At 37.2% G+C, this 55,305-nt stretch carries 45 protein-coding genes and 1 pseudogene; 29 read left to right on the plus strand and 17 right to left on the minus strand.

Annotated features, from left to right (window positions below; genetic code table 11):
- Nucleotides 1–230 precede the first annotated feature (230 nt).
- On the minus strand, nt 231–1,454 hold the full coding sequence (locus BAQ44_RS22505; RefSeq protein WP_071723908.1) for an MFS transporter: 1,224 nt from the start codon (nt 1,452–1,454) through the stop codon (nt 231–233).
- 324 nt (nt 1,455–1,778) lie between these two features.
- Between BAQ44_RS22505 and BAQ44_RS22510 the strand changes: the two genes are divergently transcribed.
- On the plus strand, nt 1,779–2,378 hold the full coding sequence (locus BAQ44_RS22510) for a TetR/AcrR family transcriptional regulator (protein ID WP_071723910.1): 600 nt from the start codon (nt 1,779–1,781) through the stop codon (nt 2,376–2,378).
- Nucleotides 2,379–2,794: 416 nt separating this feature from the next.
- Nucleotides 2,795–3,739 carry an L-lactate dehydrogenase gene (locus BAQ44_RS22515; RefSeq protein ID WP_000715344.1) on the plus strand — a complete coding sequence of 315 codons (945 nt, stop codon included), beginning with the start codon at nt 2,795–2,797 and terminating at the stop codon, nt 3,737–3,739.
- Nucleotides 3,740–3,910: 171 nt separating this feature from the next.
- On the opposite strand, the gene BAQ44_RS22525 is transcribed toward BAQ44_RS22515, so the two are convergent.
- Both BAQ44_RS22525 and BAQ44_RS22530 read right to left on the minus strand, forming a co-directional pair.
- The gene (locus tag BAQ44_RS22525) at nt 3,911–8,134 is read right to left on the minus strand and encodes a S8 family serine peptidase (protein WP_071723913.1); all 4,224 of its coding nucleotides are present in this window, start codon (nt 8,132–8,134) and stop codon (nt 3,911–3,913) included.
- 32 nt (nt 8,135–8,166) lie between these two features.
- Nucleotides 8,167–8,772, minus strand: coding sequence for a CalY family protein (locus BAQ44_RS22530; RefSeq protein WP_071723915.1), 606 nt, complete (start codon nt 8,770–8,772; stop codon nt 8,167–8,169).
- Between the two features lie 470 nt (nt 8,773–9,242).
- On the opposite strand from BAQ44_RS22530, the gene glgB reads away from it, so the two are divergent.
- From glgB to glgP, 5 genes are all read left to right on the plus strand, one after another.
- Entirely contained in the window at nt 9,243–11,180 is a 1,938-nt protein-coding gene (gene glgB, locus BAQ44_RS22535; protein WP_071723917.1) for a 1,4-alpha-glucan branching protein GlgB, read from the plus strand.
- A complete protein-coding gene (glgC, locus tag BAQ44_RS22540) occupies nt 11,128–12,258 on the plus strand; it encodes a glucose-1-phosphate adenylyltransferase (RefSeq protein WP_061679986.1) in 1,131 nt (376 codons plus the stop codon). Before glgB ends, glgC begins: the two co-directional genes overlap by 53 nt.
- 18 nt (nt 12,259–12,276) lie before the next feature.
- Nucleotides 12,277–13,311, plus strand: coding sequence for a glucose-1-phosphate adenylyltransferase subunit GlgD (gene glgD, locus BAQ44_RS22545; protein WP_000504142.1), 1,035 nt, complete (start codon nt 12,277–12,279; stop codon nt 13,309–13,311).
- A gap of 111 nt (nt 13,312–13,422) precedes the next feature.
- The gene (gene glgA, locus BAQ44_RS22550) at nt 13,423–14,853 is read left to right on the plus strand and encodes a glycogen synthase GlgA (RefSeq protein WP_071723969.1); all 1,431 of its coding nucleotides are present in this window, start codon (nt 13,423–13,425) and stop codon (nt 14,851–14,853) included.
- A gap of 18 nt (nt 14,854–14,871) precedes the next feature.
- Entirely contained in the window at nt 14,872–17,280 is a 2,409-nt protein-coding gene (gene glgP / locus BAQ44_RS22555) for a glycogen phosphorylase (RefSeq protein ID WP_071723919.1), read from the plus strand.
- Nucleotides 17,281–17,411: 131 nt separating this feature from the next.
- On the opposite strand, the gene BAQ44_RS31620 is transcribed toward glgP, so the two are convergent.
- From BAQ44_RS31620 to BAQ44_RS22565, 3 genes are all read right to left on the minus strand, one after another.
- Nucleotides 17,412–17,546 carry a hypothetical protein gene (locus tag BAQ44_RS31620; protein ID WP_000911073.1) on the minus strand — a complete coding sequence of 45 codons (135 nt, stop codon included), beginning with the start codon at nt 17,544–17,546 and terminating at the stop codon, nt 17,412–17,414.
- A 76-nt stretch (nt 17,547–17,622) separates the two neighbouring features.
- Entirely contained in the window at nt 17,623–18,345 is a 723-nt protein-coding gene (locus BAQ44_RS22560; protein WP_071723921.1) for a lipase family protein, read from the minus strand.
- Nucleotides 18,346–18,600: 255 nt separating this feature from the next.
- The gene (locus BAQ44_RS22565; protein WP_061677621.1) at nt 18,601–19,383 is read right to left on the minus strand and encodes a TIGR00266 family protein; all 783 of its coding nucleotides are present in this window, start codon (nt 19,381–19,383) and stop codon (nt 18,601–18,603) included.
- Between the two features lie 321 nt (nt 19,384–19,704).
- Here BAQ44_RS22565 and cspD point away from each other — a divergent pair, with 321 nt between their 5' ends.
- Nucleotides 19,705–19,905, plus strand: a complete 201-nt coding sequence (cspD, locus tag BAQ44_RS22570) for a cold-shock protein CspD (RefSeq protein WP_001193053.1) — start codon at nt 19,705–19,707, stop codon at nt 19,903–19,905.
- 44 nt (nt 19,906–19,949) lie between these two features.
- On the opposite strand, the gene BAQ44_RS22575 is transcribed toward cspD, so the two are convergent.
- A complete protein-coding gene (locus BAQ44_RS22575) occupies nt 19,950–20,681 on the minus strand; it encodes a yteA family sporulation protein (protein WP_000957370.1) in 732 nt (243 codons plus the stop codon).
- 110 nt (nt 20,682–20,791) lie between these two features.
- Nucleotides 20,792–21,745, minus strand: coding sequence for a 1,4-dihydroxy-2-naphthoate polyprenyltransferase (locus BAQ44_RS22580; protein WP_000425753.1), 954 nt, complete (start codon nt 21,743–21,745; stop codon nt 20,792–20,794).
- Between the two features lie 194 nt (nt 21,746–21,939).
- On the opposite strand from BAQ44_RS22580, the gene BAQ44_RS22585 reads away from it, so the two are divergent.
- The 9 genes from BAQ44_RS22585 (at nt 21,940) to BAQ44_RS22625 (ending at nt 32,473) form a co-directional block, all read left to right on the plus strand.
- Nucleotides 21,940–23,334, plus strand: a complete 1,395-nt coding sequence (locus tag BAQ44_RS22585; protein WP_071723923.1) for an isochorismate synthase — start codon at nt 21,940–21,942, stop codon at nt 23,332–23,334.
- Entirely contained in the window at nt 23,331–25,085 is a 1,755-nt protein-coding gene (gene menD, locus BAQ44_RS22590) for a 2-succinyl-5-enolpyruvyl-6-hydroxy-3-cyclohexene-1-carboxylic-acid synthase (protein ID WP_071723925.1), read from the plus strand. Before BAQ44_RS22585 ends, menD begins: the two co-directional genes overlap by 4 nt.
- Nucleotides 25,082–25,894, plus strand: a complete 813-nt coding sequence (gene menH / locus BAQ44_RS22595) for a 2-succinyl-6-hydroxy-2,4-cyclohexadiene-1-carboxylate synthase (protein WP_071723927.1) — start codon at nt 25,082–25,084, stop codon at nt 25,892–25,894. Before menD ends, menH begins: the two co-directional genes overlap by 4 nt.
- Nucleotides 25,895–25,962: 68 nt before the next feature.
- The gene (gene menB, locus BAQ44_RS22600; RefSeq protein ID WP_000963888.1) at nt 25,963–26,781 is read left to right on the plus strand and encodes a 1,4-dihydroxy-2-naphthoyl-CoA synthase; all 819 of its coding nucleotides are present in this window, start codon (nt 25,963–25,965) and stop codon (nt 26,779–26,781) included.
- A gap of 236 nt (nt 26,782–27,017) precedes the next feature.
- Nucleotides 27,018–28,463 (plus strand): o-succinylbenzoate--CoA ligase, encoded by a 1,446-nt coding sequence (locus BAQ44_RS22605; RefSeq protein ID WP_071723929.1) that lies wholly within the window; start codon nt 27,018–27,020, stop codon nt 28,461–28,463.
- Nucleotides 28,464–29,570 carry an o-succinylbenzoate synthase gene (gene menC, locus BAQ44_RS22610; RefSeq protein ID WP_071723932.1) on the plus strand — a complete coding sequence of 369 codons (1,107 nt, stop codon included), beginning with the start codon at nt 28,464–28,466 and terminating at the stop codon, nt 29,568–29,570.
- Between the two features lie 162 nt (nt 29,571–29,732).
- Nucleotides 29,733–30,431: a response regulator transcription factor gene (locus tag BAQ44_RS22615; protein WP_063259493.1), complete on the plus strand. Its 699-nt coding sequence runs from the start codon at nt 29,733–29,735 to the stop codon at nt 30,429–30,431.
- The gene (locus BAQ44_RS22620; RefSeq protein ID WP_063259494.1) at nt 30,424–31,530 is read left to right on the plus strand and encodes a HAMP domain-containing sensor histidine kinase; all 1,107 of its coding nucleotides are present in this window, start codon (nt 30,424–30,426) and stop codon (nt 31,528–31,530) included. Before BAQ44_RS22615 ends, BAQ44_RS22620 begins: the two co-directional genes overlap by 8 nt.
- 82 nt (nt 31,531–31,612) lie before the next feature.
- Nucleotides 31,613–32,473, plus strand: a complete 861-nt coding sequence (locus BAQ44_RS22625; protein WP_071723934.1) for a M15 family metallopeptidase — start codon at nt 31,613–31,615, stop codon at nt 32,471–32,473.
- Between the two features lie 67 nt (nt 32,474–32,540).
- Here BAQ44_RS22625 and BAQ44_RS22630 read toward each other — a convergent pair whose 3' ends face one another.
- Nucleotides 32,541–33,770 carry a translocation protein TolB gene (locus tag BAQ44_RS22630; RefSeq protein ID WP_071723936.1) on the minus strand — a complete coding sequence of 410 codons (1,230 nt, stop codon included), beginning with the start codon at nt 33,768–33,770 and terminating at the stop codon, nt 32,541–32,543.
- A 192-nt stretch (nt 33,771–33,962) separates the two neighbouring features.
- On the opposite strand from BAQ44_RS22630, the gene BAQ44_RS22635 reads away from it, so the two are divergent.
- From BAQ44_RS22635 to BAQ44_RS22665, 7 genes are all read left to right on the plus strand, one after another.
- Nucleotides 33,963–35,063 carry an amidohydrolase/deacetylase family metallohydrolase gene (locus BAQ44_RS22635; RefSeq protein ID WP_071723938.1) on the plus strand — a complete coding sequence of 367 codons (1,101 nt, stop codon included), beginning with the start codon at nt 33,963–33,965 and terminating at the stop codon, nt 35,061–35,063.
- On the plus strand, nt 35,041–36,144 hold the full coding sequence (locus tag BAQ44_RS22640) for a DgaE family pyridoxal phosphate-dependent ammonia lyase (RefSeq protein ID WP_071723940.1): 1,104 nt from the start codon (nt 35,041–35,043) through the stop codon (nt 36,142–36,144). Before BAQ44_RS22635 ends, BAQ44_RS22640 begins: the two co-directional genes overlap by 23 nt.
- A 1-nt stretch (nt 36,145) precedes the next feature.
- Complete coding sequence (gene dagF, locus BAQ44_RS22645) at nt 36,146–36,901, plus strand: 2-dehydro-3-deoxy-phosphogluconate aldolase (RefSeq protein WP_000181913.1); 756 nt, start codon at nt 36,146–36,148, stop codon at nt 36,899–36,901.
- On the plus strand, nt 36,894–37,910 hold the full coding sequence (locus tag BAQ44_RS22650) for a sugar kinase (RefSeq protein ID WP_071723942.1): 1,017 nt from the start codon (nt 36,894–36,896) through the stop codon (nt 37,908–37,910). The genes dagF and BAQ44_RS22650 overlap by 8 nt, the downstream gene beginning before the upstream one ends.
- On the plus strand, nt 37,910–38,635 hold the full coding sequence (locus BAQ44_RS22655) for a GntR family transcriptional regulator (RefSeq protein ID WP_061677598.1): 726 nt from the start codon (nt 37,910–37,912) through the stop codon (nt 38,633–38,635). The genes BAQ44_RS22650 and BAQ44_RS22655 overlap by 1 nt, the downstream gene beginning before the upstream one ends.
- A 112-nt stretch (nt 38,636–38,747) precedes the next feature.
- Nucleotides 38,748–40,073 carry a gluconate permease GntP gene (gene gntP, locus BAQ44_RS22660; RefSeq protein WP_071723944.1) on the plus strand — a complete coding sequence of 442 codons (1,326 nt, stop codon included), beginning with the start codon at nt 38,748–38,750 and terminating at the stop codon, nt 40,071–40,073.
- 168 nt (nt 40,074–40,241) lie between these two features.
- Nucleotides 40,242–40,433 (plus strand): YjcZ family sporulation protein, encoded by a 192-nt coding sequence (locus BAQ44_RS22665; protein ID WP_071723946.1) that lies wholly within the window; start codon nt 40,242–40,244, stop codon nt 40,431–40,433.
- A gap of 53 nt (nt 40,434–40,486) precedes the next feature.
- On the opposite strand, the gene BAQ44_RS22670 is transcribed toward BAQ44_RS22665, so the two are convergent.
- The 6 genes from BAQ44_RS22670 to BAQ44_RS22695 form a co-directional block, all read right to left on the minus strand.
- A complete protein-coding gene (locus BAQ44_RS22670) occupies nt 40,487–42,460 on the minus strand; it encodes an FtsX-like permease family protein (protein WP_071723948.1) in 1,974 nt (657 codons plus the stop codon).
- Nucleotides 42,457–43,209, minus strand: a complete 753-nt coding sequence (locus tag BAQ44_RS22675; protein ID WP_071723950.1) for an ABC transporter ATP-binding protein — start codon at nt 43,207–43,209, stop codon at nt 42,457–42,459. Before BAQ44_RS22675 ends, BAQ44_RS22670 begins: the two co-directional genes overlap by 4 nt.
- A gap of 20 nt (nt 43,210–43,229) precedes the next feature.
- Nucleotides 43,230–45,185: an FtsX-like permease family protein gene (locus BAQ44_RS22680; protein ID WP_071723952.1), complete on the minus strand. Its 1,956-nt coding sequence runs from the start codon at nt 45,183–45,185 to the stop codon at nt 43,230–43,232.
- Nucleotides 45,186–45,257: 72 nt separating this feature from the next.
- On the minus strand, nt 45,258–47,228 hold the full coding sequence (locus BAQ44_RS22685; protein ID WP_071723955.1) for an FtsX-like permease family protein: 1,971 nt from the start codon (nt 47,226–47,228) through the stop codon (nt 45,258–45,260).
- Between the two features lie 94 nt (nt 47,229–47,322).
- Nucleotides 47,323–48,345 carry a sensor histidine kinase gene (locus BAQ44_RS22690; protein ID WP_071723957.1) on the minus strand — a complete coding sequence of 341 codons (1,023 nt, stop codon included), beginning with the start codon at nt 48,343–48,345 and terminating at the stop codon, nt 47,323–47,325.
- A gap of 2 nt (nt 48,346–48,347) precedes the next feature.
- The gene (locus BAQ44_RS22695; protein WP_000276736.1) at nt 48,348–49,043 is read right to left on the minus strand and encodes a response regulator transcription factor; all 696 of its coding nucleotides are present in this window, start codon (nt 49,041–49,043) and stop codon (nt 48,348–48,350) included.
- Between the two features lie 207 nt (nt 49,044–49,250).
- Here BAQ44_RS22695 and BAQ44_RS22700 point away from each other — a divergent pair, with 207 nt between their 5' ends.
- Together BAQ44_RS22700 and BAQ44_RS22705 are read left to right on the plus strand one after the other, a co-directional pair.
- Nucleotides 49,251–49,523: an autorepressor SdpR family transcription factor gene (locus BAQ44_RS22700; RefSeq protein WP_001070523.1), complete on the plus strand. Its 273-nt coding sequence runs from the start codon at nt 49,251–49,253 to the stop codon at nt 49,521–49,523.
- The gene (locus tag BAQ44_RS22705; protein ID WP_071723960.1) at nt 49,520–50,158 is read left to right on the plus strand and encodes an SdpI family protein; all 639 of its coding nucleotides are present in this window, start codon (nt 49,520–49,522) and stop codon (nt 50,156–50,158) included. The genes BAQ44_RS22700 and BAQ44_RS22705 overlap by 4 nt, the downstream gene beginning before the upstream one ends.
- 147 nt (nt 50,159–50,305) lie before the next feature.
- On the opposite strand, the gene BAQ44_RS22710 is transcribed toward BAQ44_RS22705, so the two are convergent.
- Nucleotides 50,306–51,178 carry an AraC family transcriptional regulator gene (locus tag BAQ44_RS22710; protein ID WP_071723962.1) on the minus strand — a complete coding sequence of 291 codons (873 nt, stop codon included), beginning with the start codon at nt 51,176–51,178 and terminating at the stop codon, nt 50,306–50,308.
- Nucleotides 51,179–51,484: 306 nt separating this feature from the next.
- Between BAQ44_RS22710 and BAQ44_RS22715 the strand changes: the two genes are divergently transcribed.
- Entirely contained in the window at nt 51,485–52,255 is a 771-nt protein-coding gene (locus BAQ44_RS22715; RefSeq protein WP_000859656.1) for an ABC transporter ATP-binding protein, read from the plus strand.
- Nucleotides 52,242–54,191 (plus strand): ABC transporter permease, encoded by a 1,950-nt coding sequence (locus BAQ44_RS22720; RefSeq protein ID WP_071723965.1) that lies wholly within the window; start codon nt 52,242–52,244, stop codon nt 54,189–54,191. The genes BAQ44_RS22715 and BAQ44_RS22720 overlap by 14 nt, the downstream gene beginning before the upstream one ends.
- Before the next feature lie 67 nt (nt 54,192–54,258).
- Here BAQ44_RS22720 and BAQ44_RS22725 read toward each other — a convergent pair whose 3' ends face one another.
- Complete coding sequence (locus BAQ44_RS22725) at nt 54,259–54,528, minus strand: YolD-like family protein (RefSeq protein ID WP_071723967.1); 270 nt, start codon at nt 54,526–54,528, stop codon at nt 54,259–54,261.
- Between the two features lie 466 nt (nt 54,529–54,994).
- Between BAQ44_RS22725 and BAQ44_RS22730 the strand changes: the two are divergent.
- A pseudogene (locus BAQ44_RS22730) lies at nt 54,995–55,305 on the plus strand (RNA-guided endonuclease TnpB family protein); the annotation flags it as partial.

Raw genomic sequence — 55,305 nt, forward strand, 5'->3', positions numbered from 1 at the left:
TTGGTCAAGTGGTTAAGACACCGCCCTTTCACGGCGGTAACACGGGTTCGAATCCCGTACGGGTCATACTAAAAGAGATAGCATAATCTGCTATCTCTTTTTTGTTGTGTATAAATATAAAAGAAGCTATAACAGATTATAAATAATCAATTAAAAAAAGTTATATTAATTTAAATAGGATTACCTCTTCTTATACATAAGAAGAGGTAATCCTATTTTTTGAATATGTTTTAACTCTCTGCTGAGCGGCCATCCGTTTTCATAACAGCATGACTATATGCGGAGTGAAGAGTTTTGTATCCTAAAAGTGCAATAGTTAAGGCAAGGCCTCCTGCTATAATAGCCACACTAAATCCCGCCCGAGCTCCAAAGTTATCAATAACTAAACCAGCTATCGCTGATCCTAGGGAGACTCCAATACCAAGTCCTGTAATTGCCCAAGTCATTCCTTCGGTTATTTTTGATTCAGGTACGATTTTTTCCACAAGCCCCATAGTAACAATCATAGTAGGAGCGACAGATAACCCTGCAAAGAAAACAATAACTACTAGCCAAGGAATAGTGTTTACGAAAACTAGTGGCAGCATTGTTATCATGGAAAGTGTGACTGCTATTAAAAACTGATTATAGGGTGGAGTATTGAGTTTAAGAGTACCGAAAATTAGACCTGCAAAGCATGAACCGATTGCATAGACAGAAAGCACAAAGCTAGCAGCAACCGTGTTTCCTTGATGTTCAGCAAAAGCTACACTAACGACATCTATTGTGCCAAATATAGTACCTATGGCGATGAGTGTGAATACTAGTACTCGCACAGAACCAATTCTAAATACTGTTCCTTTGTTTGTAATGTCGTGAGGGTGTACGGGAGGTTCTGTGCTTTTTTGCATGGTGAATAGGCATACCCCAATTGTGAGAAAAACAGATGATAAAAGTGGGCCTGCTTCTGGGAAGAACATAACACTTAAACTGACAGATAATACAGGACCAATTATGAAGCAAATTTCGTCGACAACCGATTCGAAGGAAAATGCTGTATGCAATTTATGGGATCCACGGTATAGTTTAGTCCAACGTGCGCGCACCATGGCTGACATGTTGGGCATACAACCTGCACATAAGGCGGATAGAAATAGCGTCCAATAAGGAGCTTCATATTTCGTACATAGAAGTAAGAGGATCGTAAAGAAAACACTGATACCTGTAGTCGGAAGAAGTATGCGAGATTGCCCTAATTGATCGGCCATCCGAGAAATATGAGGAGCTAGTAAAGCTGATGATAATGTAAAGGTGGCTGCAACAGCTCCAGCAAGCCAATAGTCACCACGTAACTGAGATAACATTGTAACAATACCAATGCCCATCATTGATATGGGCATCCGAGCTATAAATCCTGCTAATGAGAATCCTTTTGTACCAGGAGCACTGAAAATTTCACGGTAGGAATTAAACATAATAATCACCAAAGTATTTGACGTTTACATATACATTCTTCATTCTTTTAACTCCTCCTCTGTTTCATTAATACCTTCTATAAAAAAGGGACAGTGAGTCAATGTAGGGTATGGGTAAGAAGTTATATTATCTTGTAAGCTAGAAATAATTGACATACGCACCGTATGCCAATATCATATTAACATACGGTGCGTATGTCAATTGAAATGTTTTATCTCTGGATAGGGAGCTGACGTTCAAAGGAGTTATTCTTTTACATAGAGAACGATACTATAATGCGATTTATTTTGAATAAAGAGGATGAATAGAAATAGGAGGAAAAGATGGTTAAAAAAACGAGAGCAGAAATGATTACTGAAACACGTGCTAAATTGCTGAGTGCAGCAAGAGAAGCTTTTGGTACAGTTGGATATGTAAACACGTCTATGGATGATTTTACAGCATCTGTCGGTTTAACACGTGGTGCAATTTATCATCATTTTGGTGATAAAAAAGGATTGTTAGAAGCAGTTGTAAAAGAAATTGACATGGAAATGGATAATAAATTAGGGGAAGTATCAAATGAGGCGGAAGGAAAATGGGAAGGATTTGTTGGGCGTTGTCGTGCGTATTTAACAATGGCACTTAATCCAGAAATTCAGCGAATCGTACTTCGAGATGCACCAGCAGTATTAGGAAATAGTTATTATCAATCATCACAGTCGCAATGTTTAACGACGATGGCGGAGATACTTCAACAATTAATGAAGGACTCTATTATTGAAAAAACGGACTGTGAAGCCTTAGCAAGATTCATAAATGGCGGACTAGTGGACCTTGCTTGTTGGATTGCGAATTCTGAAGATGCAGAGATGCAATTGTCTAAAGCTTTGCATAGCCTATCACTTATGTTGAATGGTTTATTACTAGAAAAGAACGCGTAATGTTAACGGATATTTTTTAATATACAGTAATGGTTAAAAGGGAGGTGGTAAAGTATAGGCTAATTCATTTATTTCACCGTAGTCTATATAGATTAACTGACGTCCAGCTTATAAGGGGATAATATGTTAGTTTGATTATAGAAATTGAATTTAGTTATAGGGAATAATCGAATCACATTCTTTTTGTTCACAATCTAAAGAAAACGCCTCCATTGAGATTGATTTCATACTTGATTTAATAGCTTTACACTCTATGTGAAAAAGTTCACAAATAGGTCATAATTTGTGAAGTAATTCACAATAATACGTGCTACAATATGAATGTAAAGAAGTTAAACAACATTAAATTAGTATTTTAATTAATTACTTAAACAATCATAAAAAATAGATGTGAACAATAGAGAGGGGAAATTAACATGAAAAAAGGTATCAATCGTGTAGTATTAGTAGGAACAGGAGCTGTAGGTTGTAGTTACGCTTACTCAATGATCAACCAAGGTGTAGCTGAAGAATTCGTACTTGTAGATGTTAATGAAGCAAAAGCAGAAGGGGAAGCAATGGACTTAAGCCATGCGGTACCATTCTCTCCATCACCAACAAAAGTTTGGAGCGGTAGCTATGCAGATTGTAAAGATGCAGATTTAGTAGTTATCACTGCTGGATTACCACAAAAGCCAGGCGAAACTCGCTTAGACTTAGTTGAGAAAAATACAAAGATCTTTAAACAAATCGTTCGCGGTATTATGGATAGCGGATTCGATGGAATCTTCTTAATCGCAACAAACCCAGTTGATATTTTAACTTACGTAACTTGGAAAGAATCTGGTCTACCAAAAGAGCGCGTAATCGGTTCTGGTACTACTTTAGACTCTGCTCGTTTCCGTTACATGTTAGGTGACTACTTAGATGTAGATCCACGTAACGTTCATGCTTACATCGTTGGTGAACACGGTGACACTGAACTTCCAGTATGGAGCCATGCTACTATCGGTGTACAAAAACTAGAAACAATCTTAGCTAACAACGAACAATACAAACAAGAAGACTTAGATAAAATCTTCGAAAACGTACGTGATGCAGCTTACCATATCATCGAGCGTAAAGGTGCAACTTACTACGGAATTGGTATGTCACTACTTCGTGTAACTAAAGCAATCTTAAGCAACGAGAACAGCGTATTAACTGTATCTGCATACCTTGAAGGACAATATGGTGAGAAAGATGCTTTCGTAGGTGTTCCAGCTGTTATTAACCGCGAAGGTGTACGTGAAATCGTAGAACTTGAGCTAAATGAAGATGAAAAAGCGAAATTCGCTCATTCTGTAAAAGTATTAAAAGAAACAATGGCACCAGTACTATAATAATTGTTAAACCATTCAGAGGCGGGACACTGCTTCCTACCTCTGAATTCATATAATTTAATATAAATTCCTTTTCCGGTTTCCCTTGTATATCCCCAATATACCCCTTTTGCTGGATCAGGGTCGTTTATAGAAAAGAGCACTCTACTTTATATAGAGTGCTCTTTATTATTATTTTTTAGGAGTTAATCCTAATTTCTTTAAAATATCTGCAAGTGTACCGCTTTTTGATTTTTCAACAGGTGTTTGTGATTTAGATGCATCCGGTCCTTTTTTCAAGAAATTCTTTTCAACGAAGCGAATATCTTTTTCGTCGACAATACCATCTTTGTTAAGGTCGCCGTCTTTCACAGATAGTCCTTTTTTACCATAGTTGTTAGCGATAATTTCTGCATCTTTCACATCGATTACTTTATCTCCATTTACATCACCTGCAAGGTTTTCATCAAAGCGTGCATAATAATATTGGCCAAGTAGCTTACCATCTTTTTCAGTACCTAATTTCGTTGTTAGTCGGCTTGTTAAATGTCCTGGAACCTCTACGTATAAGTTGTAGTCGCGTTTATTAACAGGAAGTCCATTTAGTTTGAAGTAACCGTATTTATCGAGTGAGCCTTCGAACTTATGACGGTAAGAATCTGTTGCATATACTTTTACGCCAAGCTTTGTATAATCGAATTTTTCATCTAAATAGCCATGTTCATTTAAGAATGCACCAGGTTTAATATTACCTTCTACGAGTGAGTTTAATGACATCATTGAGAATGTTTGATCTTGAAGTACACGCATTCTGTTTGGCTCTGATTGACCTTGCTTCCAGTAAGCGAACACTGCTAAATCTAATTGAGCATTTGCTTCATAAAATTCATCATTTACTACTTTGAAAGTTACATCAATGAACGGGAAGTCACCATCTAATCCGGCGAAGTTTTTATCATCAATAGCTCCGCCTACTGTAACAGATCCTTCTTCTAGTTTCGGTTCATTTACTTTTGCCGTTACCCCTTTTTCGGAAAGGAGTTTTTCAAAAGCAGGATTCAATTTCGCATTTGCAAATTTGAAGTTTTTCTCTAGGAATTCTACGTTAAATTCTCCAGACACAAATTGTTTTACATGTTTGGCATTTAGCGTCACAGTAAATTCATCATCTTTATATAATTCTTTTTTATCATAACTAGCTTTCGCATATTGAGCACCTTGCGGGATGAACCAATAGTTATTTACACCGCTCGGGTAGTCAGGGCCTGCAGTTGCATAATCGAAAATATATACGCCTGTATTCATTGGACCTTCAGTTTTAAAGGAATCAGGTGTAATACCCACTTTAAAGTCACCATTTTCCGTAATAGGTAAAAACTTGTGCAAGTATGGAGAATAGTCATAGTACATAACGCCGTTCGCTTCTTGCGTAATGTTTAACCCTTTTCCTCTTAAGTAGTCAACGTTAGAATCATATACATTTCCTTTAATCCATAGTGCTTTTTTACCATCTTCTACTGTATAGTTTTCTTCATTTAATTCATAAATACCAGGCTGTAATCCAGTTAATTTCACTTCTGGCGGTGTATTATCAATTACGACATAATCACCTTTCACACGTGCTTTACCGGCTTTATCATAGCCAACAAATTCAATTGTGTAATCACCTTCTGGTAAGTCGATTTTCTCATCACCAATTGGTTTTGCAGGATCATTTGTAAAAGGATACACTCTGCCGTTAAAGAATGAATCTAAGTAGTAATACACATCCGTTTTTAGGCCACTCGTGTTTAATGTGCCGATGAAGCCAAGCACTTTATTTGTTTTTGAATCTTTCACGATAAGATCTAACGTCTCCAGTTCGCTGTTTAATTGGAATGCCCCGTGCAAATACGATTCACGGTATGGATTGAATTTAGATGTATCAGTTGAAATTGTTTTTCTTGATAATAGTGCATTTTCAATACCAGGCTCTGATACACGAATAGAGAACGGAATTTGATACGTTTCTTCTTTATTTTTCGTGTTTGTAATATGGATGTATCCTTCATATCGGCCTTGCTTTGCACCAGCTGGAATATTAATTTTTGCTTCAATTTCATCTGATTTACCAGCATCAATTGTAATTGTTTCAGAAGTAGAAACTTTTACACCGTTTGCGGTAGCATCGTTAATAGCAGAAGATGCTGGTGTATAAGAAATTTCTGTTTTAAATTCTTTCTTCTCTTGTTTATTGCGATTTTCAACTTTAATTTTTCGTTTTTGTTCAAGAGATTCCCCGTCTTTTTGATAGTACTTACCGAATGCAATGGATCCAGTTTCTTCAGGTACTTCAATCACTTCATCATTTACAATTGTTTTTGTCGTATCTAACACTTTAAAACTTGTTTCCGTATGAACAGAGTTATAAGCATCTACTCGTCCAGCTCCCACTTCGTATACGGAATACTTTTCTTTTAAATCATCAGCTGTGTTCATAAGAGATGCTTTTACATCGAATGGAGAGTATTCTGGATGCTCTTGCAAAATAAGAGCAGCAACGCCAGCGATATGAGGAGATGCCATGGATGTTCCTTGCATACGTTCATAGGAAACATCGTAGTTTTCGCCCTCTTGCGGGTCGTTAATATACTCAGGTACTGTTGAAAGTACAGCAACACCAGGCGCTGTAATATCAGGTTTAATATCATCATTTGATGTGACAGGACCACGTGAGCTAAAGTCTGCAAGATGATCGCCTTCTGTTTGAATGTAACTAATTTCACCAAAAGTAAAGGAGGTGTTACCTTGTTCAATTTGAGCTTTTAGTTTTTCACCGTCTTCTTTCGTTAGGCGGAATGCTGGAATGTATTTTGTGCTTTCGCCAATGTAGTAAGAAATTTCTCCATCCACATTGTTATAAATAATAACTGCTTTTGCACCAGCTTGTTTCGCATTTGCGATCTTTTCATCAAATGAGATTGTACCGCGTGCAACGAGAGCGATTTTTCCTTTTACATCTATTTTACTAAACTCGTCAGGAGTACCGATTCCGACAGATTCAATAGGGAGAGATTGCCCTTTGAAATCTTCTATTTTATCAGTGAAGTTTTTGCCGAATAAAATTAGGTTAGGGAATTGTAATTGTCCAGCATGACCTGATAGTTTCGGTAAGGAAATAGAGCTATCACTTGCTCCAACTGTAATAGCAAATGGAGAAGCACCTGGTGATCCGAGTGTCGCTGGGTTTGGACCAGAGTTCCCAGCAGCAACGACTGTAACAACACCAGAAAGCATCGCGTTATTAACAGCAATAGACGTTGGATCAAGCGGATTGTTGCTATCATCACCTAACGATAAGTTAATGACGTTCATACCGTCAGAAATAGATTTGTCGATTGCAGCGATAATACCAGAACTATCGCCGCTTCCGTAAGGACCGAGTACACGATAGTTATACAGTTCAATGTCAGGTGCAACACCTTTTACTGCGGAATCTGATTTATTTTTCTTTTGAGCAGAAACGATACCTGCTACGTGAGTACCATGCGCAGTGTAGAAGGAAGAACCACGATCATCAAATTCAGGAGCACCAGATTGTTGCCACTCTGTATAAGTTGTTTCCATCGGATCTGCATCGTTATTAATAAAGTCCCAACCTTTTACGGAGTTCGGGTCTACCTTACTAGAATCTTCACCTGCTTTTGCGCGATAGCCTTTATACACGTCTTTTAAGTCAGGATGATTGTAATCAATACCTGTATCTAATACACCAACTTTAATTCCTTTTCCAGTAATGCCCTCGCTATGTAACTTATCTACTCCAATTTGCGGAATGCTATCTGTTAGTTTTTGAGGTGCTTTCTGTTCTGCTTGTTTTGGTAAATTTAGTTTCACTTCGTAATCTTTCCAAATACGTTTTACAACGCCAATTCGTAACAATTCTTCCACTGTATTTGCAGGTAACGTGAGAGCAACGCCATTTATCGCATGCTTGTAAGAACGTTTAATTTGTACAGACTGGAAATTCCCTGATTTTACTGATGGGCTGAATTGATAAAGGCGTTTGAGTCCTTTTTGGAATTCCTCATGTTCTTGATCAATACGTGCTTTTATATTTTCAGGAGCAGCTTGTAATCCTTTTTCTTTTTGTTTTAATTCATTAATCTTTACTGGAGCCGTTTGAAATTCTACAATGATATTTACTGGTTCAGAACTACTCGTATTAATATCTGGCGAAATAGTAAAACCAGGATTGGCATCTAACGTTTGTAATGCCTGACGTTGTTCTTTAGAAAGTTTTGATAGTAAAGACTGGGCGTTTGAAGAGTCAATTTGGTTAATAGGATTTTCAGCAAGTACATTGAACGGAAGGGCAGTTGAAAATAGAACGCCAGCCGTTACAATTCCGGTAACAAAACGATTTTTCTTTTTCATATATAGGCCTCCGATAATTTATATTTTAAAAATTATTTCTCCTCGCCTGGTGTTTGCTCTGCATGGAATGTCCAGTTTAGCTGTAAGGAATCACCCTGGAATTTATTTTGATCTTGGTCGTTATCTTCAAAGGAGAAGAGCACGTGTAAGTAATCTGTTTCACCAGATTTAATACCATCTATTAAATTATGACGTTCTAGAGAAGTAGCTACATCCTCAGGTTTCATAGTTTTTAATTCTGATAGTTTTGTTTCCCACAAAATTTCGTGATCATCGTTTGGATTAGATGGCTTTCCATCATTCACTAAAAATTTGACGATGATGTGATCGCCTAAATCTTCACCATCATTATTTTGCTTTGCATCTGTAACTTCATAGGATGTTTCAAGTGCTACTTTTGCAATATCCAATGTTCCTTTGTTTTCAAGCTTGAAGTTTCTTTCAATCAAGTCACCTGGCTTTAAATCATTCACATTAACGATTACACTTGGATTAATAGAAAGGTCTAATGTTCCAGCTTGAAATGAGTTACTAGATGTTTCAGAATCACTGAAATAGGCGAATACACCGCCGAATGTAAGGGATAAGCCAAGTGAAGCTGTGACAACTCCCATCCCAACCTTTTGTTTTAATGACATAAGAAAGCCCCCTAATTTAATTTTTATCAAACTTTCGCCTAGAGTATGGATAGAGTAAACATAGTGTTTCAGTATGAATTATATTTGCGAAGGTTTGATGTTCTTTATTGAGAACAAGTATATGCTTATGAATTTTCCATTTCAATAAAATTATGACAAAAAATATTGAGAAACATTTTTTTTTGACAGATTATTTTGTTGCGATTTTAAGTGATAAATAGCGAGTAAAATAGGATAGATCTAATGAAATAAAGGTTGAGAAATAAATAATAAGATGAAAGACTAGTAGAAAATGAAGCGTTTGCAATGAATATTCGTCAAAATTCGATATTTTACACAGTAAATTTGAATATTTTGAGCGAAAATAAAGAAAAAAACGAATATTTTTTAAAAAATAACAAGGATATTTCAGTTTTTCGCAGAAATGATAAAGAGTAAAAAATTTCTGTCATCTTAGTGAGGTGAACATATTGGATGTAATAAATTGTGAAGAAGTGAAACGAGATGAGTTTCATACAGAAAAGTACTATGACAGTTATAACATCTTTGGGGCACATATTGTGACGGAAGATGGGATGCGAGGTGTACGATTCACAGTATGGGCTCCTCATGCGAAAGCAATGAGTGTTGTTGGAGATTTTAATGAATGGGATTATGAGCAACATAAGATGCTACAAGTGACAGAAGAGGGGATTTGGTCCTTGTTTGTACCGCATATTGAAGAGAATGAGATATATAAGTATGCGATTGAAACGATGGATGCTAACGTGATTTTAAAAGCAGATCCTTACGCAGTATATGCAGAAGTAAGACCAAATACGGCATCTGTAGTTTTTGATATAGAGGGATATGAATGGAATGATAAAAACTGGATTCGTAAGAGAAAGAAAAAATCGATTTATAAAGAAGCGATGACAGTTTATGAATTACATTTCGGTTCTTGGAAAAAGAAAGAAGATGGCGCTCTGTATTCTTACAGAGAAATGGCCGAGGAGCTCATTCCGTATGTGGTGGAACATCAATTTACACATATTGAAATTATGCCGCTTGTTGAGCACCCATATGATCGTTCTTGGGGATATCAAGGAACGGGATATTATGCAGCGACAAGTAGATTCGGCACGCCACATGATTTGATGTATTTTGTCGATGAATGTCATAAATATGGAATCGGTGTCATTTTAGATTGGGTGCCGGGGCATTTTTGTAAAGATGCTCACGGTTTATATTTGTTTGATGGGACACCGACTTATGAATATAAGGATAAAGATGTGCAAGAAAATACAGTATGGGGGACTGTCAATTTTGATTTAGGAAAGAGGGAAGTACGTAATTTCTTAATTTCAAATGCATTATTTTGGATGAAGTATTTCCATATTGATGGTTTCCGGGTGGATGCAGTTGCGAACATGCTGTACTGGAATAAAGAAGGACAGGAACAAAGTAATGAGCACGCAGTTTCATTTTTACGAGAGTTAAATGAAGCGGTATTTGCAGAAGATGAAGATTTTCTTATGACAGCAGAAGATTCAACAGCTTGGCCACTTGTAACAGCTCCAACGTATGAAGGTGGGCTTGGATTCAATTACAAATGGAATATGGGCTGGATGAATGATGTGCTGAAATATATGGAGTGTGCGCCAGAGTACAGGAAGCATATTCATGAGAAAATAACGTTCTCATTACTATATGCTTACTCTGAAAACTTTATATTACCGCTTTCTCATGATGAAGTCGTTCATGGGAAAAAGTCGTTATTAAATAAAATGCCAGGAGATTACTGGGATAAGTTTGCTCAACTTCGTTTATTATATGGATATTTCTTTACTCATCCAGGTAAGAAATTACTCTTTATGGGTGGAGAATTCGGGCAGTTTGATGAGTGGAAAGACCTTGAAGATTTAGATTGGAATTTACATGACTTTGAAATGCATCGTTATATGCATGATTACTTTAAAGAGCTCATAGCATTGTATAAGCGCTCCAAACCACTTTGGCAGCTTGATCATTCACCGGAAGGATTTCAGTGGATAGATGCTAATAATCATGAGCAAAGTATTTTCTCGTTTATCCGCCAAGGGGATAAACAAGAAGATGCGTTAGTTGTCGTATGTAATTTTACGAAAGCTACATATGAAAACTACAAAGTAGGTTTGCCAGATTTCGAGTATTATAACGAGATTTTAAACAGTGACGCTGAGCAATATGGCGGATCGGGGCAAGTGAATAAGAAACGTCTCAAGACGATTCAAGAACCGTATCATAATCAAGCGGCACATGTAGAAATTACAATTCCACCATTTGGCGTATCCATATTACGACCAGTGAAGACGAGAAAGGGGAGCAAAAAACAAGATGGCTCAAAAACAAAAATGCGTAGCAATGTTACTAGCAGGGGGAAAAGGTAGTCGATTAAGTGCATTAACAAAAAATTTAGCCAAGCCAGCTGTTCCATTTGGTGGTAAATATCGCATTATTGATTTTACGCTAAGTAACTGTGCGAATTCTGGTATTGAAACGGTAGGGATTTTAACGCAATATCAACCACTCGAACTTCATAATTATATCGGAATTGGCAATGCTTGGGATTTAGACCGAGTAAGCGGTGGAGTCACAGTGTTACCTCCTTATGCGGAGTCTTCAGGTGTGAAGTGGTACACAGGTACGGCAAGTGCTATTTATCAAAACTTAAACTATTTAAGTCAGTACGAACCAGAGTACGTTCTGATTTTATCAGGCGACCATATTTATAAAATGGATTACAGTAAAATGCTAGATTACCATGTGGAGAAAGAAGCGGACGTTTCGATTTCTGTTATTGAAGTACCTTGGGATGAAGCGAGTCGTTTCGGTATTATGAATACGAACGAAGAGATGGAGATTGTTGAATTTGAAGAGAAACCGCAATTTCCAAGAAGTAATCTTGCATCAATGGGAATTTATATTTTTAACTGGGCAATTTTGAAAGAGTATTTAGAGATGGATGCAAGAAATCCTGAATCTAGTAATGATTTCGGAAAAGATGTACTTCCGCTTTTATTAGATGAAGGGAAAAAGCTGATGGCGTATCCGTTTGAAGGATATTGGAAAGATGTTGGAACGGTGAAAAGCTTATGGGAAGCGAATATGGATTTACTTCGCGATGAAACGTCGCTGAATTTAAATGATCGTAATTGGCGTATTTATTCTGTGAATCCAAATGAGCCACCTCAATATATTGCTGAACAGGCAAAGGTAGAAGAATCACTTATTAACGAAGGATGCGTCATTGAAGGGGACGTGAAGCATTCTGTGTTATTCCAAGGAGTGACGGTGGAAGAAGGTAGTATGGTTATTGATTCTGTCGTTATGCCAGGAGCAAAGATTGGTAAAAATGTTGTGATTGAAAGAGCGATTGTTGGATCGGAAATGGTTATTGAAGATGGAACAATTATTCGTCCAGAAAAAAATGTCGACGATGTAGTACTCATTGCTGAAGGGAAATAGAAAAGGGGGATGAAATGAATGGGAGAAAAAATGTTAGGAATTATTAATGCAACGGGAAGTTTTCCTTCCTTAAAGAAAGTAACAGGGCATCGTTCACTAGCGGCGTTACCGTTTGGGGGCCGTTATCGACTCATTGATTTCATGCTTTCAAATATGGTGAATTCTAATATTCATAGTGTAGCGGTTTTTACAAGTCATAAAAACCGTTCACTAATGGACCATGTTGGTTCAGGAAAACAGTGGGATTTAGATAGAAAAAGAGACGGACTGTTTTTATTCCCACCAAATTGCCAATGTGATCAAGATGAATTTGGTTCTTTTGCACATTTTAGAAGACATATTGATTATTTTTTAAGAGCTAGAGAAGAATACGTTGTTATTACGAATAGCCATCTCGTAACAGCATTAAATTTCCAGGCGGTGTTAGAGCGACATATACATACGGCAGCTGATATTACTGAAGTTTGCCATGAAGGGGTTTCGCTTCAAACATACGTGTTAAAGAAACAATTATTGTTAGATTTATTTGAGACATATAAAGATGTGGAGCAATACAGTTTATTTGATGTAGTGAGAGAAAAACGCGGAAAATCACTGCATATTGCTACGTATGAGCATACAGGATATGTAGCTATTATTGATTCGATTGAAAGTTACTATAAACATAGCTTAGAAATTTTGCAGCCTGCTATTTGGAAGCAATTATTTAAGAAAGAAGCACCGATCTTTACGAAGGTAAAAGATGAACCACCAACTCGTTACCTGAAGGGTGCAGCCGTGAAAAATACAATGATTGCAAACGGCAGTATTATCGAAGGTGAAGTAGAAAATAGTGTTATCTCCCGTTCTGTTAAAATTGGGAAAGGTTCAATTGTTCGTAATAGCATTATTATGCAGAAGAGTAAAATTGGAGATAACTGTATAATAGACGGTGTTATTATTGATAAAGACGTGAAAATTGGTGACGGTGTTGTACTAAAAGGAAACGCCGATGAGCCATATGTTGTAGAAAAAGGAAGCATTCAAAATAGTACGATTAATAGTTATTCTTAAAAGAATCAGTGGGGGGTTCCTCCACTGATTAAAGCATTCATTCCAATGAAAACTCGAAGGGAGGAAGCTGCAAGGGAAGTAGTATAAGCTTTTCGTGCAGTGGGACAACAAGTGAATATTTTATTTGCAGTATCAGAATGTGTACCATTTGTTAAATCGGGAGGATTAGCTGATGTAGCAGGTGCGCTCCCAAAAGAGCTAAAAAAATTAGGCGTGGAAGTTCGCATTATACTTCCAAATTATAGTCTTATTCCGCAAAAATTAAGGGATGGATGTACGTTACATAAAGTAATTAATGTCCCGCTTGGGTGGAGAAATCAATATTGCGGAATTTTAAAAGGTGAGCAAGACGGGATTACGTATTACTTAATAGATAATGAATATTATTTTAAGAGAGATTCTCTATATGGTCATTATGATGACGGAGAGCGTTTTTCTTATTTTTCGAAAGCAGTTTTAGAGTGTATTCCTCATCTTGACTTCGAAGTGGATGTTCTTCATAGCCACGATTGGCATACAGCTATGGTGAATTTCTTATTACGTGAAAAGTATCAAGATAATCCATTATACGAGCATATTAAAACGGTATATACGATTCATAACTTGCAGTTCCAAGGTGTATTTCCTCCTGAAGTGATGTACGACTTGTTAGAACTTGGCGACGAATATTTCCATAGTGAGCAGCTAGAGTTTTATGGAAATGTGAACTTTATGAAGGGTGGAATTATCGCTTCTGATCAAATTACAGCGGTTAGCCCGACATACAAAGAGGAAATTCAATATGAGTTTTTCGGTGAGAAGTTAGATGGGTTGTTACGAAAAAATAATGGTAAACTTAGCGGCATCGTAAATGGAATTGATACGAGCGTATATAATCCAGAAACGGATTCGTATATTACTGCTCAGTACGATGCGGAGTCATTAGAGGAAAAGAATGAAAATAAACGCGCCTTGCAGCGTTATTTTGGTTTGCCAGAAAAAGAAGATACACCAATTATTTCGATGGTAACGAGATTAACGAAGCAAAAAGGTCTTGATTTAGTACGTACTGTATTCCGCGAAATAATGGAGGAAGATGTACAATGTATTATTTTAGGATCAGGTGATTCGGAATATGAGCAATTCTTTGAATGGATGGCATACGAGTATCCTGAAAAGGTAAAAGTGTATATCGGATTTAATGAAGAATTAGCTCACCAAGTATATGCGGGAAGTGATTTATTCTTAATGCCATCACTATTTGAACCGTGTGGACTTGGACAACTTATCGCATTAGCGTACGGTACGATTCCGATTGTAAGAGAAACAGGCGGATTAAATGATACGGTACAATCTTATGACGAAGAAACTGGAGAAGGAAATGGTTTCAGTTTCACGAACTTTAATGCACATGACATGTTGCACACGGTTCGTCGGGCGATTGAATTTTATCATGATAAACTGGTATGGGAGCAGCTTGTAAAGCAAGCGATGACTGAAGATTATAGCTGGGAGAAATCAGCTCTTGCCTATAAGAAATTGTATAAAAGTCTCATGGAATAACATGTAGGTGGTGAAGAAATGTTTACTCATGTTGAAAGTTTCAAATCAGCTTTTCTAGAAAAGTTAGAGACGATGTATGGTAAAAGTTTCAAAGACTCTACAACTCGTGATCAATACAATACGCTTGGATACATGGTACGTGAGTATATGAATAGTCAATGGATTGCAACGAACGAAAGTTATCGATCTGGAGAGCGAAAGCAAATGTATTACTTATCCATTGAGTTTTTACTTGGGCGTTTGCTTGGAAGTAACATATTAAATTTAGGTATCAGGGATGTATGTGAGCAAGGACTTTCTGAGCTTGGTATTTCGTTACAAGAATTAGAAGAGGTGGAAGCAGATGCAGGTCTTGGAAATGGTGGACTTGGACGATTAGCAGCCTGTTTCCTTGATTCACTTGCATCGTTAAACTTACCAGGTCATGGCTGTGGCATTCGTTACAAACACGGCTTATTTGATCAAAAAATTGTTGATGGTTATCAAGTTGAATTTCCAGAACAGTGGCTGCTTCATGAAAACGTATGGGAAGTAAGAAGGCATGATCAAGCTGTAGAAGTAAGTTATTTCGGCAATGTTGAACCACTATACATTGATGGACGTTTAGAGTTCAGGCATACGAATGCAGAAGTGATCATGGCAGTACCATATGACGTTCCGGTAGTAGGTTATGAGACGAGTACTGTAAACACACTTAGACTTTGGAATGCTGAACCAGTTCCTTTCCCGCAAAATTGCAAAGATATTTTGAAATATAAGCGTGAAACAGAAGCTGTATCGGAGTTTTTATATCCAGATGATACGCATGATGAGGGGAAAATACTTCGTTTGAAACAACAATATTTCCTCGTATCAGCAAGTTTGCAAAATATCGTTCGTTTGCATAGAGAAAGATATGGTGACCTTCGTCAATTGCATGAGAAAATTGCGATTCATATTAATGATACACACCCAGTTTTGGCGATTCCAGAACTGATGCGTATTTTATTAGATGAAGAAAAACTAGCATGGGAAGAAGCTTGGCACATAACGACGCAAACGATTTCTTATACGAATCATACGACGTTATCAGAAGCACTTGAAAAGTGGCCAATTCACATTTTTAAACCGTTATTACCGAGAATTTATATGATTATTGAAGAGATTAATGAACGTTTCTGTCATGAACTTTGGGAACGTTATCCATATGAATGGCATCGTATTGAAGAGATGGCGATTATTGCACATGATCTTGTGAAAATGGCTCATTTAGCAATTGTCGGTAGCCATAGCGTTAATGGTGTAGCGAAAATTCATACGGAAATTTTAAAACAACGTGAAATGCGATTGTTTTATGAGTTTTATCCAGATAAGTTTAATAATAAAACGAATGGAATTGCTCATAGACGCTGGTTAATGAAGGCGAATCCGCAGCTGACGAACCTTATTTCAGAGGCGATTGGAACAGAGTGGAAGAAAGAACCGATTAAGCTTCAAGCGCTACAATTAGTTCAACACGATGCGAGTTTCCAAGAGAAATTTGCAGAGGTAAAACAAGAGCGTAAAGAGATTTTAGCGGAGCGTATTCATAATAAAATGGGGATTACAATTGATCCTAATTCTATTTTTGATGTGCAAGTAAAAAGACTGCATGCTTACAAACGACAATTATTAAACGTCCTTCATATTTTATATTTGTATAACCGTTTGAAAGAGGATGCTAGTTTTACATTTTATCCGCGAACTTTTATTTTTGGAGCGAAAGCATCACCTGGCTATTACTATGCAAAAAAAATTATTAAATTAATTAATGAACTCGCAAGAAAAGTGAATAATGATTCGTACGTAAGCCAATATATGAAAGTTATCTTTCTAGAAAACTATCGAGTGTCTTTAGCAGAAGATATATTCCCAGCTGCGGATGTTAGTGAGCAAATTTCAACTGCGAGTAAAGAAGCATCAGGAACAGGTAATATGAAATTTATGATGAATGGTGCGATTACGCTCGGAACGTTAGACGGTGCTAATGTTGAAATAAAAGACAGAGTCGGTGATGATAACTGTTTCATTTTCGGTTTAACGGCGGAAGAGGTTCTTCATTACTATCAAAATGGTGGATATCGTGCAAGTGATTATTATCACCACAATATGCATATTAAAAAAGTAGTAGATCAGTTAACGAATGGTTTCTTTGCACATTCAGGAGCTGAATTTGAAGCGATTTACGATTCTCTCGTTATTCAAAATGATGAATACTTCGTTCTGCGAGATTTTGGTCCATATGCGGAAAGGCAAGAAGCTGTTGGTAGAGCTTATGAGAACCGAACGAAGTGGCTAGAAATGTCGATTTTAAATATTGCACAATCTGGTCATTTTGCGAGCGATCGAACGATTTTGCAGTATAGTAACGAGATTTGGGGTATTGGTAATGCGGTTACGCAGTATTAAAGTGGTTGCTACATCGGAAAAGACTATATGAAAATATATCAGCGATTTTTAAGATATATCGATTTACCGACAAAAATTGACACTAATAAAAACCGAGCTTACTCTCAGTAAGCTCGGTTTTCCTTTTTTGCTTAAGAAAGAAATGGAATAGCGGTATAGATTATACCAGTTCCACCATATTCTCCTGTCGCAAAGTATGAAAATGTAAAGAAACCTGTAAACGTAAAAATTACAATGAGAAAAAGTGCAAAGATAAATTTTAGCATGTAAGGTCCCCTCATCCAAAAATAACTTCATATATTATTATAGTATAAGGATATTTAATTTCCAATTGTTTACTGGTTAAAAATGAGAAGTCAGACATGTTTTGTATGTTGTCATGGCATGATTATTTGTAATAGATTTTGTGTTTTTTGCAAATGTCATGTTGTGATGAACGTGTGCATATTCCCAGTCTTGGTCATTAAAATGGACATTGCGCGGAGGGAGAAGAGGAACGACATCAAATAAATTAACGAAGCGAAAGCTACTAGCTACTTGTAGTTTATAATAATTACGAAATGCAATATCGCCTACTTTTGGAGAGGCAAATGTATAAAGACCGTACTGTGCGAAGGCGGTGTTGATACGCGCATCGAGTATATGTAGTGTGGCGAGCGCGCCGCCTAGGCTATGACCTGTTGCAAGAAGTTTTTTATGGGCTGGTAGTGATACGAGCATATCCATAATAGAATCCCGGCAAGATTCATAAATGGAAAGAAAGCCGTTATGGACATTTCCGCTATTCAAAGCGTATGGGTATGGTTTTTGGTTAACGAGTGAATCGATAATCCAGTCTGTATCTGTTTGTGTCCCGCGAAAAGCTACAATAATCGTATCCTCAGATTCTAGTATGAATCCGAACCATTCTGTCGTTTGAATGGTTTTTCCTTGAAAGCCTTGTACATATTGAAAACCATCTGGTATTTCGAAAATCCCATTTTGTTTATATTGTTCATACGTTAACTCACAACAAGAAGCTAACAATATGGCAGTATCTTTATCGAAGGATAAAGGAGTACGCATTAAGGAAGCCCTCCTTAAGAAAAGGTATAGTTCAATATATGCAGTGAGGGACTTGATTCATTCTTTGGAGGGAGTTTGAAAATTAGGCTTGAACCTTTATAAATATGAAGAAGAAGCGCGGCCGAATGAGGCTATGGAATTCAAAGTGGTTTATACAGTCCAAAAAAAAGATAGTTCCCTATGAAGGGGACTATCTTTTTTTTGTTTTATCCCGCTTTAATGGGCAGTAAGATCCCAACTGAATAAAGTTTCACTTTATTCTTTCCCATCTAAAAGACGTCCAAGTCCGCCTAAAACGCTGCCTTCACCGCTGTTTTGAGCTGCTGGGCTTGTAAGGCGTGCTGCTAAACGGCTAAGTGTTAAGGACTGAATCCAAACCGTTCCAGGACCTTCTAACGTTGCGAAGAATAAACCTTCGCCGCCAAATAGAGCTGTTTTTACTTTTCCAACGAATTGAACATCGTAGTTAACATCTTTTGTCATGGCAACGAGACAACCTGTATCGATGCGAAGTCTTTCGCCAGGTTTTAATTCACGCTTATATACAGTTCCGCCTGCATGCATGAAAGCGAGTCCGTCACCTTCAAGTTTCTGCATGATGAAACCTTCACCACCAAAGAAACCAGTTCCAATTTTTTTCGTAAACTCAATTCCGATAGAAACGCCTTTTGCTGCACAAAGAAACGCATCTTTTTGGCAAACTACTTTTCCTTGATATTCTGTTAAATCTACAGGAACAATTTTACCAGGATAAGGAGCAGCAAAAGATACGTGGCGCTTGCCATGACCTGTATTTGTAAAGACAGTCATAAACATACTTTCGCCTGTAACAAGACGCTTACCAGCGCCCATTAATTTACCGAATAGACCACTAGATTGGCCAGAACCATCACCGAAGATTGTTTCCATTTCGATATGATCTTCCATCATCATCATTGCGCCAGCCTCTGCGATAACGCTTTCTTCTGGATCTAATTCAATTTCAACAAACTGCATATCATCGCCATATAATTTATACTCGATTTCATGTGCTTGCATTTTTTCACCTCATCATATGTAGTAATTATATTGTACCGAAATCAAAGAAATTAGAATACTGTAGATTTGTTAATTTTTAAATAAAAATAGAATGAAAATTTAAGGTTATACTAGGATTATAAAAAACGATGGATTGAAAGTGTTCTCATTTGACGTTTTTGATATAGCATGATATAGTGAAATCACTATTGAGCTACATAATGTGGTACGGAAATAAAGCACGTTGTATTAAAGGCTGTAAGCTTGTTATACATTCATGTCCTTTATATCCACCTTTTCATGTGGATTCATAGTTTCATTTTTATTTAGGAGGTACATGACATGCAAACAGGTAAAGTTAAATGGTTTAACGGCGAAAAAGGTTTTGGCTTCATCGAAGTTGAAGGCGGAGAAGACGTATTCGTACATTTCTCAGCTATCCAAGGCGAAGGCTTCAAAACTTTAGAAGAAGGTCAAGAAGTTTCTTTCGAAATCGTTGAAGGAAACCGCGGACCACAAGCAGCTAACGTTACAAAAAACTAATTAGCTAGCGATAAAAAGCATTCCGATTTTCGGAATGCTTTTTTTTATTCTTTGGAACTCGATTCATTTGAGGATAATTCGCCCTTAAAGGTACGCTCTTCAAAGTCATCAAGCATTTGTTCATATTCTTCATGCTCTTCCGTAGCGAAAACTTGCGGATTTTTTCCATACATATCTGTACCGATAAAGTTTTCAAAATCCTCTACGTAGCCTACATTTTCTTCGCTATTTACATACATGCCATTATAGTTTTTGGAATCTTGTCTTTCTAAATCAGACGGCGTTTCAGACGTTCCGTAATTGGCAACATCTTGCCATGCATCTTCCGCATCGTATTCAACAGAATGATCTTCATCATGTTTGTGGAAAGAAGGAGACAACACTTCTTCTTCAACTGGTCGTGTGTTCATATTTAACTTACTTGTCGTGTGCTGTATGCATGTTGTAGCAGTCGGCATTGCTTCTAATCTTTCAAATGGTATTTCTTCGCCAGACACTTCGCAAATGCCGTACGTACCCGCTTCTATTTTTTGCAGAGCATGTTTCGTATCCTCTAGCTGTTTATGCCAAAGTTCAATAAGTCCGAAGTCTTTTTCACGTTCATATAGCTCTGTTGCCATATCAGCTGGATGGTTATCGTAGCTAGATAATTCTCCAACAGAATCACGTTCAGATGCACGATCTTCATTTTCATGTGTTTGTATCGTTTGCTCTAGTTCTTGTTTTTGCTTTTCTAAAACGGATTTAAATTGATTTATTTGTTGTGGAGTTAACATAGTCGTCCACCTTCCTACAATTCAGTTTCTTTACATAGTATGAACGTTGAGAGTGGGAATTATGAGCTGAAATTGGTATACGAAAAAGGAGCCGCGTTAGCGGCTCCTTTTTATAGGAAATATCCAAGTAGTAATCCGATTCCCATTAAGAGACCGAAGATTGTATTTGTTTTCGCTGTTGCAATCATTGCAGGTACCATTTCCATTGGAATGCTTTTGCCGATAAAGCCTTTCGTCGCTTTAAATGCTTTCGGTGCACTTAAAAATACGATAAGCATCCATGGTGATACGATGCCCACGATAATTAAAGCAATTGTCCAAATGTAGGAAACGATGAACATAGAAGCAAGTACACCAACGGCTCTTTCACGTCCAACGAGAATTGCTAACGTTTTACGGCCATTTTCTTTATCGCCATCTAAGTCACGAATGTTATTAGCTAATAATATGGCACCAATTAAAATGGAGCTTGGAATAGATAGTAAAATGACTTCTGATGTTACAGTTCCGGTTTGAATAAAGAATGAAATCCCGATAATAATGACACCCATAAATAGTCCGGCTGTTAACTCACCAAATGGTGTATAGGCAATTGGAAGTGGACCGCCTGTATAAAGGTAAGCAACGGCCATACAAACAAGACCGATTGCTGCAAGCCACCAGCTAGAATTCATACAAATATAAACACCTAATAGTATTGCGATGCCGAAAAATCCAAATGCTAAGTTAAGCACTGTTTTTGGCTGAATGCCATCGCGGACGATAGCGCCGCCGATACCAACTGATCCTTCGTGATCAAGTCCTCTTTTATAATCAAAGTATTCATTAAACATGTTTGTTGCTGCTTGAATGAGAAGACAAGCAAGAAGCATCATAAGGAAAAGAGGGAGATGTATTTGATTTATGCCTCCGACCTGCATTGCATATGCTGTTCCGATGAAAACAGGAACGAAAGCTGCTGTTAATGTATGGGGACGTAGTAAACTCCACCAAATGCGCCAGCCTGTTTGCTTACTTGGCTTTGGCGCCGTAGGAGAGGAATTCGTTTCGACGTTCATTTCCATGTTGAATCCTCCTTTGGTCACATATTGTACACAACTAAGTGTAGAAAAAGCATCATTTAGTGTCAACGTTTATTTTCTAGGAAGAGAAGGTGAATTTCTCAGAAATGCTAAACGTTGACAGGCCTTTCGTTTGAGGTGTATCTTAAAATCAAGCGTAATTATGACTATTTTTCGCCCATAGGGGGGAGACAATTGTGATTCAAACGAAACAAAAAGGCTTGCAAGAAGTTCTTAGTGCAGCTATTAAGCGTGCAACTGATGAAAAAATATTGGTTAGTTTTGTAAAACAAATAGACTGGATGGATCCGCTTCTGTTTTATGCAGCAGGTAAAAGGATTGCATCCGAAAATAGATGTTATTTTGCAGACCCAGCTCAGCATGTAATATTTGCTGGAATTGGCTCTGTTTTCACTATAGCAACTGCTTCTCAAAAACGCTTTCAAACTACTCGTGACGAGTGGGATAAAGTAAAAGAAAAAGCATTTGTACAAAGAGAAAAATACGAATTTGGAACAGGTCCTCTTTTATTTGGTGGATTTTCATTTGATCAAGAAAAAGAGAAAACGGACTTATGGAAAGAATTTGATGATACGACATTTTCACTACCAGCATTTTTATTAACTGTAAAAAATGAAAAAGCATGGTTAACAATGAATACATTCGTTTCAGCAACAGATTGTGCAGAAACTCTTTATAACGAAATTGTTTCTTTAGAAGAGAAAATTTTTGGGGAGAGTAAATGTGCACTAGAAGGATCGAAATTAACAGTTACTTCTAAAGTAGAAGTGGATCCGAAAGGCTGGATGAAGGCCATTGAGAAAGTGCAAGATGAGATGAAGCAGGGGAACGTGCAGAAGGTTGTATTAGCGAGAGAGCTAAAAGTAGAAATGGATCATCATATTGATTCTGCTCTCGTTTTAGAAGCACTTCGCATAGGGCAACCAGATTGTTACGTATTTTCTTTTGATTATAAAGGAGCATGCTTCTTAGGAGCGACGCCAGAGAGATTAATTCGCAAAGAAGATGAGAAGTTTACTTCGATGTGTCTTGCAGGTTCAACTGGTCATGGTCAATCTATAGAAGAAAGTAAGCGAAATAGTAATGCGCTTCTTCATGATGAAAAGAATTTAGCTGAACACGGTTATGTTGTGAACATGATCCGAGGAGTATTAAATGAGCACTGCGAATCTGTTAATATTCCGGAAAGCCCGGGCTTATTAACAACGAAAAACTTAATTCATTTATATACGCCTGTAGAGGCAAAAGGCGATGCGAGTCTTTTGACAATGGTAGAAGAATTACATCCAACGCCAGCTCTTGGCGGGACACCTCGTTTGGAAGCGATGAAACTGATTCGTGATGTTGAATTGTTAGACAGAGGATTATATGGTGCACCGATTGGCTGGATAGATGATGAAGGAAATGGTGAGTTTGCGGTTGCGCTTCGCTGCGGATTATTAAATGGCGAGAAAGCATCCTTATTTGCCGGTTGCGGGATTGTAATTGATTCAGTACCGCAACTTGAATATGAAGAAACAAGTTTGAAGTTTAGACCGATGCTTGGTGCTTTGGAGGAATTAATGAAATGAACAATCATATAGAAGCATTGTCATATTATTTAGGCGCGTTCGTGGATGAACTGACGCGTCTAAATGTATGTGATGTTGTCATTAGTCCAGGCTCACGGTCAACGCCGATTGCTTTGCTAATGGAACAACATGAAGGAATGAACACATATTTACATGTAGATGAAAGATCTGCAGGATTTTTTGCACTCGGTATTGCAAAAGCGAAAAAACGTCCGGTTGCATTATTATGTACGTCAGGAACGGCAGCAGCGAACTACTATCCAGCTGTATGTGAAGCTTTTCATTCGCGAGTGCCGCTTATCGTCTTAACAGCAGATAGACCGCATGAATTAAGAGACGTCGGTGCACCACAAGCGATGAATCAAATTAATTTATACGGTACATTTGTGAAGCAATTTACAGAGATGGCACTTCCAGAAGCGAGTGAAGCGATGTATCATTACGCTCGCATGACGACGCAGCGCACGATAGCAAGCGCACTTCTGGCGCCGCAAGGACCTGTTCATCTTAATTTTCCAGTTCGCGAACCACTTATCCCGGACTTTTCATTAGAAAGTTTATGGGATAAAGGACGTGGGGAATATACAGGAGTAGTTCAGCAAGGGAACGTGACGATGCCGAATGAATATGTAGATTCTCTTGTAGGGCGCCTTTCACATATGGAAAAGGGGCTTATTATTTGTGGAGATGATAGTCATCCAGAAATCGCAGCGTTTGCAACGCAACTAGCTGAAAAAACGGGATATCCAATATTAGCAGATCCACTTTCTAACATTCGTAGCGGACACCACGATAAAACGATGGTAATCGACTGTTACGATACATTTTTACGAAATGAGCTGTTAAAGGAAACGTGGAAGCCAGAAGTCATGATTCGCTTTGGTGGTATGCCTGTTTCGAAAGCATTAACGCAGTTCATTAAAAGACAGAAGAAAGCCGTTCATATCGTTGTTGAGGAATCTGGACAATGGAGAGATCCAGCTCTCGTTGCGACAGAAGTGGTCCAAGCGAGTGATATTGCATTTTGCAAGGCACTAATAGAAAAAATGCCAGTTATGAAAAAGAATGATTGGTTCAGAATGTGGCAACATATAAACGAAAAAACGAAGGAAACGCTTCGTGAAATGGAAACATATGATACTGCATTTGAAGGGAAAGTTATTACGGATATTGTCCGTGTACTACCAGAAGGGGCAACATTATTTGCGAGTAATAGTATGCCAATTCGTGATACAGATTCATTCTTCTTCACATCGGATAAAAATATTCAAGTGATGGCAAACCGCGGTGTAAACGGGATTGATGGCATCATTTCGACAGCTTTAGGAGCGAGCATTATTTGCGATCCGCTCGTATTAGTAATTGGTGATTTATCCTTTTATCACGATTTAAACGGATTATTAGCCGCAAAATTACATGAATTAAACATAACGATTGTCATTGTAAATAATGACGGTGGTGGTATTTTCTCATTCTTACCACAGTATGAGAAAAAGGAACACTTCGAATCATTATTTGGAACGCCAATTGGGCTTGATTACGAGCATGTTGTCAAAATGTATGGCGGTTCATTTAGCCGTGTAAATGGTTGGGAGCAATTCCGAGAAGAGGTACAAAAAGGAACAAGGGCGGAAGGTTTACACGTTGTAGAAATTTGTACGAACCGTGATGAAAACTTAACATTGCACCGTGAATTATGGGCAAAAACGCAGGACGTAATTACTACATCGTTGCAAGGTGAATCAAAATGAACGTAACGCTGCAAGGTGTATCGTATGAATATGAAGTAGTTGGAAGCGGAGAACCACTTCTACTTCTTCATGGTTTTACGGGAAGCATGGAAACGTGGCGTTCTTTCGTTCCTTCTTGGAGCGAGCAATTTCAAGTCATTTTAGTAGACATTGTTGGGCACGGAAAAACGGAAAGCCCTGAAGATGTAATGCATTATGATATTCGAAATGTAGCATTGCAAATGAAAGAACTATTAGATTATCTTCATATTGAAAAAGCGCACATAATTGGCTATTCAATGGGCGGTAGACTGGCGATTACGATGGCATGTTTATATCCGGAGTATGTACATTCTCTTTTATTAGAAAATTGTACAGCTGGGCTCAAAAGTGAAGAGGACAGAAAAGAACGTCGTGAAAAAGATGAGCGACTTGCTCATAAAATTGAACGAGAAGGCATCGAAAGTTTTGTATCAATGTGGGAAAATATTCCGCTTTTTGAAACGCAAAAACGTTTAGCACAAAACGTACAAGAAGCAGTGCGACGAGAACGACTTGCTAACGATTCAAAAGGACTTGCAAATAGCTTAAGAGGCATGGGAACAGGGGCTCAGCCTTCATGGTGGGACGAGCTGCCAAACTTAAAAATGCCTGTTCTTTTAATGAACGGGGAGCATGATGAAAAGTTCTTTCGCATATTAAAAACCATCGAAAAAAGCGCCCATGACGCGAAATTTGTCAAAATTGATGGTGCTGGCCATGCAATTCATGTGGAACAACCGGAAAAGTTTGATACAATAGTAAAGGGATTTCTAAAAACTATGCAGTGATGCTTTTTCATCTAAGAAGGAAGCTACACTTATAGAGGAGATCAGAAATATACAAGGAGGTAGTTGTAATGGCTATTGAATGGGTAAAAGAAGGCAATTACGAAGATATTATTTATTCAACATACAATGGTATCGCAAAGATTTCGATTAACCGCCCTGAAGTACATAACGCATTCCGTCCTAAAACGGTAATGGAGTTAATCAACGCTTTTGCACACGCTCGTGATGATGCAAATGTTGGCGTTATCATTTTAACAGGTGAAGGTGGACGTGCATTCTGTTCTGGCGGCGACCAAAAAGTTCGCGGTCATGGTGGATATGTAGGTGACGACCAAATTCCTCGTTTAAACGTATTAGACTTACAACGTCTAATTCGCGCAATTCCTAAACCAGTTATCGCAATGGTAGCAGGTTATGCAATCGGTGGTGGACACGTACTTCATATCGTATGTGACTTAACAATCGCTGCAGACAACGCTGTATTCGGACAAACAGGTCCTAAAGTAGGAAGCTTTGACGGTGGATACGGAGCTGGTTACTTAGCTCGTATGGTAGGCCACAAGAAAGCTCGCGAAATTTGGTACCTATGCCGTCAATACAGCGCACAAGAAGCGCTTGATATGGGCTTAGTAAACACAGTAGTACCATTAGAAGAGCTTGAAGCAGAAACAGTACAATGGGCACAAGAAATCTTAGCAAACAGCCCAATGGCACTTCGTTTCCTAAAAGCTGCATTCAACGCAGACACAGACGGTCTAGCTGGTATTCAACAACTAGCTGGAGATGCAACGTTATTGTACTACACAACTGACGAAGCAAAAGAAGGTCGTGACGCGTTCAAAGAAAAACGCAGTCCGGACTTCGGTCAATTCCCTCGTTTCCCTTGATCAAACCAAAAGCGGAGCCGACTGCTTAGCCTCGTAGGCTAAGGTTCTTTCGCACAGAAAGTGTTCTTTACTTTCTCGTGCGGAAGGTTCTTAGACGGAAGGGGCTAGGAGGCGTAGCTAGATGTGATCAAAAGCGGAAGCGGCTCGCCTACAAAGTGAGACGCAACCGGAAACAAAACAACTAAGAGACTTGATGTCATATCAAGTCTCTTTCTTTCATGAAAGGAGAATGGATGATGGAGACGATGCCAAATTGGTTAAAGCAACGTGCATTTTTAACACCAGACCGCACTGCAATTGAAATAGAGGATGAAAAGGTTACTTTTATGCAGCTGCATGAAAAAGTAGTATCTGTTTGTGAACACCTCACGTATGTAGGAGTGAAGCGTGGGCAAAAGGTGGCTGTTCTGATGAAAAATGGTATGGAGATGATTACAGTTATTCACGCCCTATCTTACGTAGGTGCAGTAGCTGTACTTTTAAATACACGTCTTTCAAGAGAAGAGCTACTTTGGCAAATGGATGATGCTGAAGTTGCATGCTTAGTGACAAATCAAAATTTTGAGACTAAAGATGTTCCTGTATATTCATTCGCCGAAGTGATGAATGGACCGAAGGCGGAAGCCTCTATACAAGAAGAATTCTCTTTAGAAGAAGCGATGACAATTATTTATACGTCAGGGACGACAGGAAAACCGAAAGGCGTTATTTTAACGTACGGCAATCACTGGGCAAGCGCGGTTGGCTCTTCGCTTAATTTAGGGCTTCGTGATGATGATTGCTGGTTAGCTTGTATGCCGATGTTCCATGTTGGCGGGTTATCTCTTTTAATGAAAAATATTATGTACGGCATGCGCATTTTACTCGTTCCGAAATATGATGCTGACTTTATTCATAAAGCACTTCAAACGAGAGGCGTAACGATTATTTCTGTCGTTTCTAAAATGTTAACTGATCTATTAGAAAGACTTGAAGAAGAGACATATCCATCTTCTTTACGATGCATGTTACTGGGCGGGGGACCAGCGCCGAAACCGTTACTTGAAACATGTGTAGAAAAAGGAATTCCTGTGTATCAAACGTACGGTATGACAGAAACGTCGTCGCAAATTTGTACGTTATCAGCAGATTACATGTTAACGAAAGTAGGATCAGCCGGGAAAACACTATTTCAGTGTCAACTTCGTATTGAAAAAGATGGCGTAGTAGTAGCGCCGTTTGCGGAAGGCGAGATCGTAGTAAAAGGACCAAACGTAACAGGCGGTTATTTTAACCGTGAAGATGCGACGCGCGAAACCATTCAAAACGGATGGCTTCATACTGGTGACCTCGGTTATTTAGACGAAGAAGGATTTTTATACGTATTAGATCGCCGTAGTGATTTAATTATTTCTGGTGGGGAAAATATATATCCGGCTCAAATTGAAGAAGTGTTACTTTCTCATCCGATGGTAGCGGAAGCCGGTGTTGTCGGCATGACTGACGATAAATGGGGACAAGTACCCGCTGCTTTTGTTGTAAAAAGCGGAGAGGTAACAGAAGAGGAAATTCTTCATTTTTGCGAGGAGAAATTAGCGAAATATAAAGTGCCGAAAAAAGCATGTTTTTTAGAGGAATTGCCACGAAACGCTTCGAAAAAATTGTTAAGACGAGAGTTAAGACAATTAGTGGAGGAGATGTAAGTGGAAATAAAAAAAGCGACACTTCATATAACGGAAATGCCACTTGTAATCCCGTTTGCTGCAAGCTACGGAACGTATGAGAAGCGTGAGAGCATCGTGATTGAATTAGAAGATACGGACGGGTACATTGGATTTGGCGAAGTCGTTGCGTTTTCTGAACCGTGGTATACGGAAGAAACAGTGAAGACGGCGCTGCATGTACTACAAGATTTTTTATTACCTGATTTATTAAAAGCTGAAATTTCTCATCCGAATGAAGTGCCAGGTTTGTTTCAGCATATAAAAAGAAACCGAATGGCAAAGGCCGGAATTGAAGGGGCTGTTTGGGATTTATATGCGAAGCGTGAACAGAAATCGTTAGCGACGTTACTTGGCGGAACTAGGACTGAAATTGAAGTTGGTGTTGTGGTTGGTATCAATACAATTTCGGTTATGTTAAAACAAATCGAGAAGTATGCGGAAGAAGGATACGAGCGTTTTAAAGTAAAAATAAAACCAGAGCATGACTACGAGTTATTGAAAGAAATTCGTAAAGAGTTTCCGCACATCCCGTTAATGGTTGATGCAAATTCAGCCTATACGCTAGCGGATACGGAGAAATTGAAACGATTAGATGAATTTCAATTGATGATGATTGAACAACCACTAGCGGACTACGACTTTCTCGATCATGCACAGTTGCAAAAGGAAATTGAAACGCCGATTTGTTTAGACGAAAGCATCCATAGTTTAGAAGACGCGCGCGTTGCGATTACGCTTGGCAGCTGCCGCATCGTTAATATTAAACCAGGGCGAGTGGGTGGATTAACAGAATCTATTCAAATTCATAATTATTGCATGGAGCACAACATACCCGTTTGGTGCGGCGGTATGGTAGAAATGGGGATTTCAAGGGCACAAAATGTTGCACTTGCTTCACTGTCGAACTTTTCGATTCCAGGTGATATATCTGCCTCTAGTAGACACTGGGAGAAGGATATTATTTCGCCGGAAGTGATGCTAGAGAGCGGAAAAGTGATTGTACCGCAAAGCGTTGACGCTGAGTATGAAGTAGACCGCGGAAGGTTGACGGAAATTACGAAGCAGCGGATTGTTTTGGAACGGTAGGTTGAGTCTTTCAAATAGCGGGTGAATTTTGTTGGTAAGTCGATATATTTCAATAATCACTGATATAATTTTATTTACTAAGGTTACTCCCGCGAGTAACCTTTTCGTATTGTACAAATTGGATAGACTAGTTTACAATCGAGCGTATAAAGGGGGAGTAATATGAAGCGCATTTCAATTTTAATAGCGGATGATGAGGCAGAAATTGCTGATTTAATTGAGATACATTTAGAAAAAGAAGGCTACCACGTCGTGAAAGCAGCTGATGGAGAAGAGGCAATTCATATTATTGAAACGCAGCCAATCGACTTAGTGGTTTTAGATATTATGATGCCGAAAATGGATGGTTATGAAGTGACACGCCAAATTCGTGCGAAGCATCATATGCCAATCATTTTCTTAAGTGCGAAAACGTCTGATTTTGATAAGGTGACAGGGCTTGTATTAGGCGCGGATGATTATATGACGAAACCTTTTACACCGATTGAATTAGTTGCGCGTGTAAATGCACAATTACGCCGATTTCTTACGTTAAATCAGCCGAAAGTAGCGGAGAATAAATCTGCTTTAGAGGTAGGCGGAGTCGTTATTGATCCTGAGCGAAGAACAGTAAATGTGTACGGAGAAAAAGTTGAATTAACACCGAAAGAGTTTGATATTTTATATTTATTAGCGAGCCATCCGAAGAAAGTGTACAATGTAGAAAATATTTTTCAGCAAGTATGGGCAGATGATTATTTTGAAGGCGGAAATACAGTTATGGTACATATTCGTACGTTGCGGAAAAAACTTGGGGAAGATAAAAGAAAGAACAAGTTAATAAAAACAGTGTGGGGAGTAGGGTATACGTTCAATGGCTAAAAAGATGAGAAGCTTTCGCTCGAAGATGGTTATGCTATTTGCGTTAAGTATGATATTTGCTGGTGGCGTAACGTATATCATTTATGAAGGATTACGGATTTATTATAAATTAGTCGTTCGTTTTGAGGATCCGTTAGCTCAATTTCGTTCCATGGTAAGACAAATTGGGGATGTTAATTTCTTTTTAATTATTTTCATCCCTCTATCCATTATGTTTTTCTTCTTCCTTACTAGGCCTTATGTAAAATATTTTGATGAGATTTCAAGCGGGATTCATCATTTGGCGAACGGAAATTTTTCAAATGAAGTGCACGTGTCATCAAATGATGAGTTTGGATATATCGCACGTGAAATAAATGTAGCGAGTGAAAAACTAAAGGAAGCAGTAGAACGAGGCGACTTTGCGGAAAGTAGTAAAGATCAACTCATTGTTAACTTAGCTCACGATTTAAGAACGCCGTTAACATCTGTTTTAGGATATTTAGATTTAATTCTTAAAGATGAGAATTTGACGAAGGAACAAATTAAACACTTTTCCACAATTGCTTTTACGAAATCGGAAAGGCTGGAAAGTTTAATTGATGAGTTATTTGAAATCACAAGAATGAATTATGGGATGCTGAAGCTGGAAAAAAGATCGATTGATATAGGTGAATTGCTTATTCAGTTAGATGAAGAATTATATCCGTTATTAGAAAAGAAGGAATTAGAAGCGAGATTGAATATCACGCCGCAGTTACCTATTAACGGTGACGGGAAGTTATTAGCGAGGGTATTTGAAAATCTTTTAACGAATGCGATTCGCTACGGGTATGATGGAAAGTTTGTTGATGTGAACGGGTACATTGAAGGTGAAGAGGTAGTCGTACAAATTATTAATTACGGAGACAGCATTCCGGAAGAAGATTTACCGTATCTTTTTGATATGTTTTATACAGGTGATAAGGCAAGATCGGAGCAGCAAGGTGGTACAGGCCTTGGGCTATTTATTGCGAAAAATATTGTTGAGCAGCATGATGGAAAGATTTCTGCTGAAAGTAATGTGATTAGAACGATATTTGAAGTGAGATTGCCAAAAGAAGAGAGCGAAGTAATTTAATAAAAATTTAAACTTTACCCCACTTTTTATTTTAATAGTTTTTTCTATTCTATACGTAAGTTACGTTAAGGAGGAACTAGAAATGAAAAAGTGGGTATTTATTTCTTTTTTTATAGCATGCACAATCTGTGTAGGCGTTTATATATCACCATTATTTCAAAAAGAGATCGATGTTAAAATTGCCGACAAAGATAATACGGTAAGAGCTGCGAACACGGAAAATATAGAGATTACAAAAGAAGAAATTTATAAAGGGGATCTATTATTAGTTAATAAAGATTACCCAGTTAAAAAAGATAGTATTAGGTCTGACATTATAAATGTAAATCACAATAGTGAATTAGTAAGAGGTTACGTCATATTTGATAGAAATCTTCGCTTATCAAAGGGTGTTGTGGAAAGTTTTTTGAACGTTGTCGATGCAGCTGGAAAAGATGGAGTACAGCATTTTTTAATGAGTAGCGGGTATCGAGATTTTAAAGAGCAAAGTAAATTGTATAAAGAAATGGGATCTGACTATGCACTTCCAGCAGGATATAGTGAACATAATTTAGGATTATCACTCGACATTGGATCTACGCAAAAGAAAATGGAGAGAGCCCCTGAAGGAAAGTGGATTGAAGAGAACGTATGGAAGCATGGCTTTGTTTTACGTTATCCGAAAAATAAAAGTCATATTACAGGCATTCAATATGAGCCGTGGCATATACGTTATGTCGGTTTACCGCATAGTGCGATTATGCAAAAAGAGAAAATTACATTGGAGGAATACTTAGACTTCTTAAAAGAGAAAAAAGAAATCACAACCGATGTGGAAGGTAAGAAATATACGGTTTCTTATTATAAAGTGTCAGGGAACAGGAAAGTGAATGTTCCAGCGAATAAGCAGTATGAAATTTCGGGGAATAATATGGATGGGGTTATTGTGACGGTACAGGAATAGATAATCTTGATTCTCCCATAATAGTGCTCTATTACGGGAGAATCAAATAGGGGAACAGATACAATTCTCAATGGATTTCATTCCGAGTAAAAAAGATTGGAGCTTCATCAACATTCTTCAGCCATATATACTCTTGACTATGTAAGCTATCCTTCATCCAGACATCGCCTTTATATACATTTGTTTTCTTGCGAAGCCAAGTAAGATAAGGGCCAATAACTTGAGGGTCTTCATCACGTTCATTCTGTTTTGGGAACGAGATTTGTTTCTGTTCTTCTGTTTTTATATTGATCATATAAAGTATTGTAAATATCGCCGGAACAGGACCTTCTTTCCATACCTTATTTTCTGTTGCACGAGCCACAACCACTTTGTTTGGTGAAAACCATTCTAAATCAAGGTCTACATAACCGACAGGTGTGTAGACCTTTTGTTGTTTTGCTGTTACCATGTCTGCAACTGTGAATTTTTTATTTTCTACAAAGAACCTTCCTTCTCCTGAAATATAGGCGAGTTGATTAGTTGATGGAGCCCACTTCATCCAATCTTTGAACCATAGCATGTTACCAATCGTTCGAAAGTGTCTTCCTTTTGATGAGATAACACATAATGTATTGCTATCCATTGCCAAAGAGGCAGTAGGACTAGCCAAAAAACTAATCCATTTTCCATCAGAACTCCACTTGAAATAGTTAGCGTTAATCGCAAATAAATCAGTTTCATTTGTTTGAATCGTATAAAAAGGCTTTATTTTATCTTTAGCAAGATTTGCATCGACTGGTATTTTATAAAGTGGAATTGTGCCCCATCCGGTCGGACGCAAGCAGGATTGTGAGGAGACGATAAATTCCTTTCCGTTCGGGAACCATTCGAAATCACTAACCCCTAGGGATACATTTTCAAAACCTTGTGGGCGACCGTTTTTAATTTTTGTAACGTTTAATAAACCTTGATCAGTGTAAGCTAATTGATTTTTATTTGGTGACCATTTAAAGTCAGATGTTATGACCCGTTCATAAGGCTGATAGTTTACTTTCTTCTTCGTATCATAAATGAATAAGTTAGACTTTTTCCCTGTTTCATCACTATCAATATAACCAATAAATCTCCCATCATAAGACCATTTTGGAGAATACACATATCGATTTATTGTGATTTGCATTTCTTGATTTCCTTTCTTTATCCATAGCTGATGGTCCCGGATAAATGCAGCCGTGAGTGATGGAGGGGCTGCGCTAACCGTTGTTGGTACATACAAAGTGATTAAAATTATAAATAATAAAATTCGAAATCCCAAGAATCTCCCTCCTGCTTATAGGGTGTCCGAATATGTAATGGAAACTCATATTTTAATATAAAATTAAACATTATAACGTTATATTTACTTCTCCCTTTTTTTGTGTTACGCTAAACGTGTGAAAGAGATATAAAATGAAACTTTAATGTAAGCGTATTCTTATGGCTTCTTATAGAAAAGGGTGGAAATACAATGACAGAACGATTCGTACTACGTAATGTGAAACGCGTGAACGGGGAAGAGATTGACATTGTAATTGAAAATAATAAAATCGCACAGGTGACGAAAGCTGGTGCTGGTGAGGGTGGAAAGGTTCTTGATTACTCTGGTACTTACGTATCGAGTGGTTGGATTGATTTACACGTTCATGCTTTTCCAGAGTTTGATCCGTATGGCGATGAGGTGGATGAAATTGGCGTTAAGCAAGGGGTAACGACAATTGTTGATGCGGGTAGCTGCGGAGCTGATCGTATTGCAGATTTAGTAAAAAGTAGAGAACAGGCGAAAACGAATTTATTTGCCTTTTTAAATATTTCTCGCATCGGTTTGAAACGAATTGATGAGTTATCCAACATGGAATGGATAGATAAAGAGAAAGTAATAGAAGCAGTAGAAAAGTATAAAGATGTAATTGTCGGGTTAAAGGCGAGAATGAGTAAAAGTGTCGTTTGTGACAGTGGAATTGAACCGCTTCATGTTGCGCGCTCTTTATCTCGTGAAACATCATTACCGATTATGGTACATATCGGTTCAGCCCCTCCTCGCATTGAGGAAGTTGTACCTCTTTTAGAAAAAGATGATGTGATTACACATTACTTAAACGGGAAAGAAAATAATTTATTTGATGAAGAAGGCAAACCGCTACCTGTATTACTAGATGCAGTGAACCGCGGTGTTCATTTAGATGTTGGCCATGGCAATGCTAGTTTTTCTTTTAAAGTAGCAGAAGCGGCGAAGCGTCACGATATTGCTTTTAATACAATTAGTACAGATATTTACCGGAAGAATCGTATACACGGTCCAGTATATAGTATGGCTCACGTTCTTTCGAAATTCCTTTACTTAGGTTATCCGCTAGAAGAAGTAATTGATGCGGTGACGAAACATGCGGCAGAGTGGTTGAAAAAACCAGAGCTTGGCCGTATTCAAGAAGGCGATATTGCAAACTTAACTTTATTTACGGTGAAAGATGAGAAGGTTACGTTAATTGATTCAGAAGGGGATCAGCGCATTGCTGAAAGAAGAATTGATACGAAAGGGGTTGTAATCAATGGGTCATTCATTGAATGCTAAGTACGGATTAAAAAGAGTGATTAATGCGAGCGGTAGAATGAGTATTTTAGGTGTATCCGCTCCTACAGATACAGTTATGGATGCGATGAAACATGGTGGACAAAATTATGTAGAAATTGCAGATTTAGTAGATAAAGCAGGAGACCATATTGCGAGAATTCTAGATTCAGAGGCAGCGGTTGTTGTAAATTCAGCATCGAGCGGAATTGCACTTTCTATCGCTGGTATCGTTACAGAAGGAAATCGCCGTAAAAGTGAAAGACTTCATCAAGAGGTCATCGCGAAAAACGAAGTGATTATGTTAAAAGGTCATAACGTTCAATACGGTGCTCCTGTTGAAACGATGATTTATTTAGGTGGCGGTAAGCTAGTTGAAGTAGGTTACGCAAATGAAGGGAAAGCAGAGCATATTGAAGATGCGATTGGTGAAAATACAGCGGCGATTCTTTATGTGAAATCCCATCATGCCGTGCAAAAAAATATGATTTCTGTTGAAGAAGCATGGGAAGTTGCGCAGCGAAAGAACATACCACTTATCGTCGATGCGGCAGCTGAAGAGGATATTCAAAAATATGTGAAGTATGCAGACCTTGCCATTTATAGCGGTTCAAAGGCAATTGAAGGACCGACTTCTGGCATTGTCGGCGGAAAACGAAAATATATTGAATGGCTGAAAGTGCAATTACATTGCATCGGAAGAAGTATGAAAGTTGGGAAAGAAACAACTTTCGGTTTACTTCAAGCGCTTGATGAGTACGGAGTAAAAGAAGATAAAAGTGAGCAAGAAAAAGAGTTATTACAAGTACTTATGCCGCTGAAAGAATTAAACGGTGTAAATGTAACGATCGTTCAAGATGAAGCAGGAAGAGCAATCTTTAGAGCACGTATTCACATTAACGAGAATGAGTTAAATAAATCAGCAAAAGACTTTGTAACAGCATTACGCGAAGGGGAAATTGCTATTTACACACGTGATTACGGCGTAAGACAAGGATTCTTTGATATTGATCCACGTCCACTTCAAGGTGATGACATACATGTAATTGAAGAAAAAATGAGAGAAATTGTAGGGGGAAACTAAAATGACAAACATTCAAAAACGTTTTTATAAAGGCCGCGTAGCATTAAATGTATTAGCGAACAATATCGAAAATGCGAAAGACATTTTTGAAGCAGCAGAAGGGTATGTAGTAGTGGGCGTGTTATCAAAAGACTATCCAACAGTAGAAGAAGCAGTTACAGCGATGAAAGCATACGGAAAAGAAATTGATGACGCGGTATCGATCGGACTAGGAGCAGGAGATAATCGCCAAGCAGCAGTTGTAGCTGAAATCGCGAAGCATTATCCTGGTAGTCATATTAACCAAGTGTTCCCTTCAGTTGGAGCGACACGTGCAAATCTAGGCGGAAAAGATAGCTGGATTAATAGTTTAGTATCACCAACAGGAAAAGTAGGGTACGTAAATATTTCTACTGGTCCAATTAGTGCAGCTGGGGAAGAAAAAGCAATCGTTCCAATTAAAACAGCGATCGCACTTGTACGTGATATGGGCGGAAATTCATTGAAATACTTCCCAATGAAAGGGCTAGCTCATGAAGAAGAATATCGCGCAGTTGCGAAAGCTTGTGCGGAAGAAGGATTTGCATTAGAGCCAACGGGCGGAATTGATAAAGAAAACTTCGAAACTATTGTACGTATTGCACTAGAGGCAAACGTAGAGCAAGTTATCCCGCACGTGTACTCTTCTATTATTGATAAAGAAACTGGTAATACGAAAACAGAAGATGTGCGTGAATTATTAGCGGTAGTGAAGAAGTTAGTTGATCAATATGCGTAAGAAAATTGCAGCATTTGGCGAAGTAATGATGCGCCTGCAAGTACCAGGATATGAATTATTGTCGCAAGCAAATACGTTAAAATACTCATTTTCTGGTACAGGTGTGAACGTTGCAGCAGCACTTTCTCATCTCGGGCATGAAGGCTTTCTTATTTCAACTTTACCAGAGAACTCGGTTGGGGATGCTGCGATATCTCATATTCAAAAGTTAGGCATTCGGGCGCCGTTTATTTCAAGAGCTGGTAAATATGTCGGCATGTACTTTTTAGAAAATGGATTTGGTGCACGTGCAAGCCGCGTTACATATTCAAATCGATTAGAAAGTAGCTTCAATACGGCGTCTGAAGAGATGTACCTGTTTGAAGAAATCGCCAAGGAAATTGATATCGTTCATTTTTGCGGGATTACACTTGCGATGAATGATACGGTGCGCCATCATATGAAATCTTTAGCGAAAGCAGTTAAAGAAAACGGAGGCACTGTCGTTTTTGATTGCAATTATCGTCCATCGCTTTGGGGAGAAGATGGATATGAACAGGCGAAACCGCATTATGAAGAAATGCTATCTCTTGCTGATATCGTTATGATGAATGAAAAAGATGCAATGTTCGTTCTTGGAATGCAAACAGAAGAGACGGAGCGAGAAGCGCAACTTGTTGATCTTATTCCGAAAGTGGCTGGAACATATCATATCGCTACAATTGCTGGTACACATCGCTCTATTAATAGCGATAATACACACTCGCTTCGCGGGTTTATATGTAAAGATGGTGCGTTCACTTTTGCAAAAACACTTACGTTTTCTGTATATGATAGAATAGGTGCTGGAGATGCTTATACGAGCGGGATTATTCATGGCGAGATAGAAGAGTTTGCACCAGAGAAAGCTGTTTCATTTGCGTCAGCAGCTGGAATGCTTGCACATACAATCGTCGGTGATACGCCAATGTCATCAGAGAAGGATATACTTCGGGCAATGACGGCATCAGTAGGTGATGTAGAAAGGTAGTGGGTGTAACGGTGAACGTAACGAGAAAAAAAGGACCATTATATTTACAAATAAAAAATATTATTCGTGATCGAATATTGCATGGTGTATATGCGATTCATACAAATATTCCTTCCGAACCGCAGTTAGAAGAAGAGTTCAAAGTAAGTAAAATTACAGTGCGGAATGCGATTAAAGAACTTGCTCAAGAAGGATATTTGGAAAAGAAAAGTGGTAAAGGAACGAAAGTCATCCGTAATACTTCTGCGACAAAGTTGTCAAAGGGTAAGAAATTTACAGAAGTGTTAGTGGAAGAAGGATATAAAGTACAGAAGAAATTGCTAAAAGCAGAAATCGTTCATAATGAAGAAGGAACAGTGCCATTTCGATTATTCGGTAAGGAGAGTTTCCGTATCGAACGTTTATATGCGTTAAATGATGCACCGTATATTCATTATACGCACTATTTCTCAGCACACATGGCAAGTACAGATTTATCGGACTTTGACTTGCAATCACTTTACGATTTAGTCGAGGACAGAGGTATACATTTAGAAAACTTCAGAGATGAATTCGCTGTCGGACTTGCACCTAATTTCGTTGCAGAAGCGTTAGGTGAAAAAGAGGGGACAGCGTTATTAAAACGTATGCGATATTCTTACGATGAAGTTGGCGAAGTAATTGAATATAGCGAAGGCTACTACAATACAGAAATGCAGCATTATGTAGTGAATTATGACGTATAAAAAGAGGGGATTTTCCCTCTTTTTTTATAAAGTGAAACTTCAATTGGATTCATCCTGCACCAATCAGGTGTCGCTGTCCACAAATACGGGAGAAAAGTAAGGGGAATGAGAGATGGATATATACTTATTAACCGTCACGTTACTTGCAATCGCGATTGTTATTTTAGGGGTATCATGGTGGAAATGGCATGCATTTATTAGTTTAACAGTTGCGAGTTTATTTTTAGCTATCATGTCTGGACTGAATTTAACGAAAATAGTGACTGCCTATGAAACTGGTGTTGGTAGTGTACTAGGGCATTTAGTTGGTATTTTAGCTCTCGGAACCATTTTAGGGAAAATGATGTCCGATTCAGGGGCTGGCATGCAAGTGGCAGATTTCTTTATTCGATTTTTCGGTGTGAAGAAACTACCTTGGGCTATGTTATTTGCAGGATTTGTTATAGGGATTCCGGTATTTTTCGAAGTGGGGATCGTCATTTTATTACCACTTGTTATTTCAATTCGAAAAACGACGAAGCAAAATATATTATTAATTGCGTTACCTGTTATCGCTGGATTATCTATTGTTCACGGGCTCGTGCCACCACATCCAGGGGCGATGACAGCAATCGGTATTTATAATGCGAACTTAGGAAAGGTACTTTTGTATTCATTAATTATCGCGTTACCAACAGCCATTATTGCAGGACCGATATTTGCAAAGTGGGTACATAAAAGGGTTATACCTGAAAATGAACCAGAGCTAGTTCGAGTTACGACTGTATCAACTGATTTACCAAGTCGTAAAGTTTCATTCTTTATTATTTTATTACCAGTTGTATTAATGATTTTATCAGTAGTAGCACCATATATTTCATTACCGAAAAAGATGACTGAATTTTTTGTGTTTATAGGAAGTCCAGTAATTGCTTTACTTATTTCATGTTTCGCAGCATTCTATTTACTTGGAATCAGACAAGGAATTAATAAAAAGGTAATTAAAAAATTAACGGATGAAAGTTTATTACCGGTCGGTTCCATTATTTTAATTATCGGTGCAGGCGGTGGGTTTAAACAAATATTAATTGAAAGCGGCGTTGGAACAGCGATTGCGCAAATGGCAGAGCATATATCGTTATCACCAATCGTCTTAGCTTTCATGGTAGCTGGATTAATTCGAATTGCAACAGGCTCAGCGACAGTAGCATTAACGACAGCAGCAGGAATTGTTTCACCTGTTATTCAGCACATGTCAGGTGTGAATTTAGAATTGCTCGTTATTGCAACGGGTGCAGGATCATTAATGTTTTCTCACGTAAATGATGCAGGATTCTGGCTTGTAAAAGAGTATTTAGGATTAACGGTGAAGGAAACGTTTAAAACGTGGACAGTACTCGAGACATTGTTATCATTTATTGCATTTGGCTTTGCGCTTTTATTAAATACTTTTATTTAGAAGATACCTTAATTGGTATCTTTTTTTGATAAAGCCCATTTCGACAAACAAGCCCGTTTTTAGGTGAGCCAAGCTTCCTATTCGCCCTGAAAACATACTATAAATGGAATCCCCTCATTTAGAGCAAGGTGAACTTGTTATGAATGATACTAAAGGAGGAATAGAGTAATGGGCGAAAAGTGTGAACACAGACATGATGATTGTAACCGCAGAAATGGGTGCGGCGGCGGTTTTGCGCTTCTAATCGTATTGTTTATTTTATTAATCATCATCGGTGCTAGCTGCTTCGGCGGAGGCGGCGGTTGTGGTTATGGTGGTTACGGCGGTTATGCTGGCGGCTATGGTGGATATTGCTGCTAATTATTAAAAACTATTGAAAATAGCCTTGTGCATACTGCACAAGGCTATTTTATTCACATTTTTATATGCTGTGATAATTTATTGATGTACAGAGAACGGATTAAGAAGAAGAAAATGATCTCGATAATCCCGAATAAAGTGAGTACAATCAGTAACTCTTTTAGTAACGAGAAAGAAAACATGCTTTGTAAAAACTTAACTGCAAATAATGTGTGAACACCAGCAACGATGTAAGGAACGAAAAATAAAATTCCTAATTGAATCGTTGCAGAACGAAACATTTCTGTTTCAGTCAATCCAAGCTTTGTAATGGTAATATATTTTTGTTTTTCACTTGTTAGATCATTGTACATACGGAAATATAAAACGCTAGCCGCTCCGATAAAGAAAATGACCCCAAGAAATGTCCAAATAAAGAATTGAGCAACTGCATTTTCTTTATTTTGAATGAGTTGATCGGTAGCCGTATGTATGTAGAAAGGAACGTGAGCTTTCTCTTCTGTATGCTTTTCGTAAAACTCACGTGCATCATCACTAATAACACGTAACATATTTTTTGTTGGAACGATTGCATTTTCCCAATTTTCCACGAAGTAGTTATAAATCGTAATTGTTTCAATATGAGGAATCATATTTTCAAGTGCATTATCTTGCATAACAATGAGATGAGGCAATGCAAATGAGGGTTCTATTCCTTTATTAATAAACCCTTTAATATGAAATTCTTTTTTATTAGAGCCAAGTGTAATCGTATTTTGTTTAGCAAATGGGTTTGATACAAGATTTAATAGTTCTGGCGCATAGCGAGAAATAATGTAAACTTGGGTAGAATCAAGAGTAACTACTGGTCTATTTAATTGTTTAGCAATTGCGTTATAATCACTCATTTTCATTAGGACAATATCTTCTTTTAGCGCTGTATCTTTTAATACTGTAAATTTATATTTTTTGTAATCGAAATTGCTATTTGTAAGCTCGGTCTCAATCGTATGAATATGTTTTTGTTCAAGTGCATTCTCTCCCTCAGATGTATATGTGAAGGGAAAAGGGTATTCCCCTAGTATCGATGCTTTCGTACTATTATTAGCAGCGAATAATCCAATAATAATCGTAAATGCAAGTGCAGATAACATAGAAACGATAAAGAGTACATTAATATTACTACGGGTACGAGCAACTAAGTCTGAAATCCATAACATATTTATTTGTTTCAAATAAAACTTTCTGCGCTTCTTTAAAATATAAATAAAAAGAAGAAATGTTTGTGAAAAGAATAAATATGTCCCGACTATTACGAGTGGTAAAATAGATAACATAATGAAAAAGACAGAACCATTTTGTACATTTTCTGTCGTTACGTAGCCTCGCGGATAACCAGCGATGTAATAACATAGCCCTAAACAAAGTAAAGCAAATAAAGAGATGAGTATAGACGGCCTTTTTTCTGCCGTCATTTTTTTGTTCCCTTTTATAAGATGGACTGTTTTACGAGTACGAATAAACATTGGTGTAAACGTAGAAACGATTAAAAATAAAATGATAAACGTTACGGTTGTAACGATAATCGCCTCTGTTGGCCAATATAAATAGAGACCTTTCGCACTTGTTAATTTCGAAGTGACTAATAAGAAAAAGTTAGAAAATACAAGACCACCTTGAATGCCGATAAAGATAGACAATATCCCGATGATCATGTTTTCAATAAATAACAGTCTTTTTAATTGTCTCTGTGAAATACCGAGAATCGTGAGTATCCCGAATTGCTGTTTCCGTACATTTAAAAATGTTCCAATTGAATATAAGAGAAAGAAGAACGAGAACATAACGATAACAAACTGTGCTGTACTAGCTAAGTTCATTAGAGGATCACGTTCTTGAAAGTTTTGTACATGTTGTAAGCGCGGATGATACGCGTATACAGTAAAGGAAAAGAAAACCATGATAGAAAAAGCACTACTTACAAAATAAGCGAAATATGCTTTAGAATTACGCGAGACATTTCTAAATGCAAATTGCCAAAATGTCATCCACGTCTTCCTCCTAATAATGCTAAAACATCTAATATTTCTTGATAAAACTTCTCACGATATAGTCCGCGGTGTAGTTCGTTGTAAAGCTCGCCGTCTTTAATGAAAATGACACGATTACAATAACTTGCTGCGAACGGATCGTGAGTAACCATTAAAATTGTTGCATCTTCTTCTTTATTCAATTTCGTAAATAGCTCCATTACGTCAATTGCTGCTTTTGAATCTAAGTTTCCTGTCGGTTCATCGGCAAGTAGAAGTGACGGATGATGAATAACAGCACGTGCTACTGCAGTACGCTGTGCTTGTCCTCCAGAAACTTCAAAAATACGTTTGTTCAAAATGTGATCAATTCCAAGTTTTTTTGAAATGTTATCAAGTTTTTCGTCCATTTCTTTTAATGGAACATTATCCAATGTTAAAGGTAGTACGATATTTTCACCGATTGTTAGTGTATCTAGTAGGTTAAAGTTTTGGAAAACAAATCCTAACTCTTGGCGGCGGAAAATAGCTAATTTCTCTCTACGAAATGTGTGCGGTTTTTTTCCGTTAATCACGACATCACCAGAGGTAGGGGAATCAATTGTAGAGATAACGTTTAAAAATGTAGATTTACCGCTACCAGATGGTCCCATGATAGCGACAAATTCGCCTTTATCTACATGTAAATTTATATTTTTTAAAGCAGTATGAGGGACTTTTCCTTCATACACTTTTGAGACGTTTTTTATGTGTAAAACTTCTTCCATAGTAATCACCTTTCTATCCTTTAAAACTTAATATGTTGTGATAATTTTTGCATATAGAAGGAACGAATTAAAAGGAAAAATATCACTTCAACTGTTCCAAAAATCATCAGTACGACTGTAATCTCAGCGAAGAACGAGAGATGTAAAACTTCTTGTAGCATCTTTGTTGCAAACATCGTATGAATAGATGCCATAATGTATGGAACAAAGAAAAGAATCGCAAGTTGAATTGTAGCAGATCGTTTCATCTCAGCTTCTGTTAAACCGATTTTTGTAATCGTTACATACTTTTCTTGCTCGTTTGTTAAATCGGTATACATCCTGAAATAAAGAACACTGCCAGCACCAATAAAGAAAATAACACCTAAGAAAGTACCAATTAAGAAGAACGAAGCGACATTTTGTTTTGTTGTGTATAGAGAATCGCTTGCTTCACTTGCATGGAAAGGCTTGTGATCTGCTTGAATGTTGTTCGCATCGGTATTAATTTTGTCTATGAATGCCGAGCCGATGTTATTAGCCTTTTCCCAGTCTTTAACTTTAAAGCTATATACACTCATCTGTTTTGAAACGGATGATAATGCCTCTACATTTTCATCAGATAATACGAGTAATTGTGATATTAATCGATTTGGGAATGGGTTATAACTTTTATATTCTTTTATATGTAACTGCAAAAAATTTTGGTTTAGCGTAAGAGTATTTCTCGTTTTTTGATCATGAAGTGTTTCAAAAACTTGATTATCTAAATCTTTAATAAGAACATAAGATTCATTATTCTTCACGTGAAGATTTTCCCAGTTTAATGCTTTAGCAAGTATATTATAGTCACTTTGTTTAATTGCATAATAGAGCTGCGGTGTTCCTTCTGCTGAAGATACTTCATATATATCCGTTTTAAATTGTTTATAAGTAAATTGCTCTTCGTTAAACTTTTGTTTTAGCCAATTTAAATGTTCATCTGCTAACGTATTTTCAGTATGTGATAAATATGTAAAAGGAAAAGGATTTTCCCTTACTGCATCAAATTTTGTGAATTTCCCAAAACCGTATAAGAATGTAATCATAGTAAAAGCGAGTGTTGATAGCATTGCTACAATAAAGAGCATGTTAATGTTTGTCCGAATGCGCGCTGCTAAATCAGAAATCCAAAGCATATTCGTACGCTTCATATAAAATGTTCTTCGTGTTTTTAATATACGAATGAGTAAAAAACTAATTTGTGAAAAGAAAAAGTATGTTCCGGCTGCAACAAGTGACGGAATGAGAAATATACTGGTGGCGGCGTACAAAAGCCCAACTATGTCGCCAAGCGATATGAAATATATCGGATTTGCTGCTAGTACGTACCCAGATATTAAACATGTCGCACCAAATAGAGAGATGAGCACGGACGCTTTTCTTTCTTTTTGTTTTGTTCCTTCTTTTAAAAGACGTACAGCCTTTCTCGTCCGAATGAGCATCGGTGTAAAAGATGAGACGAGAATGAAGAGTCCAAGAAAGATGATCATGGTTAAAATAATGGCACCCGTTGGCCAATATAAATATAAACCAGGTACATGCGTAATTTTTGCGGTAACTAATAAAAAGAACTGCGAGAAGACAAGTCCAAGTTGAATACCGAAAAATATGGAAAGAACACCAATTAGCATGTTTTCTAGAAAGACAAGTCTCTTTAATTGCTTTTGAGATATACCAAGTACTGTTAAAATCCCAAATTGCTTCTTTCGTACTTTTAAGAAAGTACCGATTGAATATAGTAAAAAGAAAAACGAAAAGAATACAATGACAACTTCTGAAATTGTCATTAATATGTTCAGAGCAGCATTCACGCCTGTCATATGCAATTTAGGATGAAATAAATAAACTGCAAACGAGAAAAAAATTGCAATGGAAAACGCACTACTTACAAAATAGGCGAAATAAGCTCTGGCGTTCCGCGTTACGTTTTTAAATGCAAACTGCCAAAATGTCATTCACCTGAACCTCCAAATAGAGTTAATGTGAAAGGAGTATGAGAAGATTTTTCCTCATACTCTTTTCATTTTTTAAAACTTAATATGTTGTGATAACTTCTGCATATAAAGGGAACGAATTAATAAGAAAAAGATGATTTCAACCGTTCCGAAAATGACAAGTACAACCGTAATTTCAGCAAATAGTGATAAATTGATAACATCTTGTAACATCTTTGTTGCAAACATCGTATGAATGGAAGCCATAATGTATGGCACGAAAAATAAGATTCCAAGTTGAATGGTCGCTGAACGTTTCATTTCTGATTCTGTTAAACCAATCTTCGTAATCGTTACATACTTCTCTTGCTCAGTTGTTAAATCTGTATACATCCGGAAGTACAGTACACTGCCAGCGCCAATAAAGAAAATAATTCCTAGGAATGTCCCGATGAGGAAATAGGAAGCACTTCCTGATTTGATTTTGTATAGGGAATTTCCCGACTCAAAAACACGAACGATGCTTCCTTCATGCTTGATACTGTTGCGATCTTTATCGGTCCGTTTTACAAACTCATCAGCAATAGCATATGTATTCTCCCAGTTTTTTACGTTGTAATTATAGGCCGTTACATGTTTTGTATTATTTTGTAAACTATTAATGGCGAAATCAGGTACTACAAACGTTTCATACGCAAAAGTAGCCGGAAGAGCACTAGTTACCTCAAATCCTTTTACATGTAGCCTATCATTTGTGTTAGCGAGTGTAATGTGTTGACTATTGTAATTTGGATCAAGTGCACTAAACAACGGGAAATATGAAGTTCCAGATAATACGTATGTTTCATTGTCGTTCACAAATAGTTGTTTTAAATGTAATGACGTAGCAAGCTTATTATAGTCACTTTGCTTTATTGCAAATGTGTCGTAATACATTTCTGTACTCTGTTCCGTTTTTACAGGTGTGTTATATAAATCTACTTTAATTTTATCGTACGAAAACTGTCCATCTTGTAATTGTTTTTCTAGCCAATTCAAGTGCTGGGCAGTAAAAGGATTCGCATCATATGAGAAATAAGAAAATGCGAACGGCGAATTACGTTCAACATCAAGTTTCATGAATTTCCCGACTCCATATAAAAAAGTAATCATCGTAAATGCGATTGTAGATAGCATTGCTACAACGAAAAGCATATTAATATTTGATCGAATACGGCTAGCTAAGTCTGAAATCCAAAGCATATTAATACGCTTCATATAAAACTTTCGTCTTTTTTTCAAAAGATGAATGAGTAAGAAACTAGTTTGTGAAAAGAAGAAATACGTTCCGATTGAAACGAGCGCCGGAATGATAAAAATACTAGAAAACATATAAACCAGCCCTAATTGCGGATTTAATGATACGAAATATGTTGGTTTACTTGCTAGAACATAGCCCCCTATTAAACATATGGCACCAAATAGAGAAATCAGTATAGATGGCTTTCGCTCTTTTGGGTTCCCACCATTTGGTTTTAAAAGGTGTACTGTTTTTTTTGTTCGAACGAACATCGGTGTAAGTGCAGATACGACAATGAAAAGACTAAGAAAAACAATTGTCGTTAAAATGAAAGAATCTGTTGGCCAGTATAAATATATCCCTGGTACGTGCGTAATTTTAGCTGTCACTAATAAGAAAAATTGTGAAAAGACAAACCCAAATTGCATTCCGAAAAAGATAGATAAAATACCGATTAACATATTTTCCATAAAAACGAGACGATGTAATTGCTTTCTCGATATTCCTAAAACGGTCAAAACGCCGAACTGTTTTTTTCGTACCTTTAAAAAGGTACCGATGGAATATAGTAAAAAGAAGAAAGAAAAGAAAACAATTACTACTTCTGAAAATATCATCAGTCCTGAAACTTCAGAAATCAGATTGAAGTTTTGTAATTTCGGATGAAATAAGTAAACTGCAAACGAAAAGAAAACAGCAATGGAAAAAGAACTACTTACAAAGTAAGCAAAATAGGCTCTTGAATTGCGCGTTACGTTTTTAAAGGCAAACTGCCAAAATGTCATAATATGTACCTCCCGCTAGAAGGCAAATATGTAGTTTTATTGCAAAAAATGTATGAGAGTGCGTTCTCATACATTTTGCTAGCATATGTTAGGGTCATGCTTCTGTCACCTGCTCTGTATGCTCTGCTTGATTATTTGCAGCGTTGTGGAAGATGATTTTAATCGTCGTTCCTTTACCAACTTCAGAGTCTAGTTTCACAGAGTGACCTAAATAATCACAAATTTTACTTACAATATACAGTCCCATACCAGTAGACTCTCCGAATGCGCGACCATTTTTCCCAGTGTAAAACGGTTCAAATACTCTTCGAAGATCTTCTTGCGGAATACCAACACCTTCATCGCGAACTTCTAAAATAATATCTTTTCCGTTTCGGTAAGCAGATAAGAAAACTTTCTTTCCACGCTCACCAGAGTAACGAACGGCATTTGTCATTAACTGATAAATGATGAATTTTAGCCATTTCGCATCAGAAGCAACCTTTAAATCGGAATGAACTTCTAAAACAGGAAAGACGCCGTTTCGAATAAATAATTCTTTTAATCCGTTAATATTTTTTGTTACCGCATCTTTTAATGAAATCGTCTCAACATGGAAATCTTCATGGAAGTTATTTAATCTTGCCATATATAAAGCCATATCGAGTCCTTGATTTAATCGTTCTAATTCTTTTTTGTATTTCGGAATCAAATGTTCATCTTCCATTTCGAGCACCATAAGCTGCATAACAGAAACTGGTGTCTTCATTTGATGCACCCAGTGGTTAATAAATAATTGATGTTCTTGTTGTTTTACTTCATACGATTGTAGTTCTTTTTGGAATAGACGATATTGCGTGCGCACGAGTTCATTTACACCGTGAGGCATCGGAGCAGTTGCTCTTTCAATAAACGCATCTTCCATTTTCTCTGGTTGCTCACTTAATCTATGGTACATTCTACGATTGCGAACGTAACGATAAGCGAGGAAACAAATGAATAAATATAAACTTAAAACGACGAAGTAAAATTTATTATTTTGAAATCCATCTACTGCATCGTAAAGAACGAAGATGATCCCGAAGTTTAATACGTATAGTAGAAAAAATGCAAAATGATCACGTAAAAATAGCTTCATGCTTATTCACTCCAAGTTGCGTTAAAACGATAACCAAGTCCACGTACTGTTTCAATAGCATTTTCAATACCAAGCTCATTGAACTTTTTACGAAGACGCGTAATGTTTACGTTTAATGTATTTTCCTCAACGAAGCTTTCGTCATCCCATAGGGCAGCTAGTAAATCTTCACGGCTCGCTGTACGAGGGAATTTAGATAATAACATTTCTGCTAAAATCGCCTCTTTCTTCGTTAAAAGAACTTGCTCAGCTCCGAAATGAATTTCTGGACGCTCTGGGAATAATTTTAGTCCTTCTACTTCAACGATACGTTCAGAAATATTTGGCGCATAATCACCGTAAATACGGCGTAATTGTCCTTTAATTTTCGCCATTACAACGTCGTAGTGGAACGGTTTTGTAATATAATCATCCGCACCGCTTTCAATCGCCATAATTTGTTCCATCTCACCAGCACGTGCTGAAATGAAAATAATTGGACAAGTAGATTCATGACGAATTTGACGGCACCAGTAGAATCCATCGAATTTCGGTAAGTTTACATCAAGTAAAACAAGGTGTGGTTTCACTGCGTTAAACGATTCCATAATATCATCGAAGTTCTCTGCAACAACAGCTTCATAGCCGTATTTTTGAATGTGAGATTGTAGTAATGATGAAATATTTGGATCGTCTTCAACGATTAAAATTTTATACATATGTATATTCCTCCTAAAAAAACAATTGTAGCTATAGTGTATCATGTGTTTCGAGTCTTTTCATTATGTTGAAAAATAAGCTAGTAAACAGTATAGGTCAAAAGTGAGAAAAGTAAAAAGGGCGTATAGATAATTGACAATTAACTAAAATTATTTTAACATTTAGATAAATATCTAAATGTCTAATTAGTGAAGGGAAGAAAGACATTGAATCAAGCATTTAAAGCATTAGCAGACCCAACAAGGCGAAAAATTTTAGATTTATTAAAAGAAGGCGATTTAACCGCTGGGGAAATTGCTGAACATTTCAATATGACAAAGCCAAGTATTTCACACCACTTAAACGCACTTAAAAATGCTGAACTTATTCAAGATGAAAAAAAGGGGCAATTCGTTATGTACTCTTTAAACACAACTGTATTTCAAGATTTGTTGACTTGGGTGTTCACATTTACGAATAAGGGGGAAGAGGGGAAATGAAAAAGCATATATTTCCGTTACTACTAATTGCTTTAACGATTCTTGCATGGTGCATCGCATGGCCGCATTTACCGGGAGAGGTTCCGAGCCATTGGAACATTGATGGTGAAGTAAATGGGCATATGTCAAAAATGGGAATGTTGATTTTTGATGTAGCAATTATGATTTTTATATACGTATTAGTAACTGTATTGCCTAAGATAGATCCAAGGTACGAGAACTATAAAAAATTTCCTAAAGCACTTGGAAGGATTAATGGAGCAATTTTATTTTTCTTATTTACTATTAATATGATGACACTAGCAAATGCTTTAGGATATAACATTCCAATTGGAATTGTTGTGAACATAATGATCGGTATCCTTTTTGTAGTACTCGGCAATTATATGCAGCAATGTAAACCAAATTTCTTCATAGGTATTAAAACACCCTGGACGTTAAGTAGTGAAGAAGTGTGGAGAAAAACACATAGATTAGGATCAAAGATTATGATGATTGGTGGCATTGTAATTATAATTTCGGCATTTCTACCCGGAATGTGGAAAATGATTTGCTTGTTAAGTGTTGTTGTTATATTGGTTGTTGGTACGATGGGATATTCATATGTTGCTTATAAAAAAGAACTAAAAATGTAAATAAAAGCTGCTTTTCCATCTAAGGAAAAGCAGCTTTATTTTTCCCCCCGCTATTCGCCGGGCAGTAAAACTCCCACCTCAAAATTCGGCGAATGCGGAGGAGTTAGGTGGGGGATGGACAAAACCCCCACTGATTAAAGTTTCACTTTATTTCTTCAAAACCGGTATCCAAATTTCACTTTTAAAGTTTGGAGAGGATATATCTTTCTGTTCATTCCACAATATTTCAGGTCCTTTTGCTAGTTCATAGTTTGAGGAAGGAAACCATTCGGAATAAATGCGTCCCCATACATTTTGTAATGTTTCAGGAAATGGACCGATAGCTTCAAAGATAGCCCACGTTGAAGCTGCGACTTCAAGTTGAGCGAATTGCTCTGGACAATCTTTCGTTGTGGCTACTCCAATGTAGTGATCGAGTTCTCCCTTTTCCTCCATTCTTCCTTCAGAAAAATTAGTAGAAGCACTAATGATTCCATTCGGTTCTATGTTTGAAAGGGACTTTAATGTTTGAATGGACTCTGGATGTAAACTTTTCCACATAGAAGCAATTTCTTCATTTACGCCGTTAAATACAATTGGTACGCGTTTTGTAATACCAATAATTCGAAATGGTTCTTTTTCTTCAATTCGATAATTCATTTCATTTCCTCCTTGAATCGATAACTGGAAGGTCATTGGTGAATAAGCTTTCAAAGAATGACTTGTACTTCGGGCCTCTGAAGGTTTTATGCCGTGCAAGTTTTGAAAGGCACGAGCAAACGAATCTGGTGAGTTGTACCCATATTTTATAGCGACATCAATGACTTTTGCATCGCTAACTTTTAGTTCAAAAGCTGCAAGAGTAAGACGTCTACAACGAATATATTCTGATAGGGATATGCCAGCTAGAAAAGAAAACATTCTTTTGAAATGATATTCAGAGCAGTACGCTATTTTTGCGACTTTTTTAAAATCAATTTCCTCTGTTAGGTTGTCTTCAATATACTGCATTGCTGCATTCATATTTTTAAGTGAATCCATACGATGACCTCCTTGTTAAATAGAATAGCAGAAAAAAAATAAGTCCATCCGACATTTCATGCACAACTTTGTAGGGTACATTTTTTACCTTACAAAATTGTAATGTTCCTGTAAGGAGAATGAATGGATGGCATGATATCCCAATGTTATAGTAACAAAGTACTTTCGTTCAGTAGGTTAAATTTTGATTTCTCTGCTTACCGGCCTTACATAACTGTCATGTTTGTGTAAGAAACATCGATAGTGGCAAGAGTAGAGAGTGTATATAGTTGAAAATAGAGAATAGAAGAAATGAGGGATGTCGAGATGAAAACAGTGTTAGAAGCAAAAAATATTGAAAAAGTGTATGACACGGGTGGTAATAAATTCGCAGCGTTAAAAGGTATTAACTTACAAGTAAAAGAAGGTGAGTTCGTTGGAATTATGGGACCTTCTGGTTCTGGGAAGACGACTTTACTAAACGTTCTTTCTACAATTGATAATGCGACGAACGGTGAAATTTTAATTGATGGAAAAGATATCGTGAAGATGAACGATGATAAGCTAGCGTTATTCCGCCGCGATCATTTAGGGTTCATTTTCCAAGATTATAATTTATTAGATACGTTAACAGTGAAAGAAAATATTGCTTTACCACTTGCGTTATCGAAAGTGAAAGCGAGTGAGATTGATCGCCGTGTTCTTGAAATCTCAAAGAAATTCGGTATTGATCATATTTTAAGTCAGTTCCCATATCAAGTATCTGGTGGACAGAAGCAGCGCTGCGCAGCATCGCGTGCGATCGTTACAAATCCTAGTATGATTTTCGGAGATGAGCCGACAGGAGCACTTGATTCTAAATCAGCAACAGATTTATTAGAAAGTATGAAGTCGTTAAACGAATATGATAACTCTACAATTTTAATGGTAACGCACGATGCGTTTGCGGCGAGTTATTGTAAACGAGTGATTTTCATTAAAGATGGTGAGTTATATAAAGAGTTGCACCGCGGGGAATCAACGCGTAAGCAGTTCTTCCAAAAAGTTGTTGACGTAATGTCTTCTATTTCCGGAGGTATGGCTGATGACCTTATCTAGCATTGCCCTCCGCAACATACAGCGGAACTTTAAAGACTACTTTGTATATTTTGCATCTATGATTTTTAGTATCGTCATTTATTTTACATTTAAGGCGTTACAGTATAATTCACAAATGGAAAAAGCTGCGGAAGGTTCCAAAAAAATTAGCGGTGCTTTTCAAGTATCAAGTGTAATGCTAATTATTTTCGTAGCAGTGTTCATTATATATTCAAACGGTTTCTTTACGAGGAAGCGTAAAAAAGAAGTTGGACTATATTCCTTATTAGGTATTCGTAAAAGACAGATTGGTAAAATGTTGTTTTATGAAAATATGTTAATGGGATTAATGTCTTTAATTATCGGTATTGCGATTGGTAGCGTCCTTTCGAAACTATTCCTTGAACTGCTAGTAAGCATGATGGGATTAAACTTAAATGTTCATTTTGAAGTACCGATGGCTGCAATTGTTGATACAGCACTTATTTTCTTTGTGATTATTTTGTATACATCACTTCAAGGATATCGCTTAATTTATCGATTTAAGCTAATTGAACTTTTCAGGGCGGAACGCGAAGGAGAAGCAATGCCAAAAGGATCGGTAGTGATGGCGTTAATTTCAGTTTTCTTAATCGGTTCAGGTTATTTCTTAGCATTAATGTACGTGAAGGCACTTAAGTATGCAGACTTTATGGTAGTTGCACTTTACATTTTACTTGCGACAGTATTAGGTACGTACTTACTATTTATGTTCTTTACAGTATTTGTACTAAAGCGTGCAAGAAATAATAAATCATCGTTTTATAATGGCATGAATATGGTAACGACGTCACAGTTACTATACCGTATTAAAGGAAATGCAAAATCACTTGCGACAATTTCTATTTTAAGCGCGGTAACATTAACAGCTGTTGGTACGTCAGTTACGATGTATTACAACACATTTACGCAATCAAAAGCAGTTGCACCATATAGCTATTCTTATGAGAAAAAAGATGCAGAGCTTGATAAGAAAGTGAATGCGATTTTTGCAGAAGAGAAGCAAAATCATCCAATTAAAGATCAATTTGAAATTGAGACAGTTCCTGTAAAAGGGAAGTTTGAAGGAAATAAAGTTGATTTCATTCTGAATATGAACTATACGATTTCAGAGAAATATCAGTTCATGTCTCAGTCTGAATTTAATAAACTGGCGAAAAAATATGATGTAGAACCAGTGAATATAGCTACTGGCGAAGCATTTGTATATGATAGTTCGTATATTGAAGGGCATGAGTTTAGTCCACAATATAAAGGAAACAAGGCAGTATTCCAAATTGGAAACGAAACGAAGCAATTAAAAATCCAAGGTGCAAATGACGTTGCAATTACAAATTTAGGTGAATTAGTTGTTGTCGTTTCAGATGAAATGTATGAGCAAGCGAAGCAAGTATTTGGAACACGCGTTGTAAAAAATATTGATGTAAAAGATGAAAAAGATAGTAAAGTGTTAACAGAAAAATTAACAAAAGTGATGCCAGCTGGTGAATCAGAAATGGTCCCACCGTTTAGAGATTTCTATACTGGTTTCCAGATGGGGCTTGAAGGAACAGGATTAATGATGTTTATTGGAATGTTCTTAGGACTTGTGTTCTTACTAGCAACAGGCTCTATCATTTACTTCAAGCAATTAACGGAAGCAAATGCTGACCGTGAACGTTACGTTGTACTTCGTAAAGTCGGTGTAACGAAACAAGAGATGAAAAAAGCTATCGCAAAACAAGTAAGCTTTATCTTTGCGATTCCGTTAGTAATCGGAATCCTGCACAGCTTATTTGCACTAAAAGGTTTAGCGAACTTACTACCATTTGAAATTATGATTCCGCTCCTAATTAGTATCGGAGTATATGGCGTCATTTATATCGGATATTACTTCCTAACAGTTCGTTCTTATTATAAGATTGTGAGTGCGAAATAGTAAGTGAAAATAAGAAAGCCATTTGCCTATTTTTTTATGAGGTGAATGGCTTTTTTCGTTCTCAATACTACCGCGCATCGATTATGTCGATGAAACTAAAAGTATGTTTACGGTCAAAGGCATCTATGCATACTAAAGAACGCTTTAAAGGATTTAATTCAATTACAGTCATATAACTTGTAGGGAAATAACGATCTTTATAATAAGTGATCAATATTTCCTTTTCTGAAATGAATGAGCGTAATAAAGTATCTTCAATTCTGTCTCTATCATCATATGGTGATACTTTTCGCGATTCTTTCATGTTAGTTGATTTTGATATTTTTGTACTACTCATGCTTTCTATTCTCCTAACAATATATTTTCTATATAGGAAGGTTCATCACTAGTAGCTACTACTGATTTAGTTTTATTGTGTATGATTGGGAGCCGAATTTGCTTAGTACTAAAAAATTATCAAATTCATTAATGTATTTATAGTAATTATTTGTCATTCTTGTACTTTTTTGAATGAGATTAAAACTTTATCTTTTTCGGCAAGAAGACTCCATCTGATTTGTGTTACGGGTGAAACCCAACAATTCAGGTGGAGATGAATTGCCGTCAGTCAATAAGGCTGAACTCTTTTGTTTCGCTTATAACAATTTTCCCGGGGGGAATGTTTGTTTCTTTTTGTCTTACGATATGTCGGAAATAAGGAGGGAATATATCTTAAGATAACGAAATTGGATAATCATAATCCTTTTGTTACTTGCACCAAAAGGAATGAATAAGTTAATTCTTTAAGAAAGGTGGTGAAAACAATGGCTAAAAAGAAAGCAGTGAAAGTAATACGGAAACAAAAGAAAAGAGAAACGCTGCGACGTTTCACACAGAAGCAAAATATCGGACGAGCTTGTCTCACGGCTAAAGAATTTCGTTTACTTCAGCGCATGTCACATAGTTCAAAAGCATTGCGAAATGTTGGGTTGTATACCATTAAACAAAGTTATTTGAATCATAATAAAATAGCTACGATAAAAGAAGTGGATACTGCCATGCAAGCTGATATGAACTACTCGGGCGTTCAATCAAACTCTGTTCAAGCGATTCGTAGAGCCTTGTTTACAGAAGT

It is taken from the genome of Bacillus mobilis (genome assembly GCF_001884045.1).
GTDB lineage: Bacteria > Bacillota > Bacilli > Bacillales > Bacillaceae_G > Bacillus_A > Bacillus_A mobilis.

Excerpts from the sequence above, each read along its gene's own strand:
- BAQ44_RS22505 (WP_071723908.1), bottom strand. The coding sequence starts at position 1,454 with ATGTTTAATTCCTACCGTGAAATTTTCAGTGCTCCTGGTACAAAAGGA.
- BAQ44_RS22510 (WP_071723910.1), top strand. The coding sequence starts at position 1,779 with ATGGTTAAAAAAACGAGAGCAGAAATGATTACTGAAACACGTGCTAAA.
- BAQ44_RS22515 (WP_000715344.1), top strand. The coding sequence starts at position 2,795 with ATGAAAAAAGGTATCAATCGTGTAGTATTAGTAGGAACAGGAGCTGTA.
- BAQ44_RS22525 (WP_071723913.1), bottom strand. The coding sequence starts at position 8,134 with ATGAAAAAGAAAAATCGTTTTGTTACCGGAATTGTAACGGCTGGCGTT.
- BAQ44_RS22530 (WP_071723915.1), bottom strand. The coding sequence starts at position 8,772 with ATGTCATTAAAACAAAAGGTTGGGATGGGAGTTGTCACAGCTTCACTT.
- glgC (WP_061679986.1), top strand. The coding sequence starts at position 11,128 with ATGGCTCAAAAACAAAAATGCGTAGCAATGTTACTAGCAGGGGGAAAA.
- glgD (WP_000504142.1), top strand. The coding sequence starts at position 12,277 with ATGGGAGAAAAAATGTTAGGAATTATTAATGCAACGGGAAGTTTTCCT.
- glgP (WP_071723919.1), top strand. The coding sequence starts at position 14,872 with ATGTTTACTCATGTTGAAAGTTTCAAATCAGCTTTTCTAGAAAAGTTA.
- BAQ44_RS31620 (WP_000911073.1), bottom strand. The coding sequence starts at position 17,546 with ATGCTAAAATTTATCTTTGCACTTTTTCTCATTGTAATTTTTACGTTT.
- BAQ44_RS22560 (WP_071723921.1), bottom strand. The coding sequence starts at position 18,345 with ATGCGTACTCCTTTATCCTTCGATAAAGATACTGCCATATTGTTAGCT.
- BAQ44_RS22565 (WP_061677621.1), bottom strand. The coding sequence starts at position 19,383 with ATGCAAGCACATGAAATCGAGTATAAATTATATGGCGATGATATGCAG.
- cspD (WP_001193053.1), top strand. The coding sequence starts at position 19,705 with ATGCAAACAGGTAAAGTTAAATGGTTTAACGGCGAAAAAGGTTTTGGC.
- BAQ44_RS22575 (WP_000957370.1), bottom strand. The coding sequence starts at position 20,681 with ATGTTAACTCCACAACAAATAAATCAATTTAAATCCGTTTTAGAAAAG.
- BAQ44_RS22580 (WP_000425753.1), bottom strand. The coding sequence starts at position 21,745 with ATGGAAATGAACGTCGAAACGAATTCCTCTCCTACGGCGCCAAAGCCA.
- menD (WP_071723925.1), top strand. The coding sequence starts at position 23,331 with ATGAACAATCATATAGAAGCATTGTCATATTATTTAGGCGCGTTCGTG.
- menH (WP_071723927.1), top strand. The coding sequence starts at position 25,082 with ATGAACGTAACGCTGCAAGGTGTATCGTATGAATATGAAGTAGTTGGA.
- menB (WP_000963888.1), top strand. The coding sequence starts at position 25,963 with ATGGCTATTGAATGGGTAAAAGAAGGCAATTACGAAGATATTATTTAT.
- BAQ44_RS22605 (WP_071723929.1), top strand. The coding sequence starts at position 27,018 with ATGGAGACGATGCCAAATTGGTTAAAGCAACGTGCATTTTTAACACCA.
- BAQ44_RS22615 (WP_063259493.1), top strand. The coding sequence starts at position 29,733 with ATGAAGCGCATTTCAATTTTAATAGCGGATGATGAGGCAGAAATTGCT.
- BAQ44_RS22620 (WP_063259494.1), top strand. The coding sequence starts at position 30,424 with ATGGCTAAAAAGATGAGAAGCTTTCGCTCGAAGATGGTTATGCTATTT.
- BAQ44_RS22625 (WP_071723934.1), top strand. The coding sequence starts at position 31,613 with ATGAAAAAGTGGGTATTTATTTCTTTTTTTATAGCATGCACAATCTGT.
- BAQ44_RS22635 (WP_071723938.1), top strand. The coding sequence starts at position 33,963 with ATGACAGAACGATTCGTACTACGTAATGTGAAACGCGTGAACGGGGAA.
- BAQ44_RS22640 (WP_071723940.1), top strand. The coding sequence starts at position 35,041 with ATGGGTCATTCATTGAATGCTAAGTACGGATTAAAAAGAGTGATTAAT.
- dagF (WP_000181913.1), top strand. The coding sequence starts at position 36,146 with ATGACAAACATTCAAAAACGTTTTTATAAAGGCCGCGTAGCATTAAAT.
- BAQ44_RS22650 (WP_071723942.1), top strand. The coding sequence starts at position 36,894 with ATGCGTAAGAAAATTGCAGCATTTGGCGAAGTAATGATGCGCCTGCAA.
- gntP (WP_071723944.1), top strand. The coding sequence starts at position 38,748 with ATGGATATATACTTATTAACCGTCACGTTACTTGCAATCGCGATTGTT.
- BAQ44_RS22665 (WP_071723946.1), top strand. The coding sequence starts at position 40,242 with ATGGGCGAAAAGTGTGAACACAGACATGATGATTGTAACCGCAGAAAT.
- BAQ44_RS22670 (WP_071723948.1), bottom strand. The coding sequence starts at position 42,460 with ATGACATTTTGGCAATTTGCATTTAGAAATGTCTCGCGTAATTCTAAA.
- BAQ44_RS22675 (WP_071723950.1), bottom strand. The coding sequence starts at position 43,209 with ATGGAAGAAGTTTTACACATAAAAAACGTCTCAAAAGTGTATGAAGGA.
- BAQ44_RS22680 (WP_071723952.1), bottom strand. The coding sequence starts at position 45,185 with ATGACATTTTGGCAGTTTGCATTTAAAAACGTAACGCGGAACGCCAGA.
- BAQ44_RS22685 (WP_071723955.1), bottom strand. The coding sequence starts at position 47,228 with ATGACATTTTGGCAGTTTGCCTTTAAAAACGTAACGCGCAATTCAAGA.
- BAQ44_RS22690 (WP_071723957.1), bottom strand. The coding sequence starts at position 48,345 with ATGAAGCTATTTTTACGTGATCATTTTGCATTTTTTCTACTATACGTA.
- BAQ44_RS22695 (WP_000276736.1), bottom strand. The coding sequence starts at position 49,043 with ATGTATAAAATTTTAATCGTTGAAGACGATCCAAATATTTCATCATTA.
- BAQ44_RS22705 (WP_071723960.1), top strand. The coding sequence starts at position 49,520 with ATGAAAAAGCATATATTTCCGTTACTACTAATTGCTTTAACGATTCTT.
- BAQ44_RS22710 (WP_071723962.1), bottom strand. The coding sequence starts at position 51,178 with ATGGATTCACTTAAAAATATGAATGCAGCAATGCAGTATATTGAAGAC.
- BAQ44_RS22715 (WP_000859656.1), top strand. The coding sequence starts at position 51,485 with ATGAAAACAGTGTTAGAAGCAAAAAATATTGAAAAAGTGTATGACACG.
- BAQ44_RS22720 (WP_071723965.1), top strand. The coding sequence starts at position 52,242 with ATGACCTTATCTAGCATTGCCCTCCGCAACATACAGCGGAACTTTAAA.
- BAQ44_RS22725 (WP_071723967.1), bottom strand. The coding sequence starts at position 54,528 with ATGAGTAGTACAAAAATATCAAAATCAACTAACATGAAAGAATCGCGA.